Raw genomic sequence first — 55,737 nt, 5'->3', positions numbered from 1 at the left:
GCTGCCGAGGCAGGGTATGACGGTGTCGAAATCCCGATCCTCGAAGGGACCGCCGATCACTATGCCTGGCTGGGGGCCGAACTGGATGCGCTGGGGCTGGACCGGACCTGCACCGCGATTGTGCCCGATCCCAATGCGGACCCCACCAGCGCCGACCCCGATATCCGGGCGGGCGGTGTTGCTCATCTGAACTGGATACTGGACTGCGCCACGGCGCTGGGGGCCGAAACCATCGGCGGGCCGTTTCATGCGCCCATCGGGCATTTCACCGGCAGCGGGCCAACCGCCGGGGAATGGCAGCGCGGGGCCGAGCTGCACCACCGGATGGCTGAAAACGCGGCAGCGCGGGGGATGCGGCTGGCGCTGGAGCCCCTGAACCGGTTCGAAACCCACTTCCTGAACACCGCCGAACAGGCGGCGCAGTATTGCGAACTGGTCGACCATGCCGCTTTCGGGATCCTGTACGACACGTTCCACGCGCATATCGAAGAAAAGGATCAGGCGCAGGCGATTGCGGCGCTGTCTGGCCGGATCAACGTTCTGCATGTCTCGGAAAATGACCGGGGCACGCCCGGAACCGGGCAGATCGATTTCGGCACGATCTTTTCCGCGGTGAAGAAAACCGGCTTTGACGGCTGGGTGGTGATGGAGGCCTTTGGCGCAGGCGTTCCCGAAATTGCTGCGGCCACACGCATCTGGCGGCCGATGTTCGACGATCACCCGCAGCTGTTTCACGACAGCGCCGCGTTCATTCGCAAAGGCTGGGCGCAGGCATGAGCGGTGATGCCCTCTTTGAGATGAAAGGGATCTCCAAGGTCTTTCCGGGGATCAAGGCGCTGGATGCGGTCAGTTTCTCGGCCCGATCGGGCGAGGTGCACGCGCTGGTCGGGGAAAACGGCGCGGGCAAATCCACACTGATGAAGGTGCTGTCGGGCGTCTATCAGGCGGAACAAGGCGACATCTTCCTGCGCGGTCAGAAGGTGCGGTTTCAGCACCCGCTGGAATCGCTCGCGCAAGGGGTCAGCGTGATCTATCAGGAATTCTCGCTGCTGCCCGACCGGACGGTGGCCGAAAACATCTTTCTGGGCCGCGAACCCACGCGCCTTTGGGGCCTGCTGGACAGCGACAGGATGCGGCGCGAAACGCAGGACGTCCTGGCGCTGTTCGGGGATCGCCATCGCTTTGGCCCGGACACCTTGGTCAGCGATCTGGACGTCGCGCAGCAGCAGATGGTCGAGATCGCCAAGGCGCTGTCCCTTAACGCGCAGGTCATCGTCATGGATGAACCAACGGCGGCGCTGAACGATACCGAGTGCGATCTGCTGTTCCAACTGGTCGAAAATCTGCGCGGGCAGGGGCGCTCGATTGTCTATATCACCCACCGCATGCGCGAAATCCGCCGTCTGGCCGACCGCGTCACCGTCATCAAGGACGGCAAGGTCGCCGCCGCGTTCGATCAGGTGCCCGAAACCGGCCAGATCGTCGAGGCGATGGTCGGGCGCGATATCGGGCATTTCTATCCCGAACCCGCCACGCCGGAGGAAATTGGCGCGGCGGTGCTGACCGTGCGCGGCGGCGGCAATGACCGGCTGTTCGACATCGATCTCGACCTGCGCGCGGGTCAGATCACCGGGTTTGCCGGTGTTCAGGGCGCTGGCCGCACGGCGCTGGCGCTGGCCCTGTTTGGCGCGGAACCGTTCGAGTCGGGCGCGGTTACGGTTGAGGGCAGACCGGTCCCGCTGACCAGCCCGCGCAGCGCCGCCAAGGCCGGGATCGCCATGCTGCCCGGCGACCGCAAGGCCGAGGGCCTGATGCTGATGCAATCGGTCCGTGACAACGGCATGATCTCGGCGCGGGCCTTTTCCAGCGCCCTGGGGGCACCGAACCACTCGCCGATTGCCTCGCTCGATCAGATGGACGCGCTGTTTGACGTCTTCGATCTGCGTGCGGCGAATTACGAGGTCGAGATTCAGTCTCTGTCCGGGGGCAACCAGCAAAAGGCCATCGTTGCGCGCTGGCTGTCGCTGGCCCCGAAGGTTCTGATCTTTGTCGAACCGACCCGTGGCATCGACGTCAACACCAAGGCCGGGATATACGCCCAGATGCGCAAACTGGCACAAGAGGGCGCAGCGGTGATGGCGATTTCGTCTGACCTGCCCGAGGTTCTGGGCATCTCGGACCGGGTTCTGGTGATGAGCGACGGCAAGATCGTGGCCGAGTTCGGCCATGGTGCCAGCGAGACCGAGGTCATGCATGCAGCGACCGAGGCGCATCTTGAACTGGAAGCCTCATGAAGATCGGCAGGCCCCGGAACCTCGCGGCCCTTGCGCCGTTCCTGCTGCTGCTGGTGGCGGTGGCGATCTATGTCATCGTCGCCGTGGCGACCGGGCAGACGCAATATCTGACCGCCGAAAACCTGCTGGGCCTGTTGGGGCGCTCGATTGCTCTGGGGATCACCGCAGTAGGTCAAACTTTTACCATCCTGATCGCCTCGATTGATCTGAGCGTGGCGAACCTGATTTCAGTCTCTGCCGTGTTGGCCTCATCGATCATGTCGGGCGATCCGGCGATGATGTTGCCCGCGATTGCTGCCGTTCTGGCGGTGGGGGTCGTGGTCGGCCTGATCAACGGGCTGGTGATCACCCAGTTCGAGGTCAACCCGCTGATCGCCACCCTTGGCATGGCGCTGATCCTGCAAGGGTTGCTGAGCGCCACGTTCAACAATTTCGCCGGAGAGGTACCGGAAGAGTTTCAGGTCTTCGCTTACGGGCAGGTCGGCGGCATCTCGGTCAGCCTGATCTTCCTGATTGCCCTGACCGTGGCGGCCTGGGTGTTCCTTCGTTTCACCCGCGCGGGGTCAAACATCTATTCGGTCGGCGGCAACCCGGATGCGGCCAAGCTTGCAGGCATGCGCACCACCCGCGTGGTGATCATGGCGCATGTGATCTGCTCGGTCTGCGCCACTATCGCGGGGCTGTATCTGGCCAGCCGGTTACGCTCGGGCGCGCCGTGGATCGGGCGGGACGGGGTTTACGATCTGGAATCCATCGCCGTCGTTGTCATCGGCGGTACGGCGCTGTCCGGCGGGCGCGGCGGCGTCTGGGGCACGTTGATGGGGGTGATGATCTTTTCGCTGATCGACTCGATCTTCAACATTGCCGGTGTCGACGCCTTTGCCAAACAGATCCTGCGCGGGGTCATCATCGTGGCCGCCGTCGCCGTCTATGCCGTGCGCAGCCGGAGGATCGAGGCATGATGGCCCGGCTGGAACAGATCAACCCGGTCTTTCTGGTGCTGGTGCTGCTTTTTGTGGCAATCGCGATCCTGTCGCCCTATTTCCTGCAGCCGACCGGTTACATGAACTTCCTCAAACGCGCCGCGCCAATTGCGATTCTGGCGGTGGGGCAGCTTTACGTCATCAACTCGGGCGGGTTCGACCTGTCGGCAGGCGCATTGGTGACGCTTACGGTGATCGGCAGCTCGATCCTGCTGGACGGGGATGCCGGCGCGACATGGTGGGTGATCCTGGTCATGCTGGGCGCGGGCGTGATCGTGGGCGTGGTGAATGCGCTGGTGGTGTCGTGGCTCAAGGTGCCGTCGATCATTGCCACGCTGGGGATGATGATCACGCTCAGCGGTGTGGCCCTGACATGGTCGGGCGGTGCGCCGCGCGGATACCTGCCCGAGAATTTCCGCTTTTTCGGACGCTATCTGATCAAGGACCTGCCGCTGATCAAAATCCTGCCGGTGGCGGTGATCGTGATGGTGGTGGTCTGCGCCGCCATGTGGTGGCTGATGCACCGCACCAATTACGGCAAGCGCCTGATCGCCATGGGCGACAATCCAAAGGCCGCCTTGCTGGCCGGGGTCCCACTGACGGAAACGCGGATTGTGGCGTTTGTCATGTCCTCGGTCTCGGCCGTCATCGCCGGGATATTGCTGGGCGGCTTTGCGGGCGTCTCCACCGATGTGGGCATCGGGCTTGAGCTTCAGGCGATCACCGCCGCCGTCATCGGCGGGGCGCAATTGCTGGGCGGGCGCGGCACCGTGGGGGCCACGATTGCGGGCGCGCTGGTGCTGCAGGCGATGTTCACGCTGCTCAACATTCTGGGTTTCCCGAAACCCATCCGCGATGTGGTGCAGGGGCTGATTTTGATCTCGGCGGTGGTGATCGCCGGATACCGACGACGCCGATCAGGGGGATAGGCGCCCGATATTTTACCGAGGAGGAGGAAACAAGATGATCAACAAATGTACAGCGACCGCCCTGACGGCGCTGGTGGTGGCCTTGCCCGCCCAGGCGCAGAACTTTGACGATCCGGCCGAATTCGCCAAGCAAAAAGACATGCTGGGCGCAGCCGCCAATGGCGATGCGGCAACCCCCTGGCTGCAGCATTATGGCGACGTGATGGCCGATACCTCGGGTTTCAAAAAGGATGGCCCGCATACGATCTGCTTCTCGAACGCGGGCGTTAACAACCCGTGGCGCGTAGTCGGCTGGAATACCATGCAGGCCGAGGTGGAACAGCATGACAATATCGCCGAGTTCGTCGTGACCGACGCCGAAGGCTCAGACGACAAGCAGATTGCCGATATCGAGGATCTGCTGGCCGGTGGCACCTGTGACGCCCTGATCGTGTCCCCCAACACGACCGCAGCTCTGACCCCCGCTGTGGAAAAAGCCTGCGAGCAACTTCCCGTGATCGTGTTCGACCGGGGTGTGAACACCGATTGCCCCGTGACCTTTATCAAACCGGTCGGCGGCTATGGTTTCGGCATCCAGTCGGGTGGGTTCATCGCCGCCAACGCGCCCGAAGGGTCCGACGTGCTGATGCTGCGCATCCTGCCCGGCGTCGACGTTCTGGAAACCCGCTACTCTGCCGCGAAACGTATTCTGGAAGAGGCCGGTCTGAACATCGTTGGCGCGGAATTCACCGATGGCGACCGCGCCAAGACCAAGGCGATTGTCGAGGATTATATCCAGCGCGGCAACCAGTTGGGCGCGGTCTGGATGGACGCGGGCGCAACCTCGGTCGCGGCCATCGAGGCGTTCGAGGATATGGGGCTGGACGTGCCGATTGTCACCGGCGAAGACCAGCAGGATTTCCTGCAGAAATGGCAGGAGATCGGGATGACCACCATCGCGCCGACCTATCCGACCTATCAGTGGCGCACGCCGATTCTGGCGGCTCTGAAAATTCTGGATGGCGAGGCGATCCCCGGCCCGGAATGGAACCTGCCGCAACCGGCGATCACCAACGACAATCTGGCTGATTTCGTGAACCCGTCGATGCCGCCGCTGCACTACGCGGCCTGCGGTTGCGAGGGCATGCCGGGCTACCCCGAACGCTGGGGCGGCAAGTAACCACCTGACCCCGTCAGGCCCCGGTCGGGGCCTGACACACCGGATTTTTCAAGGGAGGCTGATATGCCGGGTGCGATCAAGGGACCGGGACTATTTCTTGCGCAGTTTGCCGATGATGCGGCTCCGTTCAATTCGCTGGGCGCGATTGTGGAATGGGCGGCGGGTCTGGGCTATAAGGCGGTGCAGATCCCCACGTTTGACGGGCGTTTGTTCGATCTGGACAAAGCCGCCGACAGCCAGACCTATTGCGATGAGATCCTCGGCACCTGCCGCGAGGCGGGCGTTGAGGTCAGTGAGCTTTCGACCCATCTGCAGGGCCAGCTGGTCGCGGTGCATCCCGCCTACGATCTGGCCTTTGACGCTTTCGCGCCCAAAACCGTCCATGGCAATCCGCAGGCGCGGCAGGGCTGGGCCGTAGATCAGGTCAGGAAAGCCGCGATCGCATCCCGCCGCATGGGGCTGGACACCTCGGTCAGCTTCACCGGGTCGCTGGCCTTTCCCTATCTCTATCCCTGGCCGCAGCGCCCGCAGGGCCTGATCGAAGAGGCCTTTGCCGAGCTTGCCCGCCGCTGGCACCCGATCTTTGACGCTTACGCCGAGCAAGGCGTGGCCATCGGCTTTGAAATCCACCCGGGCGAGGATGTGTTCGACGGGGCCAGCTTCGAGATGTTCCTTGATGCGGTGAACGGGCATGAGGCCTGCCGGATCAACTACGACCCCTCGCATTTCCTGTTGCAGCAGATGGATTATCTGGAGTTCATCGACCTCTACCACGACCGCATCTGCGCCTTTCACGTCAAGGATGCAGAGTTCAACCCGACCGGTCGGCAAGGCGTTTATTCCGGCTATCAGGGCTGGACCAACCGCGCCGGGCGCTTCCGTTCTCTGGGCGACGGGCAGGTGGATTTCGGCGCGATTTTCTCGAAGCTGACGCAATATGGCTATGACAGCTGGGCGGTTCTGGAATGGGAATGTTGCCTGAAATCCCTCGAACAGGGGGCCGCCGAAGGCGCGCCCTTCATCGCGCGCCATATCATCGAGACCACCGACAAGGCGTTTGATGACTTCGCCGGTGGCGAGGTTGATCAGGCCATGATCCGAACCATGCTGGGGCTGGGCCAGTGACCGTGTTGAAACTGGGCATGGTCGGCGGCGGGCAGGGCGCGTTCATCGGGGCCGTGCACCGGATCGCGGCCCGGCTGGACGGGCGCTGGCATCTGGTGGCGGGGGCGCTGTCGTCCGATCCGCAGCGTGCTGCGGCATCCGCGCAGGAACTGGGGATCGCGCCCGACCGATCCTATGCCGATTTCCGCCAAATGGCAGACGCCGAGGCCGCGCGCGACGATGGCATCGACGCGGTTGCCATCGTCACCCCGAACCATATGCATGCCGACCCGGCGATTGCATTTCTGCAGGCCGGGATCCACGTGATCTGCGACAAACCTCTGGCCGCCACGACCGAGGATGCCGCCCGCATCAGGGCGGTGGCCGATGCCTCATCCGCGCATTTCATCCTGACCCATAACTACACCGGCTATCCGATGATTCGGCAGGCGCGCGACATGGTGCAGGCGGGCGAGTTGGGCAGGTTGCGGCTGTTGCAGGTGGAATACGCGCAGGACTGGCTGACGGAACCGGCTGATACCGACAACAAACAGGCCGACTGGCGCACCGATCCGGAGCGGTCGGGGGCAGGGGCCATCGGCGATATCGGCACCCATGCGTTCAACCTGGCGCATTTCGTGACGGGCGAGGTGCCCTCGCACCTGGCCGCCGATCTGACCAGCATGGTTCCGGGCCGTCAGGTGGATGACAACGCCCACATCCTGCTGCGCTATGCCAGCGGCGCGCGGGGCATGCTGTGGGCCAGTCAGGTGGCGGTGGGCAACGAAAACGGTCTGCGCCTGCGGGTCTATGGCGAACGCGGCGGGCTGGAATGGGCGCAGGAACATCCCAATCACATGCGGTTCAGCCGGTTCGGCCAGCCGCCGCAGACCTTGACGCGCGGCTCCGGCGCAATGACGTCCCCGGCGGCCAAACGCGCCACCCGCATCCCGCCGGGCCACCCCGAAGGCTACCTTGAAGGCTTTGCCACGCTTTATGCCGAGGCTGCGGACCTGATCCGGGGCGATCAAGGCGCGGGCCGTTTGCTGCCCGGTCTTGCGGACGGTTTGCTGGGCATGGCGTTCATTTCCGGCGCGCTGGCATCGTCAAAAAATGACTGTAGCTGGACCGAATTGCCCTGAATTTAGGCGAGGGGTGAACCGCGCCCGCCATTCCCGAACCGGCATGGGCCAAAGGGGGCAAGCGCCGGGCGCTTGCGATCGAAACGCCCATCAAGTCGGCTTGACGTCATATGACCTTGTGCTGTAGCCAGAATTTCACCCCATGGAATGTTGCAAGGCGACTATGTGACGGTCATGTCCCAGCCGCAAAAAGTTGTGTTCTTTCTGACGGATGAGTTTTCGCACCTCGCGTTTTCCTGCGCGGTCGAGCCGTTGCGGATCGCAAATCTCATCAGCGGGAAAGACCTGTACGAATGGTCGCTGCACTCGGAAGACGGGGAACCCGTTGCGTCCTCGAACGGGTCCAAAACCTCGGTAGACGGGGATTTCTCGGCGGTCGCCAAATGCCACCGGATTTTTGTGTTGTCCGGCATCAACATGCGAAACCATGTCAGCCGTCCGTTGCTGTCAGCGCTGCGCCGGGAACGCGCCAAAGGAACCAGAATCGGCGCTCTGTGTTCCGGGGCATGGATATTGGCCGAGGCCGGGTTTCTGGGCGGATGCAAAGCCGCCATTCACTGGGAGTATCACGACAGCTTCATGGAGGAGTTTCCGGATGTGAATCTGGTGCGCAGCGTTTTTGTTGCCGACGAAAAACACATCACGGCGTCAGGGGGCACCGCGACGGCAGACCTGATGCTGCATCTGATTGAAGCGGAACATGGCGAGGACCTTGCGCTCGATGTTGCGGATCAGATGGTCTATGTCGCGGTCCGGAACGCGACGGCGGAACAGCGGGTTTCACTGCAATCGCGGAACGGCATGCGCAACAAGCATCTTGCGGGCGCGATCCGTATCATGCGGGACCGGATCGATGACCCGACCCCTCCGTCTTCGATTGCGGCCAGGCTAGGGATTTCCACCCGCCAGCTTGAACGGCTGTTCGGGAAATATCTGAATTCGACGCCCAAGAAATACTATGTCGAAATGCGTCTGGACCGGGCCAGAAAGCTTTTGCTGCAGACCGAGGATTCCATAACCGACATTGCCATGGCCTGCGGCTATGAAAGCCCCGGTCACTTTGCCAAGGTCTATCGCGCACGCTTTGGGGTCTCGCCGCACGCTCAGCGGAATAAAATCAGCTGACATCACAATTCGGCTGCTGTTTGGGGCCACCGCCGCGCGGTTTGCGTTCCGCACATCGGGCAGCAGGGGCGGCTTTGCGCCTGTGACGAAGATATGTCGCTTCCATCAAAATTACTTCGCAAGACGGGACGCATGATCATCCGGGACGTGGGATAGTCTCCGAAATCACTGGAGACTCACGATGACCACTGAAAGCCGTACCCGTTCTCGTTCGGGCGGTCGGTCTGCCCGTCGGGCGATCCGCACCGCGCCCCGGTTTGACATGCTGCCCGGCCTGACCCGCAACATTCCGCTGTGCGAAGTGATGGATCATGCGCAGGTCGAGATGATCGACAACGCGGCCATGGACATTCTGGAAAATGTCGGGGTTCAGTTCCGCGATCCGATTGCGCTGGAAGACTGGAGGAAAGCCGGGGCCAGGATCGATGGCGAACTGGTCTATCTGGACCGTAATATGGTGCGCGAGCTGATCTCGACCATTCCGGCGCAGTTCACCTATCACGCGCGCAATCCCAACAACAATGTCAGGCTTGGCGGCAAGCATTCGGTGTTCGTGCCGATGACCGGCGCGCCCTTCCTGCGCGATCTGGACGATGTGCGCCGGAACCCGACGCTGGACGATCTGGCGATGTTCCACAAGCTCAGCCACATGATGCCCGCGCTGCACAGCTCGGCCCACCATATCGTCGAACCTTATGATCACCCGATCAGCCAGCGGCATTTGCGCATCACCTATTCGTCGATGAAATATTCGGACAAGATGTTCATGGGCATGACCACCTCGCCCAAGAACGCCGAGGACGTGATGGACATGTGCGCCATTCTGTTCGGCGATGAGTTCATCGACAACAACCCGGTCACCACCGGCAATTGCAACGGCAACAGCCCGCTGGTCTGGGACGAGACCATGCTGGGCGCGATGCGCGCCTTCTGCCGCCGCAACCAGCCGGTTTTGTGCTCGCCCTTCGTGCTGGGCGGCGCGAACACGCCTGCATCCGTCCCCGCCACCGTGGCCCAGCTGACCGCCGAAGCGCTGTCGGCGCTGGCCTATACGCAGGTGGTCCGCAAGGGCTGCCCGGCGATCTGGGGCCACTACCTGTCGACCGTGTCGATGAAATCCGGCGCGCCGATGGCGGGCACACCCGAGATCAGCCTGATGAACTTTATGATCGGCCAGATGGCGCGGTTCTACGACGTGCCGTGGCGCACCTCGAACACGCTGGGCGGGGCCAAGACGTTCGACGCGCAGGCCGGATACGAATCCGCCACCACGCTCAGCGCGGTTGTCCATGCGGGCGCGCATTATATCTGGCACTCGGCGGGCTGGAACGAGGCGGGCATGCATTGCTCGGTCGCCAAATTCGTCGTGGATGCGGAACAATGCGCCATGGCCTACCGCATGGCCGAGGGGCCGAAATGGCATGATTTCGATCAGGCCGTTGCCGCGGTTCCCGATATCGGCCCCGGCGGTCACTATCTGGGCCACCCGCACACGCAGGACAATTTCCAACAGGCGTTTTTCATGCCCGATCTGTTCGACAACAACTCGATCGAGCAATGGCAGGCCGAAGGCAGTGTCGAGATCACCGAGCGCGCCCTGAAACACGCCAGAAAGCTGCTGGGGGAATATGAAGAGCCGAAGCTGGACGAAGCCAAGAACGAAGAGCTGCTGGACTACATCGCCCGCCGCGAGCGCGAGATTCCGGCGGCGGAAGAACTGAACCAGAGCTACTGAGGAAACTTCCCTCCCCAAACTGGCCCGCCGCAACAGGCGGGCTTCTTTTTTTCTGCTCTTGCAGGGGCTTATGGGCCCGGCATCACGGTCTCAGGGCAAGCTCAATTGCGCCATGCGCCCGCCATCGACGGTATAGACCTGCCCTGTGATGAAGCCGCTTTCCCCGGCAGCCAGAAACGCGGCCAGGGCGGCGACTTCTTCGGGTTTGCCGGTCCGCGCCACGGGATGGATCTTGCCTATGTCGCGCCGGAACGCCTGTGGATCGGGCATGGACTTGATGAAATCGAGGTTCAGATCGGTGTCGATCCAGCCCGGCGCGATTGCGTTGCAGCGGATGCCCTCGGCCCCGTGATCGACCGCGACGGCGCGGGTCAGCCCGTGCAGCCCTGCCTTTGACGCACAATAGGCCGCGTGGCCCGGATTGCTGCCCAACCCCTCGATAGAGCCGGTATTGACGATACTGCCCCGCGTCGCGCGCAGATGGGGCAGGGCGGCCTGTATCATCAGAAACGGCGCGGTCAGGTTGACGGTCACGGTTTTCTGCCAGTCCGTCAGGCTCATATCCTCGACCCGGGCCTCTTGCATCATCCCGGCATTGTTGACCAGAACGTCCAGCCGCCCGGCGCGGGTTATGAGCTCGGCCACCACCTGCGCAGGAGAGGCCGGATCAGTGAAATCGGCGGCGATCCCTTCAAATATGTCGTCGGGCCCGCGCTGCGCGGTGAAAACGCGCGCGCCTTCGTCAGCCAGCCGCGCGGCGATGGCCTGCCCGATCCCCGAACGCCCGCCGGTGACCAGCGCCACTTTGCCTTCGAACCGCCTCATGCGACCGGTTTCCCGCCATTGACCTCGACCAGCGCGCCGCACATGTAACGCGCCGCGTCCGAAGCCAGGAACAGGACCACATCGGCGATGTCTTCGGGTTCGGCAATGCGACCAAGAGGGACGGTTTTGCCAAGTTCAGCCACCGCCTTGTCGGGGTCGAAGCCGCGTTTGGCGAAGCCGGACCGCAGCATCGGCGTGTTCACCTCATTGGGGCAGACCGCATTGATGCGGATGCCCTGATGCGCGTGATCCATGCCCATGCATTCGGACAGCGAGGCGATGGCGGCCTTGGTCATGCAATAGAGCGCATGGTTCGGACCGGGCGCCTTGCCGCCCCAGCAGGACGCGGTGTTGACGATGGCTCCGCCGCCGGTTTCCGCCATCAGCGGGATGGCAGCGCGGCAGATCCGAAACGGGGCCTCGACATTCACGCCCATCGACAGCGCCCAGTCGGTATCCGAGGTCTCGGTCACCGGGCCGCGCGTGATGACGCCCGCGTTGTTGATGACGATATCCAGCCCGCCCAACGCTTTTTGCGCCGCTGCGGCCAGATTGTCGCTGTACTGCGGATCAAGCAGATCGCCGGGCAGATGCGCCTCGGCCCCGATCCCGTCTGTCGCGCGGTCGGCAACGGCCACTTTCGCGCCGTTTGCCCGCAGCTTTTCGGTGATGGCCTTGCCGATGCCTCCGGCAGCGCCGGTGACAAGGGCGCGTTTGTCTTTGAACATGGTTCCCTTTCCTAAGGTGGCGACCGCCTGTCCCGGCAGGCCGCGGTGTACGGTTACGCCGGGAACCGGCGCATCAGGCTCTCCTCAGAACGACGCGATGGGGTCGCCAATGGCGCTTTCATCGGGGGTGATGCCAAGGCCCGGCCCGGTCGGGCGCCGGATATGTCCGCCCACAATTTGGATGCCGTTTTCCGGATCATAATTGCCCTCGATATAAGGCGCAGCGAGCCACGCGCCCTCCATCAACGAGGGGCGCACAGTCGATGCGATCTGGGTGCAGGCCGCCGCGATGATATCGCCGCCCCAGCTGTCATCGCAGGTATGCGGCAGGTTGCGCGCGTCGCAGATATCCCGGAAGGCGCGCATGTTCTGCAGGCCGCCGATCCGGGTCACCTTCATGCCGAACCCATCGACCAGACCGGTTCCGGCGGCCGAGATCACGGTGTTCAGATCGACGCTGTTTTCATCCATGTAAATCCCGTGGCACACCTGCGGGCGGATCTTTTGCAGGTCCTCATAGCTGTTGCAGGGCTGTTCCATGATGAACGGTATCTCGGGGCATTCCCGGCTGACCCGCAGGTCATCGCGGGTGGTCCATCCCCGGTTGCCATCGACGGCAAGGCGCATGCCCGACCCGCGAATGACCTCCCAGACCTTTCGGATGGTCTCGATATCGATCTCGACAGGGCGGCCGCCGACCTTGACCTGCAGGCGCGGATAGCCCTCGTCCCTTTTCTCTTTCGCCAGTCTGGCAATGTCATCCGGCGCCCCGATGCCGGTGGCATAGTAGGAGGGCACCCGATCCGTCTGCGCCCCGCCCAGCAGGTCCGCGACATTGACGCCCAGCTTCCTGCTGATCAGGTCATGCGCCGCGATATCGATGGCCGCCTTGGCATAATTGTGACCGTTCAGCAGGCTGTTCATCTTGTGAGTCAGCGCCACCGGCCAGAGATCGGCCCCGATCAGCCCCTTCGCCATCTCGGTCAGCGCGGCCAGTGCCCCTTTTGCATGCGCCTCGGCATAGGTCGGGCCGACCGGGCAGGTCTCGCCCCAGCCCACGGTGCCGCTGTCGTCTGTCAGTTTGACCAGCGTTGTCTCCAGCGCCCGGACCTCGGCATTGGCCATGGTGTAGGGGCCGTTTTTGACCGGCAGTTCATGGGCGTAGATGTGGATTTCCTTGATCTTCACGTCCGTTCCTTTTGTCGTCCTGCCGGTTGATCCGGTTTAATGAATATTCGCAGCCCCAAGCAGCGCCCGGGCGCAGCGCAGCGTCGCCGCCGAGGCCTGCCTGACCCCGATCAGGCGCGCGGTTTCCGTCAGCCCCTCGTGCAGGACGAACAGGGCTTCCGCCAGAGCGTCGGCATCGCAGCCGGCATCGACCTTCAGCAGCCGCGCGCGGAACATGTCCCGGACATGCGCCTTGTGAGTCTCGACAGCGTCGCGGATCGGTTCGCTTTCAGGATAAGCCGCCAGAGCGTTGCGAAACAGGCATCCGGTGTTGGATACTTCAACTAGCCAGTCCGACAGGCGGACAAGCACATGCAGCACATGATCCGCGCCTTCGGCATCATCGTGACCGATCCAGTCCGAATAAGCGACATCCCGGTGGGTCAACGCCCCGATCACCATCGCCTCGCGGCTGGGAAAATATTTGTACAGGGTCCGAAGCGAGACATTGGCACCAACGCGCAACGCTTCGACACCCTGGGTTGCAAAACCCATTTCGGAAAACTGACGGTCAAGATTCTCGGCAATCTGCGTTTGTGTATCATTCATAGAGGCCAGGGTAGAGCGATCGCTCTACCAATCTTGCCAGTTTGCGACACCACTGTCTGCGCAACGACAAGGCGCTGAATTGAAACCGTCTTTCAGCAGTCCGGCCCAATTCGAAATGTCACCAACGTTGCAATCGAAAACGTCATTGTTATGATTCCCCCCGTTACGATTTGCCTTGGTTATTAGGGTCAGGACCCATTGATTTCCGTTTTGCGGCGTGATTCACGGTTCAAAAACGAGCGGTGAACATGTCTGATCTCTTCTGGCTTACGGATGCGCAAATGGCGCGTCTGGAGCCCTTTTTCCCGAAGCCCCACGGCAAGCCGCGCGTCGATGACCGGCGTGTGTTGAGCGGGATTATCTTCATCAATCGCAATGGTTTGCGGTGGCGGGATGCCCCTGCTGCCTATGGACCGCACAAGACGCTGTACAATCGATGGAAACGGTGGAGCGACAAGGGCATCTTCGCGCGAATGATGGCTGGCCTGGCCGCCGAGCACGGCGAACAGAAGACTGTGATGATCGACGCGACCTATCTGAAGGCTCACCGGACAGCGACCAGCATGGGCGTCAAAAAGGGGGGCGTGGACGCCTGATTGGTCGAACCAAGGGCGGCATGAACACCAAACTGCACGCCATCTGCGACAGTCAGGGACGCCCGCTGAACCTGTTTATAACCGCAGGACAGGTCAGCGACTACATCGGTGCTCGGGCTCTGTTCAGCGGCATACCGAATGTCGATTGGCTACTCGGAGATCGCGGATACGATGCCGATTGGTTCCGAGAAGCGTTACAAGACAAAGGGATACGCGCTTGTATCCCCGGTCGGAAGCAGCGCAAGACAACGGTGAAGTACGACAAGCGCCGATACAAACGCCGCAACCGGATCGAGATCATGTTTGGCAGGCTCAAGGATTGGCGCCGTGTGGCAACCCGTTACGACAGGTGCCCGAAAGTCTTCCTCTCAGCAATCGCCCTCGCAGCTCTCGTCATCTATTGGCTATGAGCCCTGAACCTAACGGGGTGTCACGCCCGACGCGGCACGAGATCGCAGCCGGTGGCGCGGCGATCCGGACGTGTTGCAATACGGTTTTGCATCATTCCTCTTTTTCCCCGGTTTCCGAAAAGGCGACAAGTGCGTTCGCGACAAAAAGGCCTGCAAGCGACAAAAATTATCGCTGCAGGCCCGAAATCCGCCGGTGCAAAAGACCGTCGGGTGGGGATTGCGCCACTATTCGTACCACCAGCGTTCGTGGGTTTTGGCACCATCCGTTTCCCACTACGCGACGCACTGCCATTCAGCCGTCTGCTGCGCCCCTGAACTGCAAACGGTGTGTCGGACAGGAGGCCACTTTATGCTTTAAGTCTAAAACATTTAATCTTGAAATATTTTGCCGCGCGTGTACGCTCCCAACAATCAGATTCAGGCGCAGGAGCCTGCGGCTTTTGAACGGGAGGGTGCCATACCTATTGCTTGTCTGGGCGGTGATCGTGGTGTTGGGCGATGCCTCGACCATCCCGTGGTCGGCCGAAAACGCCTTGCGCGCGGCGACCCGGGCCGGGATGGGTGTGATCCGGGTATGAATATGGATGGCAAACATATGAGCGTTCCGGTCGACAGTCGCCCCGCGATGCCGAACACCGAAACCGGCAAGGTGCAGCGCTTTCGGCTAGGGTTGGACGGATGACCGGTCAAACTGAATATCAGGACCACGATGGAGGCAACGTAATGAAGCCCAAAGTGATTCACCCCGAAGGATGGGCGCGTGCCCTTGGTTACGCCAACGGCATGCTGATGCCAGATGGAACCCTGCATGTGGGCGGGCAGATCGGTTGGGACAAGGACAAGAAATTCGCCAGCGGCGGCTTTATCGGGCAGATGGAACAGGTCCTGACCAACATCGCCGAGATTGTCCGCGCGGCGGGCGGCGATGTCACCGATATCGGGCGCCTGACCTGGTATGTGAAGGACAAGCGCGAATACGTGACCAGGCAACGGGAAATTGGCCAGACCTATCAGCGTATCTTTGGCAAGCATTACCCCGCCATGTCCCTGCTGTTCATCAAGGATTTTGTCGAGGACGAGGCCCTGATCGAGATCGAGGCCACCGCCTATATCGCACCTGCAGAGTGACAGGCACCGGCGTGCGCCAATCGGCTGGGGGCAGTGATTGCCTGTGCGTCTGTTGCAGGATGGTCGCGACCCGGACCATGACCTTCAGAACCGGACTTAGCACCCTCTACCAGATCGGCGGGGTCGTCGCCCAGATGACCCGGCATTTCCCGTTGCCAAGGTTGCGGAACCGGTGCGGAAGCTTGCTTTCGAAGTGAAACGAGTCGCCCTCGTTCAGCGTATAGGCGCGGCCGTCGATCAGCAATTCCAGGCAGCCTTCAATCACGACGCCGCATTCTTCGCCCGCATGTGAATAAGGTTCGGCGCCGGAACCGCCGAACTGGTCCAGTTCAAGATCCATGACCTGAAGCTCGCCTTCGTCATGCGCCGTCAGAAAGGATTTCATCATCCCCTTGCCGCTCAGATCGATGGATCTGCGGCGGTTGGCGCGCACGATATAGCCGTCGTCATGGGCCGGGCCGCCTTCTTCGCCGCCGAACAGATACAGGACCTGCACCTGCAAGGCGGAACTGATCGCGCGCAGCACCCGGACGGAGGGCGAAGAGATGCCGCGTTCGATCTGACTGAGCAGACCGACCGATATCCCCGCCGAGTCGGACACCTGTGCCAGCGACAGGCCAAGCTCCTTGCGCCGGTCGCGTATGGTGCGGCCCAGATGCCGATCCTCGTCCGTCGGCGCGTGCTCGGTCGGTTCTGCGTGATCTGCGGTGTGTGACATGGCGATGATGTACCGGTTGCTTCCAGAGTGCTGCCCGTTCAACCTATCGGCTGGAATTGTTCATGTCCATGAAAATGGATTGATAATTGACGTCAATACAAGGCTAACCATTGGTTATCGCCCCCTGATTTCAAATACGTGAAAATTTTGTTGACGTATATTCACTTTCCTATAGCGTTCCCCGTGAACCTTTCATAGGCGGCATATCCATGGTGCTGATAAGAAAGGTACAATCCAGCTGGGAGAATTTTTATACACGTGAATAAACTCGTCGCCCTGGCCGCGTCAGCCTATCTGTCCCTGGGCGCCGCCGCCCTTGCCGAGACCCTGAATGTGGCTGTGACAACAACCGGTGTTCCCTTCACCTTCGTCGACACGCAAACGCAGGAACCGACCGGCGCGATGGTCGATATCGCCAATGCGATCGGGTCGGAAATCGGGGCCGATATCAACTTTGAGATCACCGCCTTTTCCGCACTTATTCCCGCCCCGAACACCGGCAAGATCGACCTGATCTCGGCCGGGATGCTGATCACCGACAGGCGCGCGCAGGTCGTGGATTTCTCGGAAAGCCCCTACAGCTATGGCGATGCCATGTTCGTGGCGGCGGATAACCCCGAGAATTACACCCGCGACGATCTGGCCGGCGAAGTGATCGGGGCGCAGGTTGGAACGGTATATGCCGACGCGCTGACCGAAATCGGCGGGTTTGGCGAAATCAAACTGTATGACTCGATTGCCGACATCATGCGCGACGTTCAGCTGGGCCGGATCAAGGCCGGGTTCGTCGATGGCCCGATCGTGGGTTACCAGATTTCCCAGAACCCCGATCTGGGTGTCCGGCTGGTCGAAGGATACGAGCCGATGAAACCGGGCAATGTCGGTCTGACCGTGGACAAAGGCAATGCCGAATTGCTGGGCCAGGTGAACGCGGCGCTGGTCAAGATGCAGGACAACGGAGAGCTGCAGGCCATCTTCGGCAAATACGGTCTGTAACAGGCTACCCGGAAATGACGGCGGCGGTCGCGGCGGAAAAACGCTGCGGCCGTCATCGCAGCAGGACCCAATACCAATGTCTTCCTTCTTTGAGCGCTCGGTCGAGTATATGCCGCTGTTGTGGAGCGGCCTGAAACTGACGATTGCCGTCACCATTCTGGCGCTGATCCTGTCAACGCTGCTGGGGCTGTTCTGGGCGCTGCTCAGAACCTCGGGCATCCCGGCGCTGGCCAAGGCCATCCGCTATCTGACCGAGTTCATCCGCGGCATCCCGATCCTGGTGGTGCTGTTCTACATCTACTTCGTCATGCCCGAGATCGGCATCGACCTGACTGCGTTTCAGGCCGGGGTGATCGGATTGGCGCTGACCTATTCCTGCTTTATCGGCGAGACCTTCCGGGCCGGGATCGAGGCGGTGGATCGCGGCCAGATCGAAGCGGCGAAATCCATCGGGATGAAACATGGCATGATGATGCGCCGGGTCGTGCTACCGCAGGCGTTCCGGATCATCCTGCCGCCCTACGGCAACAACACGATCATGCTGCTCAAGGACAGTTCGCAGGTCTCGGTGATTTCGATCGCGGAACTGACCATGCGGGGCAAGACCCTGGCGTCGTCGACCTTTGACAACATGACCGTATTCACGCTGGTGGCGTTCCTCTATCTCTGCCTGACCATCCCCCTGAACATCGCCATCCGGCGGGTCGAAGCCAAGCTGGACGGCGCGAAATGATCGAATTCAACAACGTACACAAGTCCTTTGGCCCGCTCGACGTTCTGAAAGGCGTCAATGCCAAGGTTGACGCGGGCGAGGTCGTCTGTCTGATCGGTCCGTCCGGGTCGGGCAAATCCACGATGCTGCGCTGCGTCAACGGGCTGGAATCCTACGAGGCCGGCGATCTTTTCATCGACGGGCAGCGCGTGGACGTCTCGTCCCCCGCGATCCACGGCTTGCGGGCGCAGGTGTCCATGGTGTTCCAGCGGTTCAACCTGTTTCCGCACCGCACCGCGCTTGAAAACGTCATGGAGGGTCCGGTCTACGTTCTGCAACAGGACAAGGCCGAGGTGCGCGACCGCGCCATTGCCCTGCTGGAACGGGTCGGTCTGGCTGAAAAGATCGACGCCTATCCGGCCTCGCTGTCCAGCGGCCAGCAACAGCGGGTTGCCATCGCCCGCGCCCTTGCCATGCAGCCCCGTGCCATTTTGCTGGACGAACCGACCTCGGCGCTGGATCCCGAGATGGTGGGTGAGGTTCTGCAGGTCATGCGCTCGCTGGCCGAGGAACACATGACCATGCTGGTGGTGACCCACGAGATTCAGTTCGCGCGCGAAGTCGCCGACCGGGTTCTGTTTCTGGACAAGGGGCAGATCGCCGAACAGGGACCGGCAAAAGAGGTGCTGCACAACCCCTCGCATCCCCGCACCCGCGATTTCCTCAGACGGGTCACGCACCCGGAAGCGGGTTAGGACCGTGGCCCCACACGCCGCGGCCGTTTTTTGAACCGACAGACATTAGGGCAACAGCATGATCAGCCTTTCCGGCATCAAGGACCTGAGCACCGTTCAGGTCGCCGACTTCGCAGCGAAACCCACAACTTTGACCGACGGCCAGCGCGAAGCCAAAGCGCCGTTGCACAGCTCGCCCACGGGCGGCACGAAAATCGGCATTTGGGAATGCACGCCCGGAGAATTCACCGCAGACCGGGCGGACGTTGCCGAATACTGCCATATCCTTTCGGGCTCGGCGACGGTCACGGATGCGGATGGCGGGCATTCCGTCACGCTGGGCCCGGACGACTTTCTGATCCTGCCGAAAGGGTGGAAAGGCAGCTGGATTGTTCACGAACATGTCCGAAAGCTGTATTTCCTGATCGAAGACAAAAGCTGACCCGCCGCGCCACCCGCCTGAGACCGAACCCGCCATGCACCCTTCCATCTGGTCTGCCACCGCAAACCCGGCGTCACAGTTCCCGGCCCTGAGCGGCGATCACAGAACCGACGTCGCGGTGATCGGCGCGGGGTATACCGGCCTGTCCTGCGCGCTGGCGCTGGCGGAAGCCGGGGCTTCGGTCATCGTGGTCGATGCCGAACAGCCCGGTTTCGGGGCCAGCGGGCGCAACGGCGGTCAGGTCATTCCCGGCCTGAAATACGACCCCGACACGCTGGACCGCCGGTTTGGCGAGGCGACAACCGACTTTGTCGGGAAAGCGGCCGATCATGTCTTTGAGGTGATCGAAAAGCACCGGATCGCCTGTGATCCGCGCCGGAAAGGGTGGATTCAGACCACCGTCAAGACCTCGCATATCGCGACCCTGCAAAGCCGGATGGAACAATGGGTCCGCCGTGGAACCGCCGCTGAATGGCTGGATGCCGAGGCGGTCGCTCGGCAGACCGGCGCAAGCGGATTTGTGTCGGGGTGGAAGGATTTGCGCGCCGGATGCGTCCACCCGCTCAACTACGCGATGGGGCTGGCCGAGGCGGTTTCCAGGGCCGGTGGCCGTGTTCACGGCAACAGCGCCGTCAGCGGCATAAAGCGGGATGGCGGGCGCTGGACCGTATCGGTGGGCGCGCAGGGGCACATCACCTGCGATCAGGTCGTGCTGGCCACCAATGGCTATTCCGGGCACCTGTGGCCCGGGCTGCGGCAAACCATGGTGCCTGCAAACAGTTTTCAGGTCGCCACCACTCCGCTGCCGGATGAGGTCAGCCGGACAATCCTGCCGCAGGGCGCGGTGGTGTCGGACACCCGGCGGCTGGCCAATTACTTCCGCATCGGTCCGGGCAACCGTCTGATGGTGGGGGGCCGGGGCCATTTCGCCGAACCGGGCGGATCTCGAACATCTGTTTCCCATGCTGCGGGATCAGAAACTGGAATTCACCTGGTCCGGCCGCGCCGCGATGACGCTGGATCATCTGCCGCATGTCTACCACCCCCGCGCCCGGCGTCACTGCCGCGCTGGGGTATAACGGTCGCGGCCTTGCCCTTGGCAGCGCATTGGGCGCCGCAATTGGGCGGCATCTGGCGACACCATCCGTTCCCCTGCCGCTGCCGGTGGACCCGATCCAAAAGCTGCCCCTGCACCGGCTGCACCCGATCTACGGAACAGCCGCGATCTGGTACTTCCGCCTGCGCGACGCGCTTGAGCGTTAAATTGCACGCCGTGCCCGCCGCAATGACGGGTGCGGCCTTTTGATCAGCCGCGTTGCAGGCGCGTGGTGATTTCCGACAGGCGCGACCACGATTGCAGCGTGACCGGCAGGGCCAGCGCGGATTCGGCGAACTCCCATGTATAGCTGACAATCGAGAAGATCGCGCCCGGTGTCGCCTCAAGATTTTGCGTTGCAAACCAAAGGTTGAACAGGATCAGGCCGATAAGCAGGATGAAGATCACCCCATACAGGACCGCCTCGGTATCCGAGAGTTTCACTTCGTGTTGGCGCAGCCGTTTGAGGTGAACCAGAATAGGGCGGTCCTTGCGTTGCTCCAAGATGCTGACCTGCTGCTCCATCTGATGATTCAGGGCCCGGTTCCATTCCCAGAACGTCGTGTGAAACAGGGCGTAGACGGTCAGCATGGCAATCAGGGCACCGCAGGCCGACAGGGCCAAGACCGGCGAGAAATAAAACAGCAGGATTGCGGATATGACGAACTGCACGACACCTGCGATTGCCGTGGGCAGGACGTCCTCGAGAAAATCGGCCAGCTCCCGCCCCATTCCGACGCGGGCGTTCAGCGAGGATACGGGCAGGGTCGAAAACCGGGATGCAAGCGCCTTGCCCAATTCAACGCGGATCGTGCCATAGACCCGCGTGTCATAGATCCGGCGGATCACGCCGATTAGGGTCAGAACAGCCATAAGTGCCCCGAGATGGACAAGGGGTATGACATTCCCGTCGAGCAGCCCATCGATGGCAAAACCCATATAAAGCGGGATCATGACGGTCAGCCCGGTCTCGGACAGGATCAGGCCCCACGTCACACCGACGCGCCGGCGAAACACGCTGAGCAGCGTACCAATCGTCAGTTTTTGATCTTTCAGCATCTGGGTTACTGGCCGTTGCGATTGCGAAGGTTGTCGGGATGCGGGGCACTGGTCGGGCCGAGGCCGTGCGGACGGGGCGTTTCGGTCATGCTCAGACCTGCTGCCGCAGGAGGGGTTTGACGCGAGGTTCGGATCATGCGTTTGTCCTTTTCGGTTCTGTATCTGTGGGGAGGGATCTGAAAACGGCGATCACATCCTCGGTGATCGCGACCAGCACCGGCACCAGCAGCAGCATCAGGGCGGTGCCGAAGAGCTCGCCAAAGGCCAGAGAGATCGCCGCCGGGATCAGATATTGCGCCTGTTCCGAGGTTTCGGTGAGCAGCGGCAGCAGGCCGATCACGGTCGTCGCCGTCGTCAGAAAGATGGCCTTGAACCGTCCGATGCCCGCACCGTGCAAGGCCAGATCCACGGGCTGGCCTTCCTCCCGGTTCTGGTTGTAGCGGGTGATCATCACCAGGCTGTCATTCACGATCACACCGGTCAGCGCCAGCATTCCGAAGAAGGAAAACAGCGACAGCGAAACCCCCATGATCAGGTGGCCGACCGCAGCAGCGATAAATCCGAACGGAACGATGGCCAGAATGACGAAGGGCTGCCAGTAGCTTTTGAGCGGCACCGCCATCAGCACATAGATCAGCACCGCCGCCAGCAGCAGCGCGCGTTTCAGCCCGTCGCTGATATCTGCCATCTCCTCCAGCTCTCCGGCGGGCAGGACGGTGACGCTGGGATATTTCGCGCGCAGTTCGGGGACCAGTTGTTCGAAAACGGCCTGACCGACCTCTTCCGGGGCGACGCGGTCGCGGTCGATGGAAGCCGCGACGATATTCATCCGCTTGCCATCGCGGCGATTGACGATGCCCGAGGCGTAGGCCCCTTCGATTTCGGCGACCGTCTCGAGCGGCACCCAGGAGCCAGATGCGCTGCGCAAGCGGGTTTGCATCAGATCGGACACCGCATCGCGGTTTTCACGCGCGTTCCGCACGACCACCCGTATTTCAGACCCGTCCCGCCTGACCTTGGTCACCTCGGCACCGCCGAACCCATAGCCGATCTGACGGGCCAGGCTGTCGGCGTTGAACCCCAAATGGCGCGCGTCCGGGCGCAGGCGCAATCGCAGCTCGGGCTGCCCCCCGACCAGCCCGTCGCGGATATTTGCAACGCCCTCGATTTCAGACAGAAAGGCTTTTATCTCGGCGCTGGCATCCTGCAACAGGTCTTCGTCTTTCGAGGCCAGCCGGATGCGGAACCCACCGGCCAGCGATTCCGATCCGGTGAATTCCAGCTCGGTCGCGCCTTCGACCTCGCCCACCCGGTCGCGCCATGCGCGCACCACGTTCAGGATGGGCACATCCGGGCGCTCGGCAACCGGGATCATCTCGGCATAGATCTGCGCGCTGCCGGCGCTGTTGATGATGGTAAAAACCGTCTGGACGGGCGGCGTGGTCATGCCCGCGTCCCGGGCCAGTTCGGCGTTCAGATCGTTCAGATTGCGTTCAATTCGATCCACGTTGGCGCGGGTCAGGCTGAACGGCGCGCGGGCGTCCATTTCCAGATTGACGGTGATGATCTGCCCCGGCACTTCGGGGAAAAACACCGTCCGGACCTTGCCCTTGTACATCAAGCCAAGCCCCAGCGTCGCGGCGGCAACAAACAGGATCAGCACCGCATAGCGGTGGCGCAAGGCGGCCACCAGAACGGGCTGATAAAGCCGGTCCCGGACCCAGTTCAAACCGCCCTGCGCCCCGTCCTGCACGCGACCCCACAGACGGGTGATCAGATATCGCCGCTGCTGCCGCATCGGGGTATGCGCCAGATGGGCGGGCAGGATGAATTTGCTTTCGATCAGCGAGAAGATCAGCGCCAGAATCACGATACCCGAAAACCCGGCCAGCACCTTGCCCAGCGGGTTGTCGATCAGCAGCATCGGGAAGAAGGCAGCGATGGTGGTCAATACGCCAAACACCGTGGCGATGGCCACGCGGTTGACGCCGCGCTCGGTGTCCTTGATCGGGTCGTGGCCCTTCCGGCGTTCTTCGAAAACGCTTTCGCCAACAACGACGGCGTCATCGACAAGGATGCCCAGGGCGACGATCAGGCCGAATGTGGTGACATCGTTCAGCGAATAATCCACCCATTTCGACCCCGCGACGGCAATCGCCCCCATGACCGAGATCGGGATGCCCATTGCCACCCAGAAGGCCAGCCGCACGTTCAAGAACACCGACAGCATCAGCGTGACAAGGATCAGCCCCTGCACGCCGTTTGACCGCAGCAGCGCCAGCCGGTCCGAGATATAGCCGGCGCTGTCCCCCCAGACATCGATGTGAACCTGCGACGGCAACTGGCGGCTGAACCCATCCACCGTGCCGCGCACCACGTCGCTGATCTGCAGCAGGTTTTCCTTCTGCCCGACCAGAACCTCCATCCCTACGGTTGGTTTGCCATTCAGCCGAAACAGGTACTCGCCATCTTCAAACCCATCCTCGATCCGGGCGATATCGCCCAATGGCACAACAGAGCCGTCGGCGCGCTGGATGACGGGCAGGTCCGCATATTCCGGCGCGTATCTCGCCCGGTCATCGGCCCGCAGAAAGATGGTGCCGCCATCGGTGCGCAGACGCCCGGCCTGAAAGGTCAGCGAGTTTTCCTCGATGGCGCGGGTCACGTCTGCCACGGTCAGGCCATAGTGGCGCAGCACCGCCGGGTCGATTTCGATGCGCAGCTCTCGTGGAATCAGGCCCCAGATTTGCAGGCGGGACAGGTCCGGCTGTGCCAGCAGCTCTTCTTTCAAGCGCTGCGCCAGGTTTTGCAATGTGGCCGGGTCGGTTTCGCCATAGAGGTTCAGATAGAGCGCCGGGAAATCAAACCCCGAAGCCTCGATCACCGGGCGGCGGGCGCTGTCGGGCAGGTCGGTCAGCCCATCGATCCGAATGCGCACCCGGTCCAGAACGGCCTGCAGATCCTCGCCCCCGGCCCGGCGGACCGTGACAAGGCTGAGGTCGTTCTGGGATTGCGAGGTGACATTGCGCACGCCTTCCAGCCCTTCAAGAGCCTGCTCGACCTTTTGCGTGATCAACTCGTCCACCTGTTCAGCCGTCGCGTCCGGAAACTCGATCGCGATTGTCACGCTTTCGGGCGGGATGCGCGGAAAGCCCTCGATCCGAATGGTCAACAGCGTCTGAACGCCCAGGAACAGGATCAGCGCCATCATCAGATTTGCGGCGACGGGGTTGCGGATGAACCAAGAGGTCAGGACATGCATGGCTCAGCCCTCAACCGCTTGCGGCGTGACCTGCTGGCCGGGCAGAAAAGAGGCCAAAGGCGTTCTGGCAACGCGCCATGGCCCGGGCCCTTCGGGGGCAGAGATCGTGATGGTGCCTTCGTTGCGGAAAAGAATGGTCGGGGTGATCCTTTGCAGATGTCCGTCGTCATTCACCAGCCAAACGGTCCCGGCGCGGGTCAGGGTGCTTTCAGGCAGGGTCAGCGCATTCCCAATGGCTCTCCCCGGCAGACGAACCCTCAGAAAATCTCCGGCCAGTATCCGGTCATCGGGAGTTGTCACATCCAGAAACACACGCACCTGTCGCGTGTCCTGATCCAAGAACCCGCCGCCGCGACGTACCTGCGCCTGACCCAGAATGGCACCGGCGCGATCAAGCAGCTCTGCCGTTTTGCCCGAGATCGGGTGATCCAGCAGCGCCCAATCCGCCTGACTGAACCCGGCCACCAATTCGAAATGCCGGTTATCCGAAAGATGTATAAGCGCTTCACCCGGAGCGACCGTCTGGCCAAGGCTGGCAAAGCGGCGGGTGACAAAACCCGAAAACGGCGCGGTGACATCCGCATCGGCCAATTCATTGCGCGCCGCATTCAGACGCGCTTTGGCCGTCGCAACGGATTTTTCCGCAATGCGCAGCTGCGGCAGGTTCAGCGCCAGATCGTTGGGGGGCTCCACACCGTCCCGTTTGAATTGCCGCCGTGCAACCGTAACATTGTTCTGCGCCCGCAACAGCGCCAGTTCCGCCTCTTCCAATTCCATTTCCGCTGCGGCCACGGCGCTTTGATAGGGGGCGTTTTCGATTGAAAACAAAAGCGCGCCGCGCGTCACCTTGGACCCGGCCAGCGCGGCTTCGTGCACTTTGACAATGCGCCCGGACACGGCTGCGCGCAGCTCGGCATCCCATCGCGGCCGAACCGCAGCAAAGGCCGAGACCTGCGCCTGCACCGTTTCCGGCGCAACCGTGACGACCGAGACCACCGGCGGCGGCGCAGGGCCCCGGGACGCGTTCACATCGATGGTATCTTCGGTGTCGAACAACACGACGACAACCGCGATCAGCAGTGCCAGTGACACTGCGATCCAAAGCCATCGGCGGGTTGGGTTTTGCGGGTTTTCAGGCGCGTTGTCCGTCATGGTTCCTAGATTTCCTGCACAATCGAATCCGCATCGGCTTGCGGGGGGTGATGAGACGTCATATACTATGAACGATCGTTCGTTCAATATTGAAAAGCAAAAAATGTCAAAATCCGAAAACACTCAGGGCTCCTCACGGCAGAGGGCGACGGCCAAGCGGCGCAATCAGATATTGGAAGCCGCCGTCATTTGCTTTCTGGAAAAGGGCTATCATCAGACCGGCGTGCGGGACATTGCGGCCAAAGCGGGGGTCAGCCTTGGAAATCTCTACAACCACTTTCGCGGAAAACACGATGTGCTGGTGGAAATCGCAATGCTGGAACGGCGTGATCTGGAACAGTTCCTTGGCATTCTGACCTCGGGCGCATCGGCACCCGAGGTCTTGAAGACATTCATCAACGCGTATGCCAACTACCTGGCTGCACCGGAAAACGTCATCCTGACACTGGAAATTTCCAGCGAAGCCATTCGTCAGCCCGATATTGCCCAACTGTTTGTGGAAAACCAGGCGCTGCTGACCGATGCGCTGGAAGCCGTCATAAAGCGCGGGATCACAGACGGAGACCTGCGCGCTGTTCCGGATTCCCTGCATGCTGCGCAAATGATGATCGAGGTGCTTGAGGGCAGCGCCTATCGCAGCGTTCTGTCAGAAGTACCGATGACCGGGATCATCGGCTGCGTGGAGGATTTCATTTTGCATTCCCTGTTGGCGCGCCGATGACCGGATCGATGTGACCGATCCCGGTTGATCACTGGCGCTCGATCAGCCGGTTCCTGCAGCGTTGCGAGCCGCGTTATTTTCTGCGCAGAACGACGATAAGGTGCCAGACTTCACAGGCGTATCTGTTCGTTTCCTGCTCATAGAGTTGCGCAAGGCGAGCGTAGAATTCTGTCATGAGCTGATCGAGCTGTTCTGAACCTTCACAATTGTGGCCGAACAGATGCGTTCTTAACGTGGAATCGCCAAAGGCCCGGATATACCCGACATATTTTTGGGCATAGGTGCGGGGGTCGCCGATATAGTCTTCGAAGATGTCACCGGCTTTGATCGGGGCGGGTTCGACGCTGATGCGGCAGATGTCGAACTCGGTCCTCAGCTCGGTGTTGTCTTCCAGAGCCTGGCGCGCCTCGGCTTCGGTCATGAACCAGAGCGAAAACAGAAACGACCCCAGGCTTTCGGGGCTGATCAGGCCATCCTCGGCCATCGTTTGTGCAACAACCTGAATCGCGCGGTATATGCCGCGCCCGGACGCGGCGTTCTCGTTCTTCTCGGACGGGTCGGGGACCGAGCCGAGCGTTCCGACAACAAGATATCCCCCGCCGCGCAGTTCCCGGGCGCGATGCAGCAGGAACCGTGTCCAGTCCCTATGCGCGATCCGGTCGACAACATCCCGCGCATCCCCTTGCAGATCGGCAAACCAGACGGTTCCGGCCGAATCCAGTTGAATACCCCGGCTCAGCCAATGGCTTGCGAAAACGCATGTCCCAAGGGAAACCGATGCGGGGGATGTGACCTGATCGTAAAAGGATCCGATGGCGGCTTCGGTGCGGATATCTTTGGCGATGTGTTGGTAACCATCAGGGCCCGAAACCAGTTTGAACAGGGTGTTCCAGTCGTTGCCAACCTGATCGGAATGGCACACGACAATCGGAGTCTCGTTAAATGTCTCCTGACAGGCCGCGATCACCGGTTTGACCATCTCGATGGAGTTGACACCCGGCCCGCACCCGTAATCCACGATCCTGAACTCGGCACCGGGCGGGTCCATCGAAGCCACCAGTTCCCGAACAAGCGGCGACAACAGACGCACCAGCTGCAGCTGCGCCGAGGAGTTTTCGTTGTAATCCAGCATGCCTTCGGTCGATTTTCCCGATTGCTGTTCCGTGTTGGTCATTGTTCTGGTCCTCACGTCGAACCGGGCCATCAAATGTCAGAACAATACGGGTCCGGCAACGACTTGTCAGGTGAATCCGCGGGCGAGGTTCACGGAAGCAGGGTAGGGGTCGTTTGAGTACGAGAATTCAGCCATTCATGGTTGGCAAATCTGCGACGCCCTTTCCTGACCCTGTTCCGCCGTCGTCAATCCTGCCCCGGACCGGAAATCGACCTGAGAAAAGCAGCACTTGTTTCATCGGACGGAAAGAACAGTTCGATCTTCAGATCGTCCAGCGTCACATCCGTGACGGTGCTGAATTGCGCGACGGTGCCGAACATTGAAATCCGCTGGTCTCCAAAACGATAGATCGCCGGGACGGTGGGCCCAAAGGCCCTGTCACTATGGGCTTTCGCCCAGGTCGCAAGCGCCTGTGCTGCCGCGTCCAGTTCGGGCAGCCCTCCGGCATTGGCGCTTTCCGAACGCAGCCTGAGCATCATGTGATGCGCAACCTCGGGCCAGTTTTCGACAAGTTCCGCCATGACCGGGCTGGTCAGAAGCGACAGCAGGCTTTGCCCGGTTTCGACCCCCAGCGGCGCAAAAAGCAGTTCGGCGGGCCGGTTGAGCCGGACGATCCTCCAGACCCGGTCCAGCACCATCCCCGGAAAGGGGTCATGCCGTTTCAGCGTCCATTCGACGGCGTCGCGGATCGGTGCCATGGCGGCATCATCAAGGGGCGTCGCGGCAAAGCGGGCCGCGAAGCCTTCGGCGCGCATCATCTGGTTTCTGGCCTCGACCGGGATGTCCATGACGCCGGACAAGTGAAGGATCATGTCCGGGCTGGGCCGGGACCGGCCGGTTTCGAGAAACGAGATGTGGCGCGCGCTGACATCCGCCTCGGTCGCCAGATCAAGCTGGCTCATCCTGCGACGTTTTCGCCATTCCTTCAACAAACTGGGATAGGGGCTCATGGCGCGAGTTTAGCAATCGCCTGAACGGAAATCACTTACCTCTGACGTAATTGATCTGCATACGCCCCGGGTAGCATGAAGGGCGGGCTTCAAAGGAGGACATCATGACCCAACAACAATCCGCCATGCGTCTGTCCGGCATAGTTCTGGTCTTCATCGGGGTACTGTTGGTACTCACCGCATTGCCCGCTTTGCACGGTCCCGCGCATGTCTTGCTGACAGTGGCCTACTGGCCGTTCCATACCATTCCGTCAGGCCTGCCGATCCCGTCGCCCTTGCTGCTGGCGATTGTCGGCGGCCTGACCGCCGGGTTGGGCGCGATGCAGTGGGCATTGGGAACTTACGTCGCACCCGTTTCCCCCTCGGCGGCGGCCAAAGTTGCGAAGATGGCGGCGTGGGTCTGGTTTTGCACGGACAGCGCCGGATCCGTTCTTGCCGGCGCACCGACCAATGTTGCCTTGAACCTTTCCTTCCTGCTGCTGATCCTGCTGTCCAGCCGGTTGCAGCCGGAAAGCGATCTGGACAAGACCTGACGTTGCCGGTCGGGGCTGGACCGGGTCGCCGGCTTGCCAAATAGCCGGTTCGTCCCTATCGTCGACCGCACGGTCACATTCAACAACGGGAGGGCACGAGCTGAACATGCGTATCATCCGCCGACTTCAGCATGGCCCGCGTTTTGCCCTGCAGATCCGTTTGCAGGGCTGACCCGAGACAAACCTTATCGACGGTCTGCCCATAGCCGCGCTGCGGCCTTACCTTTGTGACCCGAGATAACCTATGACCCTTCTCAACATCTCTGCTTTGGGCGTGACCCTTGGCGAACCGCTTTTTTCTGGCCTCAACCTGACAATAGCAAAATCCGACCGGATCGGGTTGGTTGCCGCAAACGGACGCGGCAAATCCACCTTGCTGGCCTGTCTGGCGGGCGAGCATGACCCGACCAGCGGCGACATCACCCGCGCCCGTGGCCTGCGGGTCGGATATGTGAAACAATATGTCCCGCGGCAGGAGCACGCGCTGACGCTGTATGACTACGTGCGGGCGGCGCTTCCGGGGGATCAGGCGGACTACGAAAGCTGGCGCGTCGATGTGGTGCTGGATGACCTCGGCGTGCCCCATGAGCTGCAGCACAGGCCCCTGTCCGACTTGAGCGGGGGCTGGCAGCGCACGGCGATGCTGGCGGCGGTTTGGATCAATGAACCGGACATGTTGCTGCTGGATGAGCCGACCAACCATCTGGATCTGAACCGCATTGCCCTGCTGGAACGCTGGCTGGCGGCGCTGCCACGGGAAACGCCTGCGCTGATCACCTCGCATGACCGGGCGTTTCTGGATGCCACGACCAACCGCACGCTGTTCCTGCGTCCGGAAAATTCGCGTTCGTTTCCGCTGCCCTATTCCGCCGCCCGGGCCGCGCTTGACGCGGCAGATGCGGCGGATGAAAGGCGGCTGGCCAATGATATGAACAAGGCCCGGCAGCTGCGCCGACAGGCGGCGGCGCTGAAAAATGTCGGGATCAACTCGGGGTCGGATCTGTTGCTGACCAAGACCAAACAGCTAACCGACCGCGCCAACCGGCTGGAGGCCGCGGCCAGACCGGTCCACCGCGAACGCTCGGCGGGCGATATCCGGCTGGGCAACAGCGGCACCCATGCCAAGGCGCTGATCACGCTGGATGATCTGGCGGTCGAGACACCGGATGGGCGGCTGCTTTACCGGACGGGCCATAAGTGGATTGCCCGGGGCGACCGCATCGTTCTGTTGGGCAGGAACGGGGCAGGGAAAACCCGGCTGGTCCGGATGATCCAGCAGGCCCTGACCAGTGCGGATGACAGGGTCAAATGCGCGCCCTCGGTTGTTCCGGCGATCTCCGATCAGCATCTGAGCCAGCTGGACAAGGGCGAAACGCCGCTAGGTCTGGTGACCGCCGGATTCGACATCGGCGATCAACGCGCGCGGGCGGTTCTGGCCGGGGCGGGCATCAATTTTCAGATGCAGAGCACTAAGATAGCCGCGCTGTCGGGCGGACAGAAGGCCCGGCTGGCGATGCTGATGCTGCGGCTTGAAAACCCCAATTTCTACCTGCTGGACGAGCCGACAAACCATCTGGATATCGACGGGCAGGAGGCGCTGGAGGCCGAGCTGATCGCCCACGGCGCGTCCTGTTTGCTGGTCAGCCACGACCGCAGTTTCCTGCGCAACGTAGGCAACCGCTATTGGTGGATCAACGGGCGGAAGCTGGAGGAAGTCGACAGCCCTGAGGCGTTTCTGACCGCTGCGGCCAGTGAAGGGCAGGGGGGTTGAACGAACGTATTGGTTGGTGACGGCATGGCCCCGCGACGGGACGCCACGGTTTGAGGGGGCCATGTGCGGGGGGATCCCTTGTGCTTGCTGTATATGTTATGATATTACGTTGCAAATTGATCACCCAACCGCCAAAAAAGCGAGATATCCCCCAGCCATGACCGATACCCGTCTTCCCGTCACCGTCCTGTCCGGCTTTCTCGGCGCTGGCAAAACCACCCTTCTGAACCGCGTCCTGAACAACCGCGAAGGCCGGCGCGTCGCCGTCATCGTCAATGACATGTCCGAGGTGAATATCGACGCCGACCTCGTGCGGGCGGAAACCGAACTCAGCCGCACCGACGAGACATTGGTTGAGATGTCCAACGGCTGCATCTGCTGCACTCTGCGCGATGATCTGCTGGCCGAGGTGCGGCGGCTGGCGGCGGAAGGCCGGTTCGATTACCTGCTGATCGAATCCACGGGGATCTCGGAACCTCTGCCCGTCGCGGCGACCTTTGATTTTCGCGACGAAGATGGTGACAGCCTGTCGGATGTCGCCCGTCTCGATACGATGGTGACCGTCGTGGATGCGGTGAACCTGCTCAGGGACTTCTCGAGCCACGATTTCCTGCATGACCGGGGCGAGACGCTGGGTGAAGAAGACGAGCGGACACTGGTGCACCTTCTGACGGATCAGATCGAATTTGCCGATGTGGTCGTGCTCAACAAGGTCAGTGATGCCGGGCCCGAGCGGACCGATGCCGCCCGCAAGATCATTCGCAGCCTGAATGCGGATGCGAAGATAATCGAAACCAACCACTCCGACGTGGCCAGCGACGCCATTCTGGACACCGGGCTGTTCGATTTCGAAGCGGCCCATCAGCATCCGATGTGGGCAAAAGAGCTTTACGGCTTTGCGGATCATGTTCCGGAAACCGAAGAATACGGTGTTTCCTCATTCGTCTATCGCGCCCGCCAACCCTTCAAGCCCGAGAAAATTCTGGCTTTGCTGAACGGCGACCTGCCGGGCGTGATCCGGGCCAAGGGGCATTTCTGGATCGCGACACGGCCTCAATGGGTTGCGGAATTCTCGCTCGCGGGCGCGCTGTCGAGCGTTCAGCCAATCGGCACCTGGTGGGCCTCGGTTCCGGAAAGCCGGTGGCCGGAACACTCGTCTGTCCTCAGCTATATCAAACAGCATTGGTCGGACCCCTGGGGTGATCGCAGGCAAGAGCTGGTCTTTATCGGCGCGGGCATCGACTGGCCGCTGCTGAAATCGCGGCTTGATGCCTGTTTGCTGCCCGAAACCGTCGCTTCGGGCCCAGACTCGCTGCCGACTGATTTGCCGGACCCGTTCCCGCTCTGGCGTCGGGTGGAGGATGCCGCATGACCTTCGTGAGCGCCAACATCGAACAATCAGCCGCTAGCGTCGGCATTGCCGACACGGCTGAGGGTCTGGCCCGGATCGGAACGCCCGGATGCGCGGCGGCGATCTGGCGACGCCAGCTCAGCCCCGCGTTTCAGACATGGATCAATGCGCTCGACCCGTCACATCTGCCCAGAGGGCGCCTGATCCTGCGCCCCGCCGCCATTCCCGGGGCGGTACGGCACCTGTGCGATATCGCAGCTATGTACACCACGCCCGAACGCGGCTGGCTGGAAAACGATATCGCCGATCTGGCCACACGCTTTGCCGGGATCATGCGCGCGCCGTATCTGCGGCTTCGTCTGGATGCGATCAGCACAAATGCCTGCCGCAAGTTCCATATCGACGCGATCTCGGCGCGCCTGATCTGCACCTACCGGGGCACGGGCACGCAATACGGGATTTCGCGCGATGGCCAGGACCCGAAGCGGATCTTCACCGTCGCGACCGGAGCCCCGATGGTCATGCGCGGCACGCTGTGGCCGGTGAACCCGCCATCGGGTCTGTTGCACCGGTCTCCGCCAATCGCGGGCTCGGGTGAAACCCGTCTGGTTCTTGTGCTCGATCCCGTTCACGATCCGGAAGACGCCGATTGATGCGGTGAAACCCGGTCAGGCAAAGCGGCGCTGCCCTACCCGATGCCCGTATGCGCGGCCAGAGCGTCGCGCATACGGGCGTTGAGCGCTTTATCCACCGGTCCCGAGTTGCCACAGGATCGCTAGCGCCAGCACCGTCATGGTCAGGGTCGTGAGCGCCGCGCCAATCGCGCGCCCTTTGCCCTCGGCCGAGGCGCGCAGGCTGAAATAGTGGATCAGGCGGGCCAGCAGCAGCACGCCGCCGCACAGGGCCACAAGCCAGGGCTCGGTTCCCGTAACCTCGGCCCCGGCAAGGGCCAGCAGGGCCAGCGGGACATATTCGATGAAGTTGCCATGCGCCCGCATCAGGCGCAGCAGCCCTTCATCCTCGCCATGCAGCAAGGGAATGCCGGTTCTGGCGCGCCTTACCCCGACGGCCATCGCCATCGGAATGCTCATCAGGACAAACACCGCCGTCACGGCCAGCGCGATAGAGGGGAGTTGTTGCATCTGATTGTTCCTTCCAGACTGCGCTCAGGACGCCATGCTTTCATAGGTGATCAGCGCGAACCGCGCCCCCTGCGGGTCGGTCAGCGTGGCCATGCGCCCGACGCCGGGCATGTCCATCGCCGGTTGGACAACGGCGGCCCCCTGCGCCTCGGCTTTGGCGACGCTGGCATCCACGTCGGCCACGGTGAAGAAGATCGTCCAGCTTCCACTGTCCTCGGGCATCGGGGAAAAGCCGCCAATGGCGGTTTCGCCCACCACTGCCGCCGAATAGCTTGACCCGTCCTGCATCGGCATGTCGTTGATCGCCCAGCCCAGCACCGCCTGGTAGAAAGCTTTGGCCTTGCCCTGATCCGGTCCAGAATGTCCGATCCAGCCGGAATTGCCGACAGTGGTCATCTCAAGAATACTCATGGGTATCTCCCTTGGTTGCGCCCCGCCCCGTGCGGGTCTGATCCAAGGACGCGCGAGGGGGGCGGTATCCCTACACGCCGCCCAGTTCTTTTTTGCTGATCCCGATTTTATCCATGATCGCAACGCGTTCAGGGTCCGTGGGGGCGAGGGTCAGCGCGGTTTCAAAGGCTGCAATCGCGGGTCTGTGGTCACCTGCTTGCTGCAACAGCCCGCCGCGCATGGTGTGAAACCAACGATAAGCGGATAGATCCGCTTCCAGAGCCTCCATCGCTTTCAACGCATGGCGCGGACCCCGCAGCTTGGCCTGCGCCGCGATCTGGTTGAGCCGGATCACAGGGGTTGGCTGCAGCGCGTATAGGGCGGCATAGTGGGCTTCGATCACGGCCCAGTCCGTGTCGTCGGCCGAGGCAGCATGGGCATGGGCCGCAGCCACCGCGGCCTGAATGATATAGACGCCGCGATGGCCGATCCGCTGGGCCTTTTGCAACAGGGTCGTAGCCTCGGCAATGTTTGTGCGGTCCCAGAGGTTCCGGTCCTGATCGTCGAGCGCGACAAGCTTGCCGCCCGCGTCAATCCGTGCAGCCCGCCGCGCGTGCTGGAACAACAGAAGCGCCAGCAGGGCGGCCTGCTCGCCCATCGCCGGGAACAACGCCACAAGCAGGCGGGCGAGGCGGATCGCCTCTTCACATAATGTAACCTTCATTTGCCCGGGGCCGGCCGAGGTTGACCACCCTTCGCTGAACATCAGGTAAATCATCAGCGACACTTTACCCAGCCGCGCGCCACGCTCAGCCGGGCTGGGGGTTTCGAAAGCGACCGGGCTGGCTGCAATCTTCTTTTTGGCGCGCGTGATCCGCTGTTCCATGGTCTTGGGCCGGATCAGAAATCCGCTGGCGATTTCATCGACGCTCAGGCCCAGAACCACGCGCAGCGCTATGGCGATTTGGTCGCGTCGATCCAGTTCCGGATGGCAGCAGATGAAAAGCAGCCGCAGAACATCGTCGCGCATCTCGTCCGGGTCAGGCGTTTCGGCGGGCATCGGCTGAAACTCTGCCGTATGGCGCGACAGGATGGCGGCCCGGCGTTGCGACTTGCGCAGATGGTCGAGCGCCGAGTTGCGCGCCGTCGTCAGAAGCCACGCCAGCGGATCGCGGGGCGCGCCGTCCCGCGGCCAAACCGTCAGCGCCTTCAGGCAGGCGTCGGCAAAGGCCTCTTCCGCCGTGTCGATATCCCGAAACACCCGCGTCAGCGCTGCGATGGCCCGTGGGCGTTGTTGCGAAAATGTGGCCTCGAGCCAGTCCGACATGGGCTATTCCGATGAAAGGACACCCCCGGCCCAGGCGACGGGCCGCACTTCCAGCCGTGCAACGGGCGACGAGATCATCTTGGCATATTCCAAAGCCTCATCAAGGTCTTTGAATTCGGCGGCGTAGAACCCGAGGAAATTCTCTTTTGTTTCGGAAAACGGCCCGTCAGTGATCAGCGGCGCCGCGCCCTCGGCGGTGGCGGGTTCGACCATCACGGCCGAGGTGGGCGGCATCAGCTTCATCGTCACAAACTCACCCCGGTCCTGTAAAGCCGATTGCAGTGCCCCGTGGCCCGACATCACCTCGTCCTGGCGATCTTCGGGCAGCGCTTCAAACACACCGGCTTCGCCATAAATCGTGATAGCGTAGATCATCTTTCCCTCCGTGCATGGATCGCATGGTGCAAGGACGCACGAAGACATGCAAATCCGACAAAGGGGGTGTTGCCGCGGACCGTCGTAAAGTCGCGCGGCTGGGTTCTTCGGTTCAGTAGGATGAAATTGCGGGGGCAATTCAGTTTGAGGATGAACCCAACCCGGTAACAAACTGGTAAGATGCCTCGACCAGATCGAATACGACCTCCAGTTCCTCGGGGTTTGCCGGGGTGAAGATCATGACAAATCCGCCCCAGCCGGGTCTTTGATCCGCCCATGGATGGCTGACGGCCCAGCCTTTTTCAGCCGCCACTTTCGCGAGCGCCGGTGACAGCGCGGCATGCAGGCTGCCATCGGGGTGGATATGGGCAAACTCGCGACCGCCCACAATGACATCCGGCCGCGCCAGCGCCGTGTCTTCGGTGATCCAGAAGCCCAAAGCGCCGGGCAGCGAGACGACCGTTGGCCTGATCTCGACCCCGGGCAGGTTCGATACCCTGTTCAGAAGCGCCTCGGACAATTCCGGATCCGGCTGGACGCCGATCTGAACATGCGGGACGCCATTAGTCGTGCGCGGAACCGGCGTTTCACGGGCTGGCAGATTGGGAAGGTCGGCCAACCCATGCGATGCCCCGCTTACGCAGGCGATGGTCGCCAGACTGAGAAGGTGGCGCAGTTTCATGGTCGATCTCCCTTCGGGCGGCTTGGGCCATGATAGACCCGATTGCTCGGAACCGGAACGGGCCGGAGTGCCGGATTACCGGCCAGCAAGCTGTTGCAGCGCCCCCGCCCAGTCTTCGACATGGTACGAGCGGATGATCTTGCCGTCGTCCAGTTCGTGGATATCGATCGTCATGATGTCAAAGCTGCGCCCCTGTCCGTCGACACCGAACATCGGTCCGGCGGGCGTGCCGGTGGCGCGGCTGCGGACGGTCACGAAGTCGCCCGCCTGATGCATGGCCTGCACCGACCATTCGAGGTCGGGAATGAGTTTCCCGAACCCGCCGATCTGACCCAGAAAGGCTTCGCTGGATTCGCTGGACCCGGAATAGTCGCCAATGCTTTCCCAATTGTCTGCGACCGAGGCCTGAAAGGCGGCCACGTGGTCTTGTGACGTTGGATGGCTCAGCAAGTCGTAGAAGATTTGGACGGTCGCTGTGTCGTCCGCCAGTGCTCCGCCTGCGATTGACGCGAATGCGGCGCTCAGCGCCAGGGTCTTGAGGGTCATAACATGCTCCGGGCTTCGGGTGAGGGGGGTGATCCCGCTTGCACACAAGGTATTTTCGCTGCACTGTTTTGGGAATTGGCTGAAATCCGAAGATATAGTTCCGCAAAACAGAACAATGATCGATCATCTCAAGCACATGGCCGTCTTTGCCCGCGTGGTCGACGAAGGATCGTTCCGGGCCGCCGCGAAAAGCATCGGCGTGGCGCCGTCGCGGATCAGCGAGACGGTGACGGACCTGGAGAACTTTCTGGGTGTCACCCTGTTGTACCGCACCACGCGGAAGATCGCGCTGACCAATGAAGGGCGCGTGTTCTATACCCGCGTGGTGGACATGATCCGCAGCGCCGAAACCGGAGTGAATGAGTTGAACACCCTGACGCTGGAACCTGCCGGCGCGCTGCGGGTCTCGGTGCCTGCTTTCATGTCATCGTCGCAGCTTTTGACCGCGATGGGCGCGTTTGCGCGGAAACACCCGAATGTGGCGCTGTCCCTGTCCTTTACCGATCATCCTGTCGATCTGTTGGAGGACGGGTTTGATCTGATTATCCGGGTAGGCTGGCTGGATGACAGCGCGATGATGTCCCGGAAACTGGGTGAAATTGACCGGGCTCTGGTTTCGGGCAGCGAATATGCGGCATCCCGGCCAAAGCCTGGGCACCCTGGTGATTTGGACGGTTGGGATTGGATCAGCTATGCGCAGCGGTCTGATATCATTGAGTTTATCGGGAAAAAAGGACAGACCGTGAAAGTGGCGGGCGAGGCGCGGGTTCAGGTCGATAACGTGGATGCCTTGCACCACCTGACGCAGCAGAACCTTGGAATCACAGTGCTGCCCCGGTACCTGGCCGAACGCGGCCTGAGATCGGGAAGTTTCGTGGAACTTCTGCCCGGCTGGAGGCTCCGCCCACTTGGGATCTACGCGGTATGGCCCGACCAGTCGCGGCGCGAGAACCTGACGGTTCATTTCGTGCGGTATCTGGCGGCGGCCTATCCCGGCTGAGCCGGAACAGACCGGTCGTGGCATTTGCAACCACCCCCCTGATGGCAAAAGCTGCCAAAAAGGAACTTACGACACCACCGGAAGCTCAAGCGTAAGGCTCGCCCCCCGCCGGGCACGATTGATTGAGACCTGCCCACCGTGGCGTTGTGCGACCGCAGAGACGATCGACAACCCCAAGCCGCTTCCATCGGACGGCTCCAGTTGAGAAAACCGTCCAAAGGCGGTTTCGCTATGCTCGGGGGACAGGCCCTTGCCATCGTCGGTCACCGTCAAGGATACCGTGTCGGTCTTGCGCAGAACGGTCACCGACACCGCGCTCAGGTCTTTACCCCCATGCTTGAGCGCATTGTCGAGAAGGTTCTTGATGGCCTCGCTCAGGAAAACCCTGTCGCCGGACACCGGAATCGCCATGTCCGGCATGTCGAGTTCAAATTCGATACCTTTGGCAAGAAAATGAACGCCCATATCGGTGCAGACATCTTCGACGATGCCACGAAAATCGAACTCCTCGATCCGGTCCAGATGGGTCGGGTTGCGCAAGCGTTCCAGCGACAGCAATTGCTCTGCCACATTCGCCGACCCCTTTGCCGCGACCACCAGATCCGCGATGCGCCTGTCCCTGTCGGTGTCGGTTTTTGCGTTCCGAAGGGCCTCGGCCATGGACTGTACGGCTGCTGCCGGATTGCGGAGTTGATGGGCGGCTTCGGATATGAACGTCTGGTGCGCGGTGATGTTGCGTTCCACCTGCCCGAACAGCCGGTTCAGGGTCTTGACGATGCCCTGAGCCTCAAGCGGGACCGACCGCCTGATCTCGCTCAGGTCATCGGGGGAGCGCAGTTCGATGGCATGCTGCAAATCCAGCAGGGGCCGCAGACCGCGCGCGACGCCGAACCAGACGACGATGGCAAGTGTCGCCAGCAGGATGCCCATCAGGATCGCCGCGCGGATCGATAGCTGGCTGGCAAACGCATTGCGGTCGGCCATGCGCTGCCAGACGGTGACGGTTGCATCCCCTTCCAGGTTTTCCAGCGTCACCCGTTCCGTCATTCTGAGCACGCGCACCGGCTCGGTCCGATAGACAGCCTGAAAGAAAAATGGCGTATACGGGTCTTGCTGGTCCAGTCCTGCCGAGGTCGGGGGATAGGCATAGCCCGTCACGTAGATACCGCCCGGGCCGGTGACGTGATAGAAAATCTCGCCCCCCGAAGCGTCGCGGATCATGTTGCGGGTCGATGGCAGCAAGGCATCGCCGCCCGAGATGGCGACATCGCGGGAAATCGCCAGACCCGCCGACAGCAGGCTGTCGTCAAAAAGTTCCTGCGCGGTCCGTTGGGCGACCGAGAAGCGCCACAGCCCCAGCAGGATCGCCAGCAAGACCAGCGGCGTCAGGATCAGAACAAACAGCCTGAGCCGGAGCGAGCCGAGATGGATCACTGTTCCACCTCGAGCAGATAGCCAAGGCCGCGGGCGGTCTTGATCCTGATGCCCAGGTCCTGCAGCCGTTTGCGCAACCGCGACACATGCGGTTCCACGGCAGAGGGTTCGACATCCGCGCCAACGCCATAGACATAATCGGTCAGCTGGTTTTTCGGCACGATCCGTCCCCGGCGCTCCAACAGGCATTCAAGCACGGCCATTTCCCGGCGCGGAATATCCAGAACCTCGCCCCGGACACTGACCTGACGGGCGGTGCGGTCGAACTCCAGATCCCCGAGTGTTTCGCGCGCGCCGTAATCCAGCTGTTTGCGGCGCGACAGCGCCCGGATGCGCGCCTCGAGCTCGTCCATTTCGAAGGGTTTGACCAGGTAATCGTCCGCCCCCATGTCCAGCCCGGACACCCGGTCGCTGGTTTCGGTCCGTGCGGTCAGCAGGATCACTGGCGCGCCGTCGCCCCGGTTGCGCAGGGATCGCAGGATCTCAAGCCCGGACCGGCCCGGCAGGTTGATATCCAGCACGATCAGATCCGCGCCTTCCTGCTGCAGATACAGATGCGCCGCGTCGCCATCGGTCAACACGTCGGCGGCATGGCCCCGGTCGCGCAGACGATAGGCGATGGCGTTGGCGAGGGGTTCATTATCCTCGACGATGACGATCCGCATCCGCTCTCCTGCAAGTTTCACGCAAGGTTGGCGTTCCATGATTGCCAGATGGGAGGGGGAATCAACCCCGCAGTTCTATTTGCATCCACAGTGGCGCCAGTCGCGTTGCCGTGGTTGTCTGGTCAACAGGGAGGAACCAATGACCATTTCCAATTTCACCCGTCGCGCCGTCGTGGGGCTGATCGCCGCCGCCGGTATCGCCGCGCCCGCTGCCGCTGAAGTTGATTTCTCGGGCAAGACCATCGAATGGGTCATCCCGTTCTCGGAAACGGGCGGGTCGGCCAAATGGGCCAATTTCTTCGCGCCGCTTCTGTCCGAGGCGCTGCCGGGGCAACCGACCGTGGTGGTGAAATTCATGCCCGGTGCCGGTTCGACCAAGGGAGCCAACTGGTTCCAGGAGCAGGAGCACGACGATGGCACCCTGCTGTTCGGCACCTCCGGTTCGACCCAGTTCCCTTATCTGCTGAGCGATCCGCGCGTGCGCTATGAATATAACGACTGGATTCCGGTTATGGCATCGGGAACCGGTGGTGTCGCCTATCTGAACGCTGAGGATGGCGCAAAGTTTGATGGCTCGGCCAATGCGCTGAAAGACACCAACTTCATCTACGGCTCGCAGGGCGCAACCCGTCTGGACCTTGTGCCGCTGCTGGCCTGGCAGATGCTGGGCATGAATGTGGAACCGGTCTTTGGCATCAAGGGCCGCGGTGACGGCCGCCTGATGTTCGAGCGTGGCGAAGCCAATATCGACTATCAGACCTCCTCGGGCTATCTGGGCGGCTCGGCCCCGCTGGTCGAGGCCGGTCAGGCCGTGCCGATGATGACATGGGGCGCGCTGGATGCCGATGGCAACATCGTGCGCGACCCGACATTCCCGGATATCCCGACCTTCAAAGAGGTCTGCGAAGCCACCGATGGCTGCGAAACAAGCGGTGAGGCATGGGATGCGTGGAAAGCCTTTTTCGTCGCGGGTTTCCCGGTGCAGAAACTGGCCTTCCTGCCCGGTGACACACCGCCAGAGGTCGTCGATGCCTACACCGCCGCTTTCCAGGCCGTGACTGAGCGTGGCGACTTTGCCGATATCTCGTCCAAGCGCGTGGGTAAATATCCGGTGTTTGTCGGCGATGGGTCCAAATCGGCGCTGCAGACGGCGACCAATGTGGACGACAACGCCAAGCAATATGTCCTGAACTGGCTGAAAGAGGCTTACGGCGTCGAGCTGAACTAAGCCGACACGCCGTAGCGCGTGCCCCAAACGAAGGGCGCGCGCTTTTCTGCACACAAGACAAACAATGAAAGGCGGCCGCTATGGAGGTTTTCGCCACCGCTCTACCTGCGCTCAGCGACGCGTGGGGTCTGATCCTGCAACCTGTCGTTCTGGGCTACCTTATTCTCGGCGTCGTGATGGGTCTGGCCGTGGGCGTCTTTCCGGGGCTGGGCGGCATCGCCGGTCTGTCCCTGTTGCTGCCTTTCATGTTCGGGATGGACCCGATCCTGGGTCTGGCGCTGATGATCGGGATGGTTGCCGTTGTGCCCACCTCGGACACGTTCGCCTCGGTCCTGATGGGGATACCCGGCAGTTCCGCCTCGCAGGCGACGGTGCTCGACGGTTTCCCGATGGCGAAAAAGGGCGAGGCCGCGCGGGCGCTGTCGGCGGCCTTTTCCTCGTCCCTGTTCGGCGGTCTGGTGGGTGCGACCTTCCTGACCATGTTTATCCTGATCGCGCGGCCCATCGTTCTGGCCTTCGGTCTGCCCGAGATGTTGATGATCACCATTCTCGGCCTGTCGATGGTTGCCATCCTCGCCGGGCGCATCCCGCTGAAAGGCGTCGCCGCCGCCGGTCTGGGCCTGATGGTCGGCACGATTGGCGAAGCCGATGCGGGCGGATCGCTGCGGATGGCGACCTATGACATTCCCTATCTGACGGACGGTCTGAAACTGGTCATCGTCGGTCTGGGCATCTTTGCGGTACCCGAGATCGTCTCGCTGCTGCGGCAGGACCGGTCGATTGCCAAAGGGGCCTCGCTGGGGGCCGGATGGCTGGACGGGGTCAAGGACTGGGCCGCCAATATATGGCTGTCGGTCCGTTGTTCGATCATTGGCGTGGTTGTGGGCGTCATACCCGGCCTCGGCGGCTCGGTTGTCGACTGGATCGCCTACGGCCATTCAGTGCAGTCCACCAAAGACAAAAGCAATTTCGGCAAGGGCGAAGTGCGGGGCGTGATCGGGCCGGAAAGCTCGAACAACGCCAAAGAGGGCGGCGGGCTGGTGCCGACGCTGCTGTTCGGCATCCCCGGCTCGGGCTCGATGGCGATCTTCATCGGCGCGGTGGCCCTGTTGGGGTCCGGCGATATCGAGGTCGGCCCGAGCATGCTGAAAGACAACCTCGACATCACCTATTCCATCGTCTGGCTGCTGGCGCTGGCCAATGTCGTGGGCACCATCCTGTGCATCGCGGCCTCGGGCGGGATCGCCAAGCTGACCACGATCCGCTTCACCTATCTGGCGCCGTTCCTGTTCATGCTGATCAGCTTTGCCGCCTTCCAGTCGGGGCAAAACTTCGAAGACCTTCTGGCCCTGTTCGTGATCGGCCTGATCGGCATCTTCCTGCGCCGGTTCGACTGGTCGCGCCCGGCCTTCCTGATTGGGTTCGTGCTGTCCAACCCGGTTGAGAAATTCACCAATCAGGCGTTCCAGATCGCCTCATTCCGGTTCCGCAAGAGCTTTGGCGAAGGTATGGAGTATGTCTTCAGCCCCATCGTCATCGTGCTGATCGTGGTCACGGTTGTCTCGGTCATTCTGGGTATTCGTCAGGCCAAGATGATCATGGCCGAAGGCGACGTGCAGGCCGGGCACAAACGCGCGCCGCTGGTCTTCCTGCTGGTGATCATGGCCTATCTGATCGTCGCCTTGGTGAACGCCAACATGATCCCCGACTACAACATGACCGACAAGATCATCCCGTTGGTGATCGGCAGCGTCTCGCTGTTCTGCTGCGTGATCCTGTTGATCCAGATGATGCGGCGGCCCGAGGGCGATGCGATCTTCGCCGACAAGGAAATCGCAGGCGAGGACGCCAGCGCCCCCCACGGTCTGTGGACCACGCTGGCCTGGTTCGCGAGCCTGATCGCGGCCACATGGGTCGTCGGCTTCATCCTTGCGCTGCTGGGCTTCCTGATCGCCTTCTTCCGCATTCGCGCCGGGTCCAGCTGGCAGATGACCCTGATCCTGACCGCCTGCGGTATCGGCTTCATGTGCGTCATGGCAGGCGCGCTGAACCGGGATTTCCCACCGGGGCTGTTGCAGGACATGGTCGATCTGCCGTGGCCGCTGAAATGAGCCGTGCCATGACGCAAACCGCAATCCCCTATATCTTCATGCGTGGCGGCACCTCGCGCGGACCCTATTTCCGCAGGTCCGATCTGCCCGGGGATCAGGGGGTTCTGGCCGACGTCCTGATCGCCGCGGTCGGGGCCGGTCACCCGCTGAATATCGACGGGATCGGCGGCGGCGCGGCGGTGACAACCAAGGTGGCGATGCTGTCGGTCAGCGGTGATGACTGGGCGGATATCGACTATTTCTTCGCCCAGGTTTCGGTCGAGGAAAAGCTGGTGGATTTCAAACCGACCTGCGGCAACATCCTGTCCGGGGTTGGCCCGGCCGCAATCGAGATGGGTCTGATCCGGCCCAACGGGGATCAGACCGAAATCCGCATCCGCGCTGTCAATACAGGCGCACAGGTTGTCGCCCAGGTGCAGACGCCGGGCGGTGAGCTGACCTATGACGGGGGTGCCGAAATCGCCGGTGTTCCGGGGCACGCCGCGCCGGTGCAGCTGAGCTTCATGGGGGTTGTCGGATCATCGACCGGGGCCTTTCTGCCCACCGGACATCTGCGCGACACAGTTCAGGGGGTTGAACTGACCTGCATGGATGTCGCCATGCCGATGGCCATCGCCCGCGCGGCCGATTTTGGCCTGACCGGGTATGAAAGCGCGGAAGAGCTGGACGCCAACCGCGCCTTCTTTGACCGGATGGAGGCCATTCGGATCGAGGCGGGGCAGTTGATGGGCATGGGCGATGTCTCTCAGTCGGTCACGCCCAAGTTCGGGCTTCTTGCCCCAGCCCGGGACGGAGGTACGATTGCTGTCAGGTATTTCATGCCGTGGAAAACGCACCCGACAATGGCGGTCACCGGCGCGCAATGCATGGCGTCCTGCGCCCTGACGCCCGGAACCGTCGCGGACGGGCTGCTGAACCGGGGCAACGCGCGGCCGGCACAGGTGGTTCTGGAACATGCCTCGGGGACCATCGAGGTTCTGGTGGATTTCTCGACCGACACGGGGTTTTCGCTGAATTCAGCCGGTCTGATACGCACCGCGCGCAAGCTGGCGGACGGGCATATCTATGTCCCGAACAGCGTCTGGAACGGGAGTTGATTGGCATCCGTCAATTCGGTATACTAAGGTATACAATAAGGAGGCCCTTATGACGGACTATTCTGAATGCCTCGACATCGCCCGGCAGGAGCTCAAGCTGGCACAGGCCGCGCTGCGGCGGGACATGGCGCAGTACCCGACACCGATTGCCGGATGCGACGCGCAGTTCAATCATCTGCTGGATCAAAGCGAACGGGTTCGCAACGCGCTGGCCGCCCTTGAAGCGCCAAATTTTGTTCCGACACCAAGAAACCTGACCCCCGGGCGGAGCATCGAAAGCCGATGAAGGTTCACATTCTGGATGACTGGTTCGACACGCTGCGCGGTTTGCCCTGCTTTGCGAAGCTTGTCGAACATGAGGTGACGGTCTGGACCGATCACGTCGAAGACCCCGCCAAACTGGCCTTGAGGTTGCAGGAGGCCGAGGCGGTGGTTCTGTTCCGCGAGCGCACCAAAGTGACGCGGGACCTGCTTGCGGGCCTGCCCAATCTGAAACTGATCAGCCAGCGCAGTGTTTACCCTCATGTCGACTTGCAGGCCTGTTCGGATCATGGCGTGCTGCTGTGCTCGAACATGCATGCGGGCACTCCGTCCTATGCGGCGGCCGAGTTGACCTGGGCGCTGATCATGGCCGGGATGCGCGATTTGCCGGGGCAGATGGCCTCGGTCAAGGCGGGGCGCTGGCAGGCCGGGGTCGGCAAGACGCTGCGCGGGCGGCAGCTGGGGCTTTACGGCTATGGCCGCATCGCCCGCGCGGTTGCGGGCTATGCCGATGCGTTTGGGATGAATGTGGTCTGGTGGTCCTCGGAGGACGGCCGGGCGCGGGCGCAGGCCGACGGTATGCAGGTCGCACCCAGCCGTCAGGATTTCTTTGCGGACAGCGATGTGGTCTCGGTCCATGTGCGCCTGAAACCGGACACGCGCGGGATCATCGCCGCGTCGGATTTCGCGCAGATGCAGCCGGGCGCGCTGTTCGTCAACACCTCACGGGCCGGGCTGATCGCACCGGGTGCCTTGCTCGAGGCGCTCGATGCCGAGCGCCCCGGCAAAGCGGCGATTGACGTCTTCGACGCCGAGCCGCTGACCGATCCGAACGATCCGCTGCTGTCGCATCCCAACCTGATCGCGACGCCGCATATCGGTTTCGTGACCGAGGACGAGTTCGACCTGCAATTCGCCGACATTTTCGATCAGGTGAATGCCTACGCCAAGGGTGCGCCGATCCACATGATCAATCCCGAGGTTTGGACCGGCGCGTAACCGGACGGGCCACTCCGGCTGCGCCAGCGGTCACAGGCATGATCCGCATCCAAGGCCGGGGAAACCCGGAACGATCCCACGCGCCTGCGGGGCCGGGTGTTACGGCCCGATTCACTTTCCCGGAATATAAGGCGGTCTGTTTCTGGAAGTTCCGGATTCCGGCGGTTTTGATGGTGTTGACTCCCTATGTATCCATATGTATACAAACGGACGCAACGAAAGCTTGAACCCGACCGCGCGGTCGATGAAACCCAGTAGGTAGACAGGATATGGCCCCCCAAAAGGAAGCTTACGATATCGCTGTGATCGGCGGCGGCAACGCGGCCCTCTGCGCCGCGATGACCGCCGCTGAGGCCGGTGCCCGCGTTCTGATCCTTGAAACGGCGCCGAAACCCTATCGCGGGGGCAACTCTCGCCACACCCGCAACTTTCGCTGCATGCACGGCGCGCCTTTGGGTCCGCTGATCGAGGCATACAGCGAAGACGAATACCTCTCGGACCTGCTAAAGGTCACCGGGGGCAAAACGGATGAACATCTGGCGCGCTTGGCAATCCGCACCTCGGAAGAATGCCTGCCATGGATGGAGGCGCACGGGGTTCGGTTTCAGCCATCGCTTTCGGGCACATTGTCGCTGGCACGCACCAACGCGTTCTTCATGGGGGGCGGGAAATCTCTGGTGAACGCCTATTACCGAACGGCGGCGGGTCTGGGCGTGGATGTGCTGTATGAAGCGGCGGTCACGCATCTGGAGCTGAATGGCGATCAGATCGACTGGGTGGACTATACCTATGAAGGGCAAACCCACCGGATCACGCCCAAGGCCGTCATCGTCGCCTCGGGCGGGTTTCAGGCCGACACCGACTGGCTGACTCGCGCCTGGGGCGCGCCTGCAAAGAACTTCCTGATCCGGGGCACCCCCTACAACCGGGGCGTGGTGCTGGCCGACCTTCTGGATCAAGGGGTCCAAAGCGTCGGCGATCCGACCCAGTGCCACGCCGTCGCCATCGACGGGCGCGCGCCGAAATTCGATGGCGGCATTGTCACCCGGCTGGACTGCGTGCCGTTTTCCATCGTCGTTAACAAGGATGCCGAGCGGTTCTATGACGAGGGCGAAGATGTCTGGCCGAAACGCTACGCGATCTGGGGGCGTCTGGTGGCGGCCCAGCCGGATCAGGTGGGCTATGTGATCATCGATGCCAAGTCGCTGAACCTGTTCATGCCCTCGGTCTTTCCGCCGCTGAAAGCCGATACTCTGGACGAACTGGCGGGAATGCTGGACCTGCCCGCCGACAAACTGACGGCCACCGTCAGTGAATTCAACGAAGCCTGCGGCGACACCAGCGGGTTCCACCCGACCGAACTGGACGGTGTTTCGACCTCGGGCCTGACCCCGCCCAAGACCAACTGGGCCCGCCCGATCACAAAGCCGCCCTTCTATGGCTACTCGCTGCGCACCGGCGTGACCTTTACCTATCTGGGGCTGAAGGTCGACGACACGGCGCAATGTTCGACCCCGGGCGGCAAGATCAAGAACCTTTGGGCGGCGGGAGAAACCATGGCCGGGTCGATCCTTGGGCAAGGGTATCTGGCCGGGTTCGGCATGACCATCGGAACCGTTTTTGGACGCATCGCAGGACGTGAGGCCGCCGCTTATGCAAACTGAACTGATACAGGAAGCCCGCCGTCAGGCCGAGATCTGCAACGCCTGCCGCTATTGCGAGGGCTATTGCTCGGTCTTTCCATCCCTGCATGCGGAACGCGCGTTTTCGGATGGTGATATCACCCAACTCGCCAACCTCTGCCACAACTGCCGGGGCTGCTATTACGCCTGCCAGTACACGGCACCGCATGAGTTCGATCTGAACCTGCCCAAGGCCCTGGCCGAGGTGCGGCGCGACGGTTGGGAAAGCTTCGCGTGGCCGCAGCCGTTGGCGCGCCGGTTTCACACCCATGGCGGGGCCATAGCGCTGGCGCTTGTGATCGGGTTTGCCCTGCTGTTCTGGGCCATCCGCGCCATCGGATCGAGCGGAGGTCAGGGGTTCTACGCCGTCCTGTCCCACAATGCGATGGTCGCGATCTTTGCACCTGCGTTCCTGCTGCCGCTGTTCAGCATCGGCATCAGCCTGCGGCGCTACTGGGCCGAGGTCGGCGGCAATCCCATCCAAATGGCAGACCTGACCGCCGCTCTCAAACGCGCGGGCAAGATGCAGGATCTGGCCGCAGGCCATGGTGAGGGCTGCAACTTCGAGGACGAAGACCGGTTCAGTCAGGCGCGACGTCATATTCATCACGCCATCATGTATGGCTTCCTGCTGTGCGTCGCATCGACCTCGGTCGCGACGGTCATGCATTATGGCTTAGGATTGCACGCGCCCTACGGGTTCTGGTCCTTGCCCAAACTGTTCGGGATTTCCGGCGGGCTGTTGCTGACAGTGGGTTGTGGCGCCATGGCCCTGCTCAAGCAGAAATCCGACCGCGAGCTTGGCGATCCGTCAGCCTGGGGCGGGGATATCGGGTTCATCCTGTTGCTCGGCTTTGTCGGGTTCAGCGGATTGGTTCTCTATGCCCTCGGCTCAACACCGTTGATGCCCGCGCTGCTTGCCATTCATCTCGGATCAGTCCTGACGTTTTTCCTGCTGACGCCCTATACCAAGATGGCGCACGGGTTTTACCGGTTGGCGGCCCTGATCAGGGATGCGCAGCGCAAGCGGGGCTGACATGCCGAACGGACACACTAAGGGGGCCCTACGCGCTGGCGTTGGATTTCCGGACCGTACTGCCGGGTATTAGCCGGAAACCGACATCTTTTGTGGATTTCACCGGCTCGTTGTTGATCTGTGCCAGCACCATCTCGGCAGCGATCTGGCCGATTTTCAGATGTGGCACGGCAATCGAGGTCAAACGGTAGGGCTGGATCGCTGAGATCGGCAGGTCGCCCCAGCCCGCGATGCCGATATCGTCCGGCACCCGCAGCCCGATCTTCTGCGCATATTGCAGGCCGCCAATCGCCATGTTGTCGTTTTGATAGAAAATCACCTCGATATCCCGGTGCGCGGCCAAAAGCTGCTCGGTCCCGTAGAACCCAGTATAGAATCCGGGGGTGTCCTTGAGAAGCAGCTGTTTCTCAAGCTGCCCGTTTGCATCTTCGATGGCTTTTGAGAACCCCTGCAGACGCGCCGTTGCAGCATTGGCAACGTCATGGGATGTGCCGACATAACCGAATTTCCGATAGCCCATCCCGGCAAGATAGCGGCCCATGCTGTAGCCGCTGTCAAAGTGGTTCAGGCCGACACACATATCCAGAGGGCTTGAATTGAAGTCCCAGATCTCGACCAGAGGAATGCCCGCGCCGCGCAGCATCTGAATGGCCTTGGGGCTATGAGAGCGGCCGGTTACGATCAATCCGGCCGGCTGCCAGGACAGCACTGTTTCGATCCACTTTTCCTCGTGATCGATTTCATGCTCGGTCAGGCCCAGAACGGTTTGATGGCCAAACGCGCCCAGCTTGCGGTCGATGCCTTCCAGAACCTGCGCGAAGATTTCGTTGCCCAGTTCGGGGATGCTGACACCTACAAATGTCGACTTCTTGTCGCCCGCAAACACCGTCGCCAAACGATTCGGCAGGTAACCCAAACGGTCGACTTCGGCCATCACCTTGGCACGGGTCTTTTCCGAAAATCCGCCTTCGTCGCGCAGGACCCGGCTTGCCGTCATCTTGGAAACGCCTGCGGCCCTTGCAACCTCGGCAAGGCTTATTTTATTGTTTTTATTGTATTTTTCCGGATCGCTGCTCATTTACGTTACGGGTAACTCTTTTTTATTGACATCCGAGTGGCCTGCAAGAATGCTAACGTAACGTTACGGGTAACTCAAGGCGCTGTTGAGGAGCAGCAGAGTTACCGCGATCTGGGAGGTGGCCTCGGTGCCCGGCACTGCACAAAACAATCTCTTCTTTGACGGTATAAAGAAGCATTTCGGAGGCACCTATGCCCTACGCGACGTGTCGCTGAACATCGAGCGTGGTGAAATCGTCGCTTTGCTGGGTGAAAACGGGGCCGGGAAATCCACTCTGATCAAGATACTCGGCGGCATCCACAAGGCGGACGAAGGACGCGTTCTGATCGACGGTCATCCCTACGAGCACCGGCCAGGCGGTTTCGGTGAACGTCAGTCGGTGGCCTTCATCCATCAGGATCTGGGCATGATCGAATGGATGACGGTGGCGGAAAACATCGCGCTGGCACTGGGATATGCGCGCAAAAGCGGGCTGATCAACTGGAAATCCGTCGAAGGTTTCGCGCAACAGGCACTGGACAAGGTCGGATGTGAATTTGACCCCAGCACGCGGGTACAGGACCTGTCGCGGACCGAGAAATCGCTGGTTGCCATCGCACGAGCGCTGGCGGTGGATTGCGACTATCTGGTTCTGGACGAACCCACAGCATCTTTGCCTGCAGATGAGGTCGAACGGCTGTTCGAGGCACTGCGCCCCCTCAAGGAGCAGGGTGTCGGGATGATCTATGTCTCGCACCGTCTGGATGAGATTTTCCAAATCGCGGACCGCGTCGCCGTGTTGCGCGACGGCGAGATGGTCGGGCTGCGCAGCATTGATCACACCACCCCCGAGGAGTTGGTCTATATGATTGTCGGTCGCAAGACGCGGCAGGTGATGAAACCCGACACGCCCCCGGGCGATACGATTTTGCAGGTGTCCGGCCTGAATATGGAGGCCGCACATAATGTCAGCTTCCAGCTTCAGGCCCGCGAGATCGTGGGTCTGGTTGGCCTCCGCGGGGCCGGGCACGAGCATGTCTCGCGCGCGCTGTTCGGGTCCGAGATGTTCAACGGCGAGATCACGTTGCATGGCGAAAGCCCCGATCTGTCATCACCGCAGACGGCCATGGCGTCAGGCATCGGTCTGGTCGCGCGCGACCGGACCGAGGAATCGGTGGCCATGTCGCTGACCATTCGCGAGAACACGTTTCTGAACCCGGCGGCTATCGGGCGCTCGCTGCTGTCTTTCATGAGCACCCGCGCGGAAACCGAAAGCGCTGCCCGGATCGGCAAGGGGGTCGCCCTGTCGCCCAATGACCAGAGCATGGCCATCGAAAGCCTGTCGGGCGGCAATCAGCAAAAGGTCGTGATCGGACGCTGGCTGGAAACAAAGCGCAAGCTGCTGATTTGCGAAGACCCGACCGCCGGAGTGGATGTGGGGGCCAAGGCCGAAATCTATGCCTTGCTGAACCGCGCCATGGAAGAGGGCGTGGGCATCATCGTTGTCTCGACCGATTTCGAAGAGGTCGCCGCGATCTGCCACCGCGCCATCGTGTTCAGTCAGGGCCAAATCGTGAGCGAATTGTCGGGCACGGAACTGACCACTGAAAACCTCATACAGGCTGCCTCGGCCTCGAACGCCGTGGCGAGTTAAGGAAAACGAATATGCAATCGCTTGAATCCAACGCGCTGGAACCCACCAAGGCCGAATTGAAAAACGCCTCGCTGAAAACGCGCATTCTGCGGTTTCTGCCGGTCTATGGTCTGGTTCTGCTGACTGCGTTCCTTATCATCTTGTTCTCGATCCTGCTGCCCAACACCTTTCCGACGATGCTGAACCTGCGGGCGATCATCTCGGACAAGGCGATCATTGCGCTGTTGTCGCTGGGGGCGATGATCCCGATGGCGGCGGGCCGGATCGACCTGACGGTGGGGTATGGGATCGTGCTTTGGCACATTCTGGCGATTTCCCTGCAGACCATGTTCGGCATTCCGTGGCCCATCGCCGTGGCCATCGTTTTGTCACTGGGCCTGCTGACAGGGTTCCTGAACGGGCTGCTGGTCGAGGTCGCCAAGATCGACAGCTTCATCGCCACGCTGGGCACTGGCACCGTTTTGTATGCGCTGGCCCTGTGGCACACAGGCGGCCGTCAGATGGTGGGCGCATTGCCCGAAAGCTTCTATGCCATCAACGGCACCTTTGTCTTCGGCCTGCCGATCACCGGGTTCTACGTGCTGGCGATTACCGTGGCGATGTGGCTGATCCTGGAATACACGCCCATCGGTCGATACCTCTATGCGATTGGCGCCAACCAACGCGCCGCGCAGCTGAACGGTATACCGACGCGCAAATTCGTCATCGGCGCTTTCATGTCATCGGGCCTGATCACCGCCTTTGCCGGGGTGCTCTTGGCCTCGAAACTTCGGATCGGGCAAGCCTCGGTCGGTTTGGAATTCCTGTTGCCTGCTTTGGTCGGGGCCTTTCTGGGGTCAACAACCATCAAGCCGGGACGTGTGAATGTCTGGGGAACAGTCGTGGGTGTCGCGATCCTGGCTGTTGGTATCTCGGGCATTCAACAATTCGGTGGATCCTTCTGGGTCGAGCCGATGTTCAACGGTGTCACGCTTCTGATCGCAATCGGCATTGCCGGTTACGCCCAGCGGCGCAAGGGCGCCAGCAAGTAAAAGCATAAGGGAGGAGATTATGCTGAAACGGACGTTCATGGCGGTATCCGCCGCTGCCCTTCTGACCGGTCTGGGGATGCCAGCGATGGCCGAGACCGCCTTTGACGGGCCAACCGCGGGGCCAACCGCGGCCGAGGGAAAATCGATTGTTGTCGTCGCCGCCGACCTGAAGAACGGCGGCATTCTGGGCGTGACCAACGGCGTGGAAGAGGCCGTGGACACCATCGGCTGGGAGGTCCGCGTGCTGGACGGCGCAGGTTCGATTCAGGGCCGCACAGGGGCGATTGGTCAGGCGCTGGCCTTGCAGCCGGACGGGATCATCATCAACGGCTTTGACGCAGTCGAACAGCAGGCCGCGCTGGAAGGCGTGGTCGAGGCCGGTATCCCGATTGTCGCATGGCACTCGGGTCCAAAGATCGGCTGCGATGCGCCGGGCGGTATTTTCGCCAATGTCTCGACCGACGCGATGACCGTGTCCGAGGTGGCTGCGGAATGGGCGATGGAGGATGGCGGTGACGAGGTCGGTGCGATTATCTTCACCGACTCGACCTATCAGATCGCCATCGACAAGGCCGACCGCATCAAGGAAACCATTGAAGCCGCCGGCGGCACGGTGCTGGAATATGTCGATACGCCCATCGCAGACACCTCGGCTCGGATGGGGCCTCTGACCACCAGCCTGTTGCAGAAATACGGGGATCAGTGGACGCATGCGCTGGCGATCAATGACCTTTACTTCGACTTCATGGGTCCGGCGCTGGCCGCCGCTGGCATCTCGTCCGAGGATGGTCCGCAGGCGGGGTCCGCTGGCGATGGCTCCGAGGCTGCGTTCCAGCGCATCCGCAGCGGCAACTACCAGACCATCACCGTGGCCGAGCCACTGAACCTGCAGGGCTGGCAACTGGTGGACGAGCTGAACCGCGCCATTCAGGGCGAGGCATGCTCGGGCTATATCACCTCGCCGGCGCTGGTGACCGAGGCGGGGCTGGCCAAGCTGGGCGATACCAACCAGTTCGACCCCGACAGCCCATACCGCGAGGCCTATTCGAAAATCTGGGGCAAGTAAGCCCACGGGTGGCCCCTGACAACGGGGGCCGCTTTCGGCAGGGATGAAACGCGCAAGAACCTGCGAGCGGTCGATTGACCGCCATGGCGGAGCTATGCGCAGAGGAGGAAACTATGAGCGACACGCCATTGGTTCAAATGCAAGAAATAACAAAGCGCTTTGGCGGTGTGACGGCGCTGCAGGATGTGGACCTGACCGCCTATGCGGGCGAGGTTCTGGCCATTGTCGGCGACAACGGGGCCGGAAAATCCACGCTGATCAAGATCCTGACCGGGGTCTATCAGCCGACCGAAGGCCGGATTCTGCTGGACGGCCAACCGTTGGAGATGTCCAGTCACTCGGACGCCATCGCAAACGGGATTGATGCTGTTTATCAGACATTGGCGCTGGCCGATCACCTGTCGCCCGCTGCGAACATGTTCTTGGGCAACGAATTGACCACGAGCTTTTTGGGCATCCCGTTTCTGGACAACAAACGCATGAAGACCGAGGCCGCGCGGGTGCTGGAAGAACGCCTGGGCGTGCGTCTGAGGTCAATGGATGTGATGACCGAAAGCCTGTCGGGTGGTCAGCGTCAGGCCGTTGCGATTTCCCGTGCCGTGTATCACGACGATCTGCGCCTGCTTGTGATGGACGAACCCACCGCCGCGCTGGGGCCGCAGGAAACGGCACGGACGCTGAAACTGATCAAGGCGCTGCGCGAGCAGGGGCTGGCGGTGATCCTGATCTCGCATTCGCTGGATGATGTGTTCGAAGTGTCGGATCGCATTCACGTCCAACGCCGTGGCCGCGCGGTTGGCGTTGTCAAAACTGCGGAAAGTTCCGTGCAGGATGTTCTGGGCCTAATCGTGGGCGCTCAGGATGCGGCTGCGTGAGGAGTAAAGAGATGTCTGCAACAACCACGCATCCCGAAAAGACACTGATGGACCGGCTGGAACCTTATCTGGCTTTCATCGGTCCAATGGTCATGATCCTCGCGATCCTGATCTTCATGGGGATCACCGAACCGGCGCGGTATTTCCGCCTGACCAACCTTAACCTGATCCTGCTGGACGCGGCGCTTTACATGCCGATGGCGATGGCGATGACATTTGTCATCACCCAGCGGGGTATTGACCTGTCGATTGGCTCGGTCGCGGCGCTGTCGGCCATTCTGATGGCCTTTCTGGTCAAGCAATACGGCTTTCCGGCTTGGATTGCGGTGCCTCTGGCCATTTTGATGGGCGCGATCATGGGCCTGATCAACGGTCTGGTTATTACCCGGTTCAAGGTGCCGGACCTGATCGGTACGCTGGCGATGGACCTTGTCTATCGCGGTCTGGCGCTGGTGATTGCCAAAGGTCTTGTGCTGGCCCGTTTCCCTGATCTGATCACCGAGATCGGGCGTGGCCAGATCCCCGGTTTCATCCCGGTGCCGGTGGTACTGGGCCTGATCACCATGGCCGTTGGCTATGTGGTCCTGACCCGCACCTATTTCGGGCGCTACACCATCGCCATCGGCTCCAACCCCGAAGCCAGTGAGATGACCGGCGTCGCGGTCGATCGCCACAAGATCTACGCCTATGTGCTAATGGGCGCGGCGGCGGCGATGGCGGGTGTGATGCTGACCGGAAAGCTGAATGCGATTCAGGCGACCTCGGCCCCGTATTTCAACCTGCACGTCATTGCGGCGGTGGTTGTGGGCGGCACGTCCCTGTTCGGCGGGCGCGCCTCGATGCTGGGATCATTGGCCGGTGTGCTGCTGCTGTCGATGATGATCAATGCGCTGGTGACCCTGCGGATCGAGTTCTTCTGGCAATCCGTCGCCTCGGGCGTGGTGATCGTCAGTTCGGTCGCTCTGTACACCTGGATGCAGAAAAAAGACCGGGATGGCGCGCATGGCCTGCTGGCCGGGCTGCGCAGCAATGAAGCCCAAAAGCTACTTCGTTTTTCAGCCGCGCTGATCGGCGCCCTGATCCTGTTGCTGGCCCTCGGGGCGGGACTGGCAACCGAGCCTGTGCCTAGCGGCTAGGGCAACAAAAGTGGTGCGCCGGGGGATAGGAGCCCCGACGCACCTGCAAGACCCCACTTATTCGCGAAAGGGAGGACTTACCGTGAAACAATTGAACAAAGCACTACTGACGACAAGCGCGTTTTGCCTGTGTGCCGCCGCGGCCTGGGCCGAGGGCAACCTGCCCCTGAAAGAGCTGCCGGGCATCGAAGACAGGGATTACTGGGTTCCGGGCGAGGTGAACGCCGACGGCAAGCTCGAGGCGCTTCAGGCGACAACGGGGGCCGAGGCGGTGAAATACAGCGGCACGCAGGACGGCCCGCTGCAGATCGCGCTGATCTATCCGTCGGCGGATACCT

Annotated in this window: 56 protein-coding genes (2 of these 56 running past the window's edge); 36 read left to right on the top strand and 20 right to left on the bottom strand. The window is 61.8% G+C overall.

Features of this window, described 5'->3' with window-relative positions; translation table 11 throughout:
* The 9 genes from ACR0EZ_RS18765 to ACR0EZ_RS18725 form a co-directional block, all read left to right on the top strand.
* Positions 1–777, top strand: the 3' portion of a protein-coding gene (locus ACR0EZ_RS18765) for a sugar phosphate isomerase/epimerase family protein (RefSeq protein WP_480615983.1). It extends 72 nt beyond the left edge of the window; only the last 777 of its 849 coding nucleotides appear in the window; its start codon lies beyond the left edge, outside the window; its stop codon occupies positions 775–777.
* Positions 774–2,294 (top strand): sugar ABC transporter ATP-binding protein, encoded by a 1,521-nt coding sequence (locus ACR0EZ_RS18760; RefSeq protein WP_480615981.1) that lies wholly within the window; start codon positions 774–776, stop codon positions 2,292–2,294. The genes ACR0EZ_RS18765 and ACR0EZ_RS18760 overlap by 4 nt, the downstream gene beginning before the upstream one ends.
* A complete protein-coding gene (locus tag ACR0EZ_RS18755; protein ID WP_480615979.1) occupies positions 2,291–3,256 on the top strand; it encodes an ABC transporter permease in 966 nt (321 codons plus the stop codon). The genes ACR0EZ_RS18760 and ACR0EZ_RS18755 overlap by 4 nt, the downstream gene beginning before the upstream one ends.
* On the top strand, positions 3,256–4,206 hold the full coding sequence (locus ACR0EZ_RS18750; protein WP_480615977.1) for an ABC transporter permease: 951 nt from the start codon (positions 3,256–3,258) through the stop codon (positions 4,204–4,206). The genes ACR0EZ_RS18755 and ACR0EZ_RS18750 overlap by 1 nt, the downstream gene beginning before the upstream one ends.
* Before the next feature lie 34 nt (positions 4,207–4,240).
* A complete protein-coding gene (locus ACR0EZ_RS18745; protein WP_480615975.1) occupies positions 4,241–5,365 on the top strand; it encodes a substrate-binding domain-containing protein in 1,125 nt (374 codons plus the stop codon).
* Between the two features lie 63 nt (positions 5,366–5,428).
* A complete protein-coding gene (locus ACR0EZ_RS18740) occupies positions 5,429–6,490 on the top strand; it encodes a sugar phosphate isomerase/epimerase family protein (protein WP_480615973.1) in 1,062 nt (353 codons plus the stop codon).
* A gap of 17 nt (positions 6,491–6,507) precedes the next feature.
* On the top strand, positions 6,508–7,611 hold the full coding sequence (locus tag ACR0EZ_RS18735) for a Gfo/Idh/MocA family protein (RefSeq protein WP_480615997.1): 1,104 nt from the start codon (positions 6,508–6,510) through the stop codon (positions 7,609–7,611).
* A gap of 174 nt (positions 7,612–7,785) precedes the next feature.
* The gene (locus ACR0EZ_RS18730) at positions 7,786–8,736 is read left to right on the top strand and encodes a GlxA family transcriptional regulator (RefSeq protein WP_480615995.1); all 951 of its coding nucleotides are present in this window, start codon (positions 7,786–7,788) and stop codon (positions 8,734–8,736) included.
* 181 nt (positions 8,737–8,917) lie between these two features.
* Positions 8,918–10,471, top strand: coding sequence for a trimethylamine methyltransferase family protein (locus ACR0EZ_RS18725; protein WP_480615971.1), 1,554 nt, complete (start codon positions 8,918–8,920; stop codon positions 10,469–10,471).
* A 90-nt stretch (positions 10,472–10,561) separates the two neighbouring features.
* On the opposite strand, the gene ACR0EZ_RS18720 is transcribed toward ACR0EZ_RS18725, so the two are convergent.
* The 4 genes from ACR0EZ_RS18720 to ACR0EZ_RS18705 form a co-directional block, all read right to left on the bottom strand.
* Entirely contained in the window at positions 10,562–11,296 is a 735-nt protein-coding gene (locus tag ACR0EZ_RS18720; protein ID WP_480615969.1) for an SDR family NAD(P)-dependent oxidoreductase, read from the bottom strand.
* The gene (locus ACR0EZ_RS18715) at positions 11,293–12,024 is read right to left on the bottom strand and encodes an SDR family NAD(P)-dependent oxidoreductase (protein ID WP_480615967.1); all 732 of its coding nucleotides are present in this window, start codon (positions 12,022–12,024) and stop codon (positions 11,293–11,295) included. Before ACR0EZ_RS18715 ends, ACR0EZ_RS18720 begins: the two co-directional genes overlap by 4 nt.
* 84 nt (positions 12,025–12,108) lie before the next feature.
* Positions 12,109–13,212, bottom strand: coding sequence for a mandelate racemase/muconate lactonizing enzyme family protein (locus ACR0EZ_RS18710; protein WP_480615965.1), 1,104 nt, complete (start codon positions 13,210–13,212; stop codon positions 12,109–12,111).
* Positions 13,213–13,248: 36 nt separating this feature from the next.
* Positions 13,249–13,800 carry a TetR/AcrR family transcriptional regulator gene (locus ACR0EZ_RS18705; protein WP_480615963.1) on the bottom strand — a complete coding sequence of 184 codons (552 nt, stop codon included), beginning with the start codon at positions 13,798–13,800 and terminating at the stop codon, positions 13,249–13,251.
* 248 nt (positions 13,801–14,048) lie between these two features.
* On the opposite strand from ACR0EZ_RS18705, the gene ACR0EZ_RS18700 reads away from it, so the two are divergent.
* The 3 genes from ACR0EZ_RS18700 (at position 14,049) to ACR0EZ_RS18690 (ending at position 15,934) form a co-directional block, all read left to right on the top strand.
* Positions 14,049–14,806, top strand: a protein-coding gene (locus ACR0EZ_RS18700; protein WP_480615961.1) for an IS5 family transposase whose coding sequence is annotated in 2 segments (ribosomal slippage) — positions 14,049–14,370 and positions 14,370–14,806 — 759 coding nt in all. Because the reading frame shifts where the segments join, the coding sequence is not laid out codon by codon here.
* A gap of 452 nt (positions 14,807–15,258) precedes the next feature.
* A complete protein-coding gene (locus ACR0EZ_RS18695; RefSeq protein WP_480615959.1) occupies positions 15,259–15,384 on the top strand; it encodes a hypothetical protein in 126 nt (41 codons plus the stop codon).
* Positions 15,385–15,529: 145 nt separating this feature from the next.
* Positions 15,530–15,934: a RidA family protein gene (locus ACR0EZ_RS18690; protein ID WP_480615957.1), complete on the top strand. Its 405-nt coding sequence runs from the start codon at positions 15,530–15,532 to the stop codon at positions 15,932–15,934.
* A 106-nt stretch (positions 15,935–16,040) separates the two neighbouring features.
* On the opposite strand, the gene ACR0EZ_RS18685 is transcribed toward ACR0EZ_RS18690, so the two are convergent.
* Positions 16,041–16,652 carry a cupin domain-containing protein gene (locus ACR0EZ_RS18685; protein ID WP_480615955.1) on the bottom strand — a complete coding sequence of 204 codons (612 nt, stop codon included), beginning with the start codon at positions 16,650–16,652 and terminating at the stop codon, positions 16,041–16,043.
* Between the two features lie 258 nt (positions 16,653–16,910).
* On the opposite strand from ACR0EZ_RS18685, the gene ACR0EZ_RS18680 reads away from it, so the two are divergent.
* The 5 genes from ACR0EZ_RS18680 to ACR0EZ_RS18660 all read left to right on the top strand — a co-directional run bounded on the left by ACR0EZ_RS18680 (position 16,911) and on the right by ACR0EZ_RS18660 (position 20,842).
* A complete protein-coding gene (locus ACR0EZ_RS18680) occupies positions 16,911–17,648 on the top strand; it encodes a substrate-binding periplasmic protein (RefSeq protein WP_480615953.1) in 738 nt (245 codons plus the stop codon).
* 76 nt (positions 17,649–17,724) lie between these two features.
* Positions 17,725–18,381, top strand: coding sequence for an amino acid ABC transporter permease (locus ACR0EZ_RS18675; RefSeq protein WP_480615951.1), 657 nt, complete (start codon positions 17,725–17,727; stop codon positions 18,379–18,381).
* A complete protein-coding gene (locus ACR0EZ_RS18670) occupies positions 18,378–19,115 on the top strand; it encodes an amino acid ABC transporter ATP-binding protein (RefSeq protein WP_480615949.1) in 738 nt (245 codons plus the stop codon). The genes ACR0EZ_RS18675 and ACR0EZ_RS18670 overlap by 4 nt, the downstream gene beginning before the upstream one ends.
* Positions 19,116–19,173: 58 nt before the next feature.
* A complete protein-coding gene (locus ACR0EZ_RS18665; RefSeq protein ID WP_480615948.1) occupies positions 19,174–19,536 on the top strand; it encodes a cupin domain-containing protein in 363 nt (120 codons plus the stop codon).
* 34 nt (positions 19,537–19,570) lie between these two features.
* Positions 19,571–20,842 (top strand): NAD(P)/FAD-dependent oxidoreductase, encoded by a 1,272-nt coding sequence (locus ACR0EZ_RS18660; protein WP_480615946.1) that lies wholly within the window; start codon positions 19,571–19,573, stop codon positions 20,840–20,842.
* On the opposite strand, the gene ACR0EZ_RS18655 is transcribed toward ACR0EZ_RS18660, so the two are convergent.
* From ACR0EZ_RS18655 to ACR0EZ_RS18640, 4 genes are read right to left on the bottom strand one after another with little or no spacing between them, the layout of a single operon-like run.
* Positions 20,843–21,691, bottom strand: a complete 849-nt coding sequence (locus tag ACR0EZ_RS18655; RefSeq protein ID WP_480615944.1) for an ABC transporter six-transmembrane domain-containing protein — start codon at positions 21,689–21,691, stop codon at positions 20,843–20,845.
* Positions 21,692–21,696: 5 nt separating this feature from the next.
* Positions 21,697–21,828, bottom strand: coding sequence for a hypothetical protein (locus ACR0EZ_RS18650; RefSeq protein ID WP_480615942.1), 132 nt, complete (start codon positions 21,826–21,828; stop codon positions 21,697–21,699).
* Positions 21,825–24,953, bottom strand: coding sequence for an efflux RND transporter permease subunit (locus ACR0EZ_RS18645; RefSeq protein ID WP_480615940.1), 3,129 nt, complete (start codon positions 24,951–24,953; stop codon positions 21,825–21,827). The genes ACR0EZ_RS18650 and ACR0EZ_RS18645 overlap by 4 nt, the downstream gene beginning before the upstream one ends.
* 3 nt (positions 24,954–24,956) lie before the next feature.
* A complete protein-coding gene (locus ACR0EZ_RS18640) occupies positions 24,957–26,105 on the bottom strand; it encodes an efflux RND transporter periplasmic adaptor subunit (protein WP_480615938.1) in 1,149 nt (382 codons plus the stop codon).
* Positions 26,106–26,208: 103 nt separating this feature from the next.
* Between ACR0EZ_RS18640 and ACR0EZ_RS18635 the strand changes: the two genes are divergently transcribed.
* Positions 26,209–26,826: a TetR/AcrR family transcriptional regulator gene (locus tag ACR0EZ_RS18635; protein WP_480615936.1), complete on the top strand. Its 618-nt coding sequence runs from the start codon at positions 26,209–26,211 to the stop codon at positions 26,824–26,826.
* Between the two features lie 73 nt (positions 26,827–26,899).
* Here ACR0EZ_RS18635 and ACR0EZ_RS18630 read toward each other — a convergent pair whose 3' ends face one another.
* Entirely contained in the window at positions 26,900–28,000 is a 1,101-nt protein-coding gene (locus ACR0EZ_RS18630; protein WP_480615934.1) for a class I SAM-dependent methyltransferase, read from the bottom strand.
* A 185-nt stretch (positions 28,001–28,185) separates the two neighbouring features.
* Positions 28,186–28,950: a helix-turn-helix domain-containing protein gene (locus ACR0EZ_RS18625; protein WP_480615932.1), complete on the bottom strand. Its 765-nt coding sequence runs from the start codon at positions 28,948–28,950 to the stop codon at positions 28,186–28,188.
* 104 nt (positions 28,951–29,054) lie between these two features.
* Here ACR0EZ_RS18625 and ACR0EZ_RS18620 point away from each other — a divergent pair, with 104 nt between their 5' ends.
* The 4 genes from ACR0EZ_RS18620 to ACR0EZ_RS18605 all read left to right on the top strand — a co-directional run bounded on the left by ACR0EZ_RS18620 (position 29,055) and on the right by ACR0EZ_RS18605 (position 33,258).
* Positions 29,055–29,483: a hypothetical protein gene (locus ACR0EZ_RS18620; protein WP_480615930.1), complete on the top strand. Its 429-nt coding sequence runs from the start codon at positions 29,055–29,057 to the stop codon at positions 29,481–29,483.
* A gap of 244 nt (positions 29,484–29,727) precedes the next feature.
* Entirely contained in the window at positions 29,728–31,254 is a 1,527-nt protein-coding gene (locus ACR0EZ_RS18615) for an ABC-F family ATP-binding cassette domain-containing protein (protein ID WP_480615928.1), read from the top strand.
* A gap of 157 nt (positions 31,255–31,411) precedes the next feature.
* Positions 31,412–32,626: a GTP-binding protein gene (locus tag ACR0EZ_RS18610; RefSeq protein WP_480615926.1), complete on the top strand. Its 1,215-nt coding sequence runs from the start codon at positions 31,412–31,414 to the stop codon at positions 32,624–32,626.
* Positions 32,623–33,258, top strand: a complete 636-nt coding sequence (locus tag ACR0EZ_RS18605) for a DUF1826 domain-containing protein (protein ID WP_480615924.1) — start codon at positions 32,623–32,625, stop codon at positions 33,256–33,258. The genes ACR0EZ_RS18610 and ACR0EZ_RS18605 overlap by 4 nt, the downstream gene beginning before the upstream one ends.
* A gap of 90 nt (positions 33,259–33,348) precedes the next feature.
* Here the strand turns inward: ACR0EZ_RS18605 and ACR0EZ_RS18600 are convergent, their stop codons facing one another.
* The 6 genes from ACR0EZ_RS18600 to ACR0EZ_RS18575 all read right to left on the bottom strand — a co-directional run bounded on the left by ACR0EZ_RS18600 (position 33,349) and on the right by ACR0EZ_RS18575 (position 37,067).
* Complete coding sequence (locus tag ACR0EZ_RS18600; RefSeq protein WP_480615922.1) at positions 33,349–33,747, bottom strand: MAPEG family protein; 399 nt, start codon at positions 33,745–33,747, stop codon at positions 33,349–33,351.
* A 24-nt stretch (positions 33,748–33,771) separates the two neighbouring features.
* Positions 33,772–34,158, bottom strand: coding sequence for a VOC family protein (locus tag ACR0EZ_RS18595; protein ID WP_480615921.1), 387 nt, complete (start codon positions 34,156–34,158; stop codon positions 33,772–33,774).
* Between the two features lie 70 nt (positions 34,159–34,228).
* Positions 34,229–35,464, bottom strand: a complete 1,236-nt coding sequence (locus tag ACR0EZ_RS18590; protein ID WP_480615919.1) for an RNA polymerase sigma factor — start codon at positions 35,462–35,464, stop codon at positions 34,229–34,231.
* Between the two features lie 3 nt (positions 35,465–35,467).
* Positions 35,468–35,839, bottom strand: a complete 372-nt coding sequence (locus ACR0EZ_RS18585) for a YciI family protein (RefSeq protein ID WP_480615917.1) — start codon at positions 35,837–35,839, stop codon at positions 35,468–35,470.
* A gap of 139 nt (positions 35,840–35,978) precedes the next feature.
* Positions 35,979–36,521 (bottom strand): luciferase domain-containing protein, encoded by a 543-nt coding sequence (locus tag ACR0EZ_RS18580; protein WP_480615915.1) that lies wholly within the window; start codon positions 36,519–36,521, stop codon positions 35,979–35,981.
* Positions 36,522–36,596: 75 nt separating this feature from the next.
* Complete coding sequence (locus tag ACR0EZ_RS18575; protein ID WP_480615913.1) at positions 36,597–37,067, bottom strand: ester cyclase; 471 nt, start codon at positions 37,065–37,067, stop codon at positions 36,597–36,599.
* A 115-nt stretch (positions 37,068–37,182) separates the two neighbouring features.
* Between ACR0EZ_RS18575 and ACR0EZ_RS18570 the strand changes: the two genes are divergently transcribed.
* A complete protein-coding gene (locus ACR0EZ_RS18570; protein WP_480615911.1) occupies positions 37,183–38,067 on the top strand; it encodes a LysR family transcriptional regulator in 885 nt (294 codons plus the stop codon).
* A gap of 66 nt (positions 38,068–38,133) precedes the next feature.
* Here the strand turns inward: ACR0EZ_RS18570 and ACR0EZ_RS18565 are convergent, their stop codons facing one another.
* Together ACR0EZ_RS18565 and ACR0EZ_RS18560 are read right to left on the bottom strand one after the other, a co-directional pair.
* Complete coding sequence (locus ACR0EZ_RS18565) at positions 38,134–39,501, bottom strand: sensor histidine kinase (protein WP_480615909.1); 1,368 nt, start codon at positions 39,499–39,501, stop codon at positions 38,134–38,136.
* Positions 39,498–40,166, bottom strand: a complete 669-nt coding sequence (locus tag ACR0EZ_RS18560; protein WP_480615993.1) for a response regulator transcription factor — start codon at positions 40,164–40,166, stop codon at positions 39,498–39,500. The genes ACR0EZ_RS18565 and ACR0EZ_RS18560 overlap by 4 nt, the downstream gene beginning before the upstream one ends.
* A gap of 139 nt (positions 40,167–40,305) precedes the next feature.
* Between ACR0EZ_RS18560 and ACR0EZ_RS18555 the strand changes: the two genes are divergently transcribed.
* The 7 genes from ACR0EZ_RS18555 to tcuB all read left to right on the top strand — a co-directional run bounded on the left by ACR0EZ_RS18555 (position 40,306) and on the right by tcuB (position 48,580).
* Positions 40,306–41,394 (top strand): tricarboxylate transporter, encoded by a 1,089-nt coding sequence (locus ACR0EZ_RS18555; protein WP_480615907.1) that lies wholly within the window; start codon positions 40,306–40,308, stop codon positions 41,392–41,394.
* Positions 41,395–41,474: 80 nt separating this feature from the next.
* Positions 41,475–43,505 (top strand): tripartite tricarboxylate transporter permease, encoded by a 2,031-nt coding sequence (locus ACR0EZ_RS18550; RefSeq protein WP_480615905.1) that lies wholly within the window; start codon positions 41,475–41,477, stop codon positions 43,503–43,505.
* An 8-nt stretch (positions 43,506–43,513) separates the two neighbouring features.
* Positions 43,514–44,602, top strand: coding sequence for a 4-oxalomesaconate tautomerase (locus ACR0EZ_RS18545; protein ID WP_480615991.1), 1,089 nt, complete (start codon positions 43,514–43,516; stop codon positions 44,600–44,602).
* 49 nt (positions 44,603–44,651) lie between these two features.
* Positions 44,652–44,888 (top strand): hypothetical protein, encoded by a 237-nt coding sequence (locus tag ACR0EZ_RS18540; protein WP_480615903.1) that lies wholly within the window; start codon positions 44,652–44,654, stop codon positions 44,886–44,888.
* Positions 44,885–45,862 (top strand): D-2-hydroxyacid dehydrogenase family protein, encoded by a 978-nt coding sequence (locus ACR0EZ_RS18535; protein ID WP_480615901.1) that lies wholly within the window; start codon positions 44,885–44,887, stop codon positions 45,860–45,862. Before ACR0EZ_RS18540 ends, ACR0EZ_RS18535 begins: the two co-directional genes overlap by 4 nt.
* 269 nt (positions 45,863–46,131) lie before the next feature.
* Complete coding sequence (tcuA, locus tag ACR0EZ_RS18530; RefSeq protein WP_480615899.1) at positions 46,132–47,526, top strand: FAD-dependent tricarballylate dehydrogenase TcuA; 1,395 nt, start codon at positions 46,132–46,134, stop codon at positions 47,524–47,526.
* A complete protein-coding gene (gene tcuB, locus ACR0EZ_RS18525) occupies positions 47,516–48,580 on the top strand; it encodes a tricarballylate utilization 4Fe-4S protein TcuB (RefSeq protein ID WP_480615897.1) in 1,065 nt (354 codons plus the stop codon). The genes tcuA and tcuB overlap by 11 nt, the downstream gene beginning before the upstream one ends.
* Positions 48,581–48,608: 28 nt before the next feature.
* Here tcuB and ACR0EZ_RS18520 read toward each other — a convergent pair whose 3' ends face one another.
* Complete coding sequence (locus tag ACR0EZ_RS18520; RefSeq protein WP_480615895.1) at positions 48,609–49,658, bottom strand: LacI family DNA-binding transcriptional regulator; 1,050 nt, start codon at positions 49,656–49,658, stop codon at positions 48,609–48,611.
* A 127-nt stretch (positions 49,659–49,785) separates the two neighbouring features.
* On the opposite strand from ACR0EZ_RS18520, the gene ACR0EZ_RS18515 reads away from it, so the two are divergent.
* From ACR0EZ_RS18515 to ACR0EZ_RS18490, 6 genes are all read left to right on the top strand, one after another.
* Positions 49,786–51,291, top strand: a complete 1,506-nt coding sequence (locus ACR0EZ_RS18515) for a sugar ABC transporter ATP-binding protein (RefSeq protein WP_480615893.1) — start codon at positions 49,786–49,788, stop codon at positions 51,289–51,291.
* 11 nt (positions 51,292–51,302) lie between these two features.
* Positions 51,303–52,322, top strand: a complete 1,020-nt coding sequence (locus ACR0EZ_RS18510) for an ABC transporter permease (RefSeq protein ID WP_480615891.1) — start codon at positions 51,303–51,305, stop codon at positions 52,320–52,322.
* A gap of 19 nt (positions 52,323–52,341) precedes the next feature.
* Positions 52,342–53,388 carry a substrate-binding domain-containing protein gene (locus ACR0EZ_RS18505; RefSeq protein ID WP_480615889.1) on the top strand — a complete coding sequence of 349 codons (1,047 nt, stop codon included), beginning with the start codon at positions 52,342–52,344 and terminating at the stop codon, positions 53,386–53,388.
* Positions 53,389–53,501: 113 nt separating this feature from the next.
* Complete coding sequence (locus tag ACR0EZ_RS18500; RefSeq protein WP_480615887.1) at positions 53,502–54,263, top strand: ATP-binding cassette domain-containing protein; 762 nt, start codon at positions 53,502–53,504, stop codon at positions 54,261–54,263.
* Positions 54,264–54,274: 11 nt separating this feature from the next.
* Positions 54,275–55,399, top strand: a complete 1,125-nt coding sequence (locus ACR0EZ_RS18495) for an ABC transporter permease (RefSeq protein ID WP_480615885.1) — start codon at positions 54,275–54,277, stop codon at positions 55,397–55,399.
* A gap of 82 nt (positions 55,400–55,481) precedes the next feature.
* Positions 55,482–55,737: the beginning of a substrate-binding domain-containing protein gene (locus tag ACR0EZ_RS18490; RefSeq protein WP_480615883.1), read on the top strand. It continues 890 nt past the right edge of the window; only the first 256 of its 1,146 coding nucleotides appear in the window; its start codon is at positions 55,482–55,484; its stop codon lies off the right edge, out of view.

The organism is Ruegeria sp. AK4, assembly GCF_056541025.1.
The sequence above is the reverse complement of the archived record's forward strand: the minus strand, read 5'-3'. Positions and strand labels throughout refer to the sequence as shown.

Excerpts from the sequence above, each read along its gene's own strand:
- tcuB (WP_480615897.1), top strand. The coding sequence starts at position 47,516 with ATGCAAACTGAACTGATACAGGAAGCCCGCCGTCAGGCCGAGATCTGC.
- ACR0EZ_RS18625 (WP_480615932.1), bottom strand. The coding sequence starts at position 28,950 with ATGAGCCCCTATCCCAGTTTGTTGAAGGAATGGCGAAAACGTCGCAGG.
- ACR0EZ_RS18740 (WP_480615973.1), top strand. The coding sequence starts at position 5,429 with ATGCCGGGTGCGATCAAGGGACCGGGACTATTTCTTGCGCAGTTTGCC.
- ACR0EZ_RS18600 (WP_480615922.1), bottom strand. The coding sequence starts at position 33,747 with ATGCAACAACTCCCCTCTATCGCGCTGGCCGTGACGGCGGTGTTTGTC.
- ACR0EZ_RS18660 (WP_480615946.1), top strand. The coding sequence starts at position 19,571 with ATGCACCCTTCCATCTGGTCTGCCACCGCAAACCCGGCGTCACAGTTC.
- ACR0EZ_RS18590 (WP_480615919.1), bottom strand. The coding sequence starts at position 35,464 with ATGTCGGACTGGCTCGAGGCCACATTTTCGCAACAACGCCCACGGGCC.
- ACR0EZ_RS18640 (WP_480615938.1), bottom strand. The coding sequence starts at position 26,105 with ATGACGGACAACGCGCCTGAAAACCCGCAAAACCCAACCCGCCGATGG.
- ACR0EZ_RS18510 (WP_480615891.1), top strand. The coding sequence starts at position 51,303 with ATGCAATCGCTTGAATCCAACGCGCTGGAACCCACCAAGGCCGAATTG.
- ACR0EZ_RS18540 (WP_480615903.1), top strand. The coding sequence starts at position 44,652 with ATGACGGACTATTCTGAATGCCTCGACATCGCCCGGCAGGAGCTCAAG.
- ACR0EZ_RS18655 (WP_480615944.1), bottom strand. The coding sequence starts at position 21,691 with ATGCTGAAAGATCAAAAACTGACGATTGGTACGCTGCTCAGCGTGTTT.
- ACR0EZ_RS18620 (WP_480615930.1), top strand. The coding sequence starts at position 29,055 with ATGACCCAACAACAATCCGCCATGCGTCTGTCCGGCATAGTTCTGGTC.
- ACR0EZ_RS18615 (WP_480615928.1), top strand. The coding sequence starts at position 29,728 with ATGACCCTTCTCAACATCTCTGCTTTGGGCGTGACCCTTGGCGAACCG.
- ACR0EZ_RS18760 (WP_480615981.1), top strand. The coding sequence starts at position 774 with ATGAGCGGTGATGCCCTCTTTGAGATGAAAGGGATCTCCAAGGTCTTT.
- ACR0EZ_RS18495 (WP_480615885.1), top strand. The coding sequence starts at position 54,275 with ATGTCTGCAACAACCACGCATCCCGAAAAGACACTGATGGACCGGCTG.
- ACR0EZ_RS18670 (WP_480615949.1), top strand. The coding sequence starts at position 18,378 with ATGATCGAATTCAACAACGTACACAAGTCCTTTGGCCCGCTCGACGTT.
- ACR0EZ_RS18750 (WP_480615977.1), top strand. The coding sequence starts at position 3,256 with ATGGCCCGGCTGGAACAGATCAACCCGGTCTTTCTGGTGCTGGTGCTG.
- ACR0EZ_RS18580 (WP_480615915.1), bottom strand. The coding sequence starts at position 36,521 with ATGAAACTGCGCCACCTTCTCAGTCTGGCGACCATCGCCTGCGTAAGC.
- ACR0EZ_RS18585 (WP_480615917.1), bottom strand. The coding sequence starts at position 35,839 with ATGATCTACGCTATCACGATTTATGGCGAAGCCGGTGTGTTTGAAGCG.
- ACR0EZ_RS18575 (WP_480615913.1), bottom strand. The coding sequence starts at position 37,067 with ATGACCCTCAAGACCCTGGCGCTGAGCGCCGCATTCGCGTCAATCGCA.
- ACR0EZ_RS18570 (WP_480615911.1), top strand. The coding sequence starts at position 37,183 with ATGATCGATCATCTCAAGCACATGGCCGTCTTTGCCCGCGTGGTCGAC.
- ACR0EZ_RS18755 (WP_480615979.1), top strand. The coding sequence starts at position 2,291 with ATGAAGATCGGCAGGCCCCGGAACCTCGCGGCCCTTGCGCCGTTCCTG.
- ACR0EZ_RS18730 (WP_480615995.1), top strand. The coding sequence starts at position 7,786 with ATGTCCCAGCCGCAAAAAGTTGTGTTCTTTCTGACGGATGAGTTTTCG.
- ACR0EZ_RS18635 (WP_480615936.1), top strand. The coding sequence starts at position 26,209 with ATGTCAAAATCCGAAAACACTCAGGGCTCCTCACGGCAGAGGGCGACG.
- ACR0EZ_RS18705 (WP_480615963.1), bottom strand. The coding sequence starts at position 13,800 with ATGAATGATACACAAACGCAGATTGCCGAGAATCTTGACCGTCAGTTT.
- ACR0EZ_RS18630 (WP_480615934.1), bottom strand. The coding sequence starts at position 28,000 with ATGACCAACACGGAACAGCAATCGGGAAAATCGACCGAAGGCATGCTG.
- ACR0EZ_RS18665 (WP_480615948.1), top strand. The coding sequence starts at position 19,174 with ATGATCAGCCTTTCCGGCATCAAGGACCTGAGCACCGTTCAGGTCGCC.
- ACR0EZ_RS18560 (WP_480615993.1), bottom strand. The coding sequence starts at position 40,166 with ATGCGGATCGTCATCGTCGAGGATAATGAACCCCTCGCCAACGCCATC.
- ACR0EZ_RS18685 (WP_480615955.1), bottom strand. The coding sequence starts at position 16,652 with ATGTCACACACCGCAGATCACGCAGAACCGACCGAGCACGCGCCGACG.
- ACR0EZ_RS18735 (WP_480615997.1), top strand. The coding sequence starts at position 6,508 with ATGGTCGGCGGCGGGCAGGGCGCGTTCATCGGGGCCGTGCACCGGATC.
- ACR0EZ_RS18675 (WP_480615951.1), top strand. The coding sequence starts at position 17,725 with ATGTCTTCCTTCTTTGAGCGCTCGGTCGAGTATATGCCGCTGTTGTGG.
- ACR0EZ_RS18500 (WP_480615887.1), top strand. The coding sequence starts at position 53,502 with ATGAGCGACACGCCATTGGTTCAAATGCAAGAAATAACAAAGCGCTTT.
- ACR0EZ_RS18645 (WP_480615940.1), bottom strand. The coding sequence starts at position 24,953 with ATGCATGTCCTGACCTCTTGGTTCATCCGCAACCCCGTCGCCGCAAAT.
- ACR0EZ_RS18595 (WP_480615921.1), bottom strand. The coding sequence starts at position 34,158 with ATGAGTATTCTTGAGATGACCACTGTCGGCAATTCCGGCTGGATCGGA.
- ACR0EZ_RS18720 (WP_480615969.1), bottom strand. The coding sequence starts at position 11,296 with ATGAGGCGGTTCGAAGGCAAAGTGGCGCTGGTCACCGGCGGGCGTTCG.
- ACR0EZ_RS18650 (WP_480615942.1), bottom strand. The coding sequence starts at position 21,828 with ATGATCCGAACCTCGCGTCAAACCCCTCCTGCGGCAGCAGGTCTGAGC.
- ACR0EZ_RS18610 (WP_480615926.1), top strand. The coding sequence starts at position 31,412 with ATGACCGATACCCGTCTTCCCGTCACCGTCCTGTCCGGCTTTCTCGGC.
- ACR0EZ_RS18690 (WP_480615957.1), top strand. The coding sequence starts at position 15,530 with ATGAAGCCCAAAGTGATTCACCCCGAAGGATGGGCGCGTGCCCTTGGT.
- ACR0EZ_RS18505 (WP_480615889.1), top strand. The coding sequence starts at position 52,342 with ATGCTGAAACGGACGTTCATGGCGGTATCCGCCGCTGCCCTTCTGACC.
- ACR0EZ_RS18605 (WP_480615924.1), top strand. The coding sequence starts at position 32,623 with ATGACCTTCGTGAGCGCCAACATCGAACAATCAGCCGCTAGCGTCGGC.
- ACR0EZ_RS18555 (WP_480615907.1), top strand. The coding sequence starts at position 40,306 with ATGACCATTTCCAATTTCACCCGTCGCGCCGTCGTGGGGCTGATCGCC.
- ACR0EZ_RS18550 (WP_480615905.1), top strand. The coding sequence starts at position 41,475 with ATGGAGGTTTTCGCCACCGCTCTACCTGCGCTCAGCGACGCGTGGGGT.
- ACR0EZ_RS18725 (WP_480615971.1), top strand. The coding sequence starts at position 8,918 with ATGACCACTGAAAGCCGTACCCGTTCTCGTTCGGGCGGTCGGTCTGCC.
- ACR0EZ_RS18545 (WP_480615991.1), top strand. The coding sequence starts at position 43,514 with ATGACGCAAACCGCAATCCCCTATATCTTCATGCGTGGCGGCACCTCG.
- ACR0EZ_RS18745 (WP_480615975.1), top strand. The coding sequence starts at position 4,241 with ATGATCAACAAATGTACAGCGACCGCCCTGACGGCGCTGGTGGTGGCC.
- tcuA (WP_480615899.1), top strand. The coding sequence starts at position 46,132 with ATGGCCCCCCAAAAGGAAGCTTACGATATCGCTGTGATCGGCGGCGGC.
- ACR0EZ_RS18520 (WP_480615895.1), bottom strand. The coding sequence starts at position 49,658 with ATGAGCAGCGATCCGGAAAAATACAATAAAAACAATAAAATAAGCCTT.
- ACR0EZ_RS18715 (WP_480615967.1), bottom strand. The coding sequence starts at position 12,024 with ATGTTCAAAGACAAACGCGCCCTTGTCACCGGCGCTGCCGGAGGCATC.
- ACR0EZ_RS18535 (WP_480615901.1), top strand. The coding sequence starts at position 44,885 with ATGAAGGTTCACATTCTGGATGACTGGTTCGACACGCTGCGCGGTTTG.